The 42596-nt window shown below is 69.3% G+C and carries 35 protein-coding genes and 2 pseudogenes; 24 read left to right on the forward strand and 13 right to left on the reverse strand.

Annotated features, from left to right (window positions below; all coding sequences use genetic code 11):
• The 5 genes from TY25_RS15780 to TY25_RS15800 all read right to left on the reverse strand — a co-directional run.
• The coding region (locus TY25_RS15780) for an APC family permease (RefSeq protein WP_042256961.1) at positions 1-1375 on the reverse strand (1375 nt) is incomplete at its 3' end.
• 138 nt (positions 1376-1513) lie between these two features.
• Complete coding sequence (locus TY25_RS15785; protein WP_042256963.1) at positions 1514-2659, reverse strand: LLM class flavin-dependent oxidoreductase; 1146 nt, start codon at positions 2657-2659, stop codon at positions 1514-1516.
• Positions 2660-2672: 13 nt separating this feature from the next.
• Positions 2673-3677 carry an ABC transporter substrate-binding protein gene (locus tag TY25_RS15790; protein WP_042256964.1) on the reverse strand — a complete coding sequence of 335 codons (1005 nt, stop codon included), beginning with the start codon at positions 3675-3677 and terminating at the stop codon, positions 2673-2675.
• Entirely contained in the window at positions 3674-4471 is a 798-nt protein-coding gene (locus TY25_RS15795; RefSeq protein WP_226887295.1) for an ABC transporter ATP-binding protein, read from the reverse strand. The genes TY25_RS15790 and TY25_RS15795 overlap by 4 nt, the downstream gene beginning before the upstream one ends.
• Positions 4444-5181, reverse strand: coding sequence for an ABC transporter permease (locus TY25_RS15800; protein WP_036559676.1), 738 nt, complete (start codon positions 5179-5181; stop codon positions 4444-4446). The genes TY25_RS15795 and TY25_RS15800 overlap by 28 nt, the downstream gene beginning before the upstream one ends.
• A gap of 322 nt (positions 5182-5503) precedes the next feature.
• On the opposite strand from TY25_RS15800, the gene TY25_RS15805 reads away from it, so the two are divergent.
• From TY25_RS15805 to TY25_RS15820, 4 genes and pseudogenes are all read left to right on the forward strand, one after another.
• The gene (locus tag TY25_RS15805; RefSeq protein ID WP_042256966.1) at positions 5504-7009 is read left to right on the forward strand and encodes a flavin-containing monooxygenase; all 1506 of its coding nucleotides are present in this window, start codon (positions 5504-5506) and stop codon (positions 7007-7009) included.
• Positions 7010-7227: 218 nt separating this feature from the next.
• Entirely contained in the window at positions 7228-7731 is a 504-nt protein-coding gene (locus TY25_RS15810) for a hypothetical protein (protein ID WP_146153940.1), read from the forward strand.
• A gap of 128 nt (positions 7732-7859) precedes the next feature.
• Positions 7860-8834, forward strand: a pseudogene (locus tag TY25_RS15815) (ATP-binding protein); the annotation flags it as partial.
• A 317-nt stretch (positions 8835-9151) separates the two neighbouring features.
• Positions 9152-11434, forward strand: a pseudogene (locus tag TY25_RS15820) (carboxyl transferase domain-containing protein); the annotation flags it as partial.
• Positions 11435-12430: 996 nt separating this feature from the next.
• On the opposite strand, the gene TY25_RS15825 reads toward TY25_RS15820, so the two are convergent.
• Positions 12431-13597, reverse strand: coding sequence for a serine hydrolase domain-containing protein (locus TY25_RS15825; protein ID WP_042256969.1), 1167 nt, complete (start codon positions 13595-13597; stop codon positions 12431-12433).
• 540 nt (positions 13598-14137) lie between these two features.
• Between TY25_RS15825 and TY25_RS15830 the strand changes: the two genes are divergently transcribed.
• From TY25_RS15830 to TY25_RS15905, 14 genes are all read left to right on the forward strand, one after another.
• Complete coding sequence (locus tag TY25_RS15830) at positions 14138-14785, forward strand: pentapeptide repeat-containing protein (RefSeq protein WP_042256972.1); 648 nt, start codon at positions 14138-14140, stop codon at positions 14783-14785.
• Positions 14786-14868: 83 nt separating this feature from the next.
• Complete coding sequence (locus tag TY25_RS15835; RefSeq protein ID WP_052383001.1) at positions 14869-16428, forward strand: alpha/beta hydrolase; 1560 nt, start codon at positions 14869-14871, stop codon at positions 16426-16428.
• A gap of 145 nt (positions 16429-16573) precedes the next feature.
• Positions 16574-17617: an AraC family transcriptional regulator gene (locus TY25_RS15840; protein ID WP_042256973.1), complete on the forward strand. Its 1044-nt coding sequence runs from the start codon at positions 16574-16576 to the stop codon at positions 17615-17617.
• A gap of 90 nt (positions 17618-17707) precedes the next feature.
• The gene (locus TY25_RS15845) at positions 17708-19126 is read left to right on the forward strand and encodes an MFS transporter (RefSeq protein ID WP_042256975.1); all 1419 of its coding nucleotides are present in this window, start codon (positions 17708-17710) and stop codon (positions 19124-19126) included.
• Positions 19127-19297: 171 nt separating this feature from the next.
• Positions 19298-20557, forward strand: a complete 1260-nt coding sequence (locus tag TY25_RS15850) for a GlnX family signal transduction membrane protein (RefSeq protein ID WP_226887298.1) — start codon at positions 19298-19300, stop codon at positions 20555-20557.
• Positions 20554-21528 carry a glutamate ABC transporter substrate-binding protein gene (locus tag TY25_RS15855; protein WP_042256979.1) on the forward strand — a complete coding sequence of 325 codons (975 nt, stop codon included), beginning with the start codon at positions 20554-20556 and terminating at the stop codon, positions 21526-21528. The genes TY25_RS15850 and TY25_RS15855 overlap by 4 nt, the downstream gene beginning before the upstream one ends.
• On the forward strand, positions 21525-22706 hold the full coding sequence (locus tag TY25_RS15860) for a hypothetical protein (protein ID WP_042256981.1): 1182 nt from the start codon (positions 21525-21527) through the stop codon (positions 22704-22706). Before TY25_RS15855 ends, TY25_RS15860 begins: the two co-directional genes overlap by 4 nt.
• Positions 22703-25087: a serine/threonine-protein kinase gene (locus TY25_RS15870; protein WP_193125446.1), complete on the forward strand. Its 2385-nt coding sequence runs from the start codon at positions 22703-22705 to the stop codon at positions 25085-25087. Before TY25_RS15860 ends, TY25_RS15870 begins: the two co-directional genes overlap by 4 nt.
• Positions 25084-26175, forward strand: coding sequence for a protein phosphatase 2C domain-containing protein (locus TY25_RS15875; protein WP_042256988.1), 1092 nt, complete (start codon positions 25084-25086; stop codon positions 26173-26175). Before TY25_RS15870 ends, TY25_RS15875 begins: the two co-directional genes overlap by 4 nt.
• Complete coding sequence (locus TY25_RS15880) at positions 26172-27458, forward strand: vWA domain-containing protein (protein WP_042256990.1); 1287 nt, start codon at positions 26172-26174, stop codon at positions 27456-27458. Before TY25_RS15875 ends, TY25_RS15880 begins: the two co-directional genes overlap by 4 nt.
• The gene (locus TY25_RS15885; RefSeq protein WP_042256991.1) at positions 27459-28094 is read left to right on the forward strand and encodes a double zinc ribbon and FHA domain-containing protein; all 636 of its coding nucleotides are present in this window, start codon (positions 27459-27461) and stop codon (positions 28092-28094) included.
• Between the two features lie 82 nt (positions 28095-28176).
• Positions 28177-30075, forward strand: a complete 1899-nt coding sequence (locus tag TY25_RS15890; protein ID WP_052383002.1) for a CocE/NonD family hydrolase — start codon at positions 28177-28179, stop codon at positions 30073-30075.
• Between the two features lie 353 nt (positions 30076-30428).
• Positions 30429-31295 carry a GNAT family N-acetyltransferase gene (locus TY25_RS41690; RefSeq protein ID WP_218568576.1) on the forward strand — a complete coding sequence of 289 codons (867 nt, stop codon included), beginning with the start codon at positions 30429-30431 and terminating at the stop codon, positions 31293-31295.
• Between the two features lie 5 nt (positions 31296-31300).
• On the forward strand, positions 31301-31828 hold the full coding sequence (locus TY25_RS15905) for an AAA family ATPase (RefSeq protein WP_042257014.1): 528 nt from the start codon (positions 31301-31303) through the stop codon (positions 31826-31828).
• Between the two features lie 175 nt (positions 31829-32003).
• On the opposite strand, the gene TY25_RS15910 is transcribed toward TY25_RS15905, so the two are convergent.
• The gene (locus TY25_RS15910) at positions 32004-33488 is read right to left on the reverse strand and encodes an FAD-dependent oxidoreductase (protein WP_042256992.1); all 1485 of its coding nucleotides are present in this window, start codon (positions 33486-33488) and stop codon (positions 32004-32006) included.
• Between the two features lie 129 nt (positions 33489-33617).
• Here TY25_RS15910 and TY25_RS15915 point away from each other — a divergent pair, with 129 nt between their 5' ends.
• On the forward strand, positions 33618-34709 hold the full coding sequence (locus TY25_RS15915) for a DmpA family aminopeptidase (RefSeq protein ID WP_042256993.1): 1092 nt from the start codon (positions 33618-33620) through the stop codon (positions 34707-34709).
• Between the two features lie 273 nt (positions 34710-34982).
• Here TY25_RS15915 and TY25_RS15920 read toward each other — a convergent pair whose 3' ends face one another.
• The 4 genes from TY25_RS15920 to TY25_RS15935 form a co-directional block, all read right to left on the reverse strand.
• Positions 34983-35177 carry a hypothetical protein gene (locus TY25_RS15920; RefSeq protein ID WP_042256994.1) on the reverse strand — a complete coding sequence of 65 codons (195 nt, stop codon included), beginning with the start codon at positions 35175-35177 and terminating at the stop codon, positions 34983-34985.
• A gap of 19 nt (positions 35178-35196) precedes the next feature.
• On the reverse strand, positions 35197-35655 hold the full coding sequence (locus tag TY25_RS15925; protein ID WP_042256995.1) for a hypothetical protein: 459 nt from the start codon (positions 35653-35655) through the stop codon (positions 35197-35199).
• A gap of 71 nt (positions 35656-35726) precedes the next feature.
• Positions 35727-36068 (reverse strand): hypothetical protein, encoded by a 342-nt coding sequence (locus tag TY25_RS15930; protein ID WP_029896260.1) that lies wholly within the window; start codon positions 36066-36068, stop codon positions 35727-35729.
• 66 nt (positions 36069-36134) lie between these two features.
• Positions 36135-37109, reverse strand: a complete 975-nt coding sequence (locus tag TY25_RS15935; RefSeq protein ID WP_042256996.1) for a glycosyltransferase family 9 protein — start codon at positions 37107-37109, stop codon at positions 36135-36137.
• Positions 37110-37327: 218 nt separating this feature from the next.
• On the opposite strand from TY25_RS15935, the gene TY25_RS15940 reads away from it, so the two are divergent.
• The gene (locus TY25_RS15940) at positions 37328-37909 is read left to right on the forward strand and encodes a DUF6328 family protein (RefSeq protein WP_042256997.1); all 582 of its coding nucleotides are present in this window, start codon (positions 37328-37330) and stop codon (positions 37907-37909) included.
• A gap of 149 nt (positions 37910-38058) precedes the next feature.
• On the opposite strand, the gene TY25_RS15945 is transcribed toward TY25_RS15940, so the two are convergent.
• Together TY25_RS15945 and TY25_RS42690 are read right to left on the reverse strand one after the other, a co-directional pair.
• Positions 38059-39282 carry a glycosyltransferase gene (locus TY25_RS15945; RefSeq protein WP_042257016.1) on the reverse strand — a complete coding sequence of 408 codons (1224 nt, stop codon included), beginning with the start codon at positions 39280-39282 and terminating at the stop codon, positions 38059-38061.
• Between the two features lie 151 nt (positions 39283-39433).
• Entirely contained in the window at positions 39434-39586 is a 153-nt protein-coding gene (locus tag TY25_RS42690) for a hypothetical protein (RefSeq protein ID WP_156055102.1), read from the reverse strand.
• 277 nt (positions 39587-39863) lie between these two features.
• On the opposite strand from TY25_RS42690, the gene TY25_RS15950 reads away from it, so the two are divergent.
• The 4 genes from TY25_RS15950 to TY25_RS15965 all read left to right on the forward strand — a co-directional run bounded on the left by TY25_RS15950 (position 39864) and on the right by TY25_RS15965 (position 42467).
• Positions 39864-40277: an STAS domain-containing protein gene (locus TY25_RS15950; protein ID WP_042256998.1), complete on the forward strand. Its 414-nt coding sequence runs from the start codon at positions 39864-39866 to the stop codon at positions 40275-40277.
• 98 nt (positions 40278-40375) lie between these two features.
• Complete coding sequence (locus TY25_RS15955) at positions 40376-41050, forward strand: PAS and ANTAR domain-containing protein (protein ID WP_042257000.1); 675 nt, start codon at positions 40376-40378, stop codon at positions 41048-41050.
• 291 nt (positions 41051-41341) lie between these two features.
• Positions 41342-41692, forward strand: coding sequence for an anti-sigma factor (locus tag TY25_RS15960; protein ID WP_081868908.1), 351 nt, complete (start codon positions 41342-41344; stop codon positions 41690-41692).
• Positions 41682-42467 (forward strand): SigB/SigF/SigG family RNA polymerase sigma factor, encoded by a 786-nt coding sequence (locus TY25_RS15965; RefSeq protein ID WP_042257001.1) that lies wholly within the window; start codon positions 41682-41684, stop codon positions 42465-42467. The genes TY25_RS15960 and TY25_RS15965 overlap by 11 nt, the downstream gene beginning before the upstream one ends.
• The last annotated feature ends 129 nt before the right edge of the window (positions 42468-42596 follow it).

The following is a 42596-nucleotide window of genomic DNA, read 5'->3' on the forward strand; positions in this document are numbered from 1 at the left end:
TGGAGCGTTTGCGGCTGTAACCCAGGTAGACGGCGATGCCGATGAGCACCCACACCGCGAACCGCACCCAGGTCAACCCGTCCAGCGTGGTGGCCAGCAGCACGCAGCCGACGAGCGCGAGGATCGGCACGAACGGGACGAGCGGCGTGCGGAACGGCCGTTCCCGGTCGGGTTCGGCCCGCCGCAGCACCAGCACGCCGACGCACACCACGGCGAACGCCGACAGCGCGCCGATGTTCACCAGCTCGACCACGATATCGATGGGCAGCAGCCCGGCGATCGCGGCGCAGAACACGCCGAGGATCAGGGTGAGCCGGACGGGAGTCGAGCGCTTGCCGGTCTGGGCGAGTCCGAAGGGCAGCAACCGATCTCGGCACATCGCGAAGCTCAGCCGCACCTGTGCGTACACGATCAGCAGCAGACCCTTGGTGAGCGCGATGACCGACGCGATCACGATGACGTTGCCGATCCAGCCGATGTGCAAGCCGCTGAACGCGGTCGCGATCGGCGCGCCGTTGTTCAGCGTCGCGAACGGCGCGATACCGGTGAGCACGGCGCTCACCAGCGCGTACAGCAGTGTCGCGATGAGCACCGTGCCGATGATCGCGAACGGGACGTCGCGGCGCGGATTGCGCGCCTCCTCGGCCGAGGCGGCGACCACGTCGAAGCCGAGGAACGCGAAGAAGGCGATCGCCGCGCCGCCGATGATGCCGCTGAAACCGAAGGGCGCGAACGGAGTCCAGTTCTGCACGTCGATATGCGGCGCACCGACCGCGACCACCAGCACGAGCACCCCGATCGTCACGCCGACCAGCGCCTTGGTGATCTTCGCGGTCAGCGACACCTCGCCGACCAGCACCGCGACGATCACGCCGATGATCAGGACCGCGGGCAGGTTCACGATGCCGCCTTCGCCCGGGCCCGCCGCGATGGCGTGTGGCACGGTGATGCCGAACATCGAATCCAGCGCCGATACCGTCGTGCCCGACCAGCCGATCGCGACGGCCGCACCGGCGATGACGAATTCGAGCAGCAGATTCCAGCCGACCAGGAACGCCGGACCTTCGCCGAGCGTGGCGTAGGTATAGGTGTAGGCGCTGCCGGACACCGGCACCATCGCGGCGAGCTCGCTGTAGCACAGCGCGACGAGCACGCAGACCGTGCCGGCCAGCACGAACGACAGCACGATGGACGGCCCGGCCTTCTCCGCCGCGGCGACGCCGGTGATCACGAAGATGCCCGCACCCACGATGGTGCCGACGCCCATCGCCGTGAGGTCGATGCGCCCGAGCCTGCGCGCCAGTTTCGGCGCTCCGTCGGTGGTCGCGGTGTCGGGGACGCGGCGGCGCCAGCGCTGAGCGGGTGCGGTGGTCATGACTCCCTTATGAGCTCGTCCAGCGGTCCCGCTGGTGCGCCGGACCGAAGGCCATTCTCATCGAAGTCAGTCAGTGATCGTTAACTGGGGATCCCCAGCCGATCTCGTGCACCTCGTTTTGCCTGCGACTTTGTCAGGTCAGCTGCTCGACGACGCCGCGAACGGCGTGGCGGCACGCGGCGCGGCCGGACGCGACGGATGCCGCCACAGTCCCTTGCGCTCCAAGATGGGCAGCACCCCTTCGCCGAACCAGTACGCCTCTTCCAGGTGCGGGTAACCGGACAGGATGAAGTGGCTGATGCCCAGCTTCGAGTACTCGATCAGGCGCTCGGCCACCTCGGCGTGCGAGCCGACCAGCGCGGTGCCCGCGCCGCCGCGCACCAGCCCGACACCGGCCCACAGGTTGGGCGCGATCTCGAGCCGGTCGGTGCTGCCGCCGTGCAGTTCGGACATCCGCCGCTGGCCTTCGGACTCGCTGCGCGCCAGGCTGGCCTGCACGCGTTCGATATCGGCGGGATCGATGCCCTGCAGCAGCCGATCGGCTTCAGCCCAGGCCAATTCGGACGTGTCGCGGCTGATCACGTGGATGCGCAGGCCGTAGTCGAGCACCCGGCCCTCGTCGACGGCGAGGCGGCGGATCCATTCCAGCTTCCGGCTGACCGCGAGCAGCGGTTCGCCCCAGGTGAGGTAGGTGTCGGCGTAGCGGGCCGCGACCGGCCCGGCGGGCGCGGAGGAACCGCCGAAGAACACCGGCGGGATCGGATCGGGCCGGTTGCTCAGTAGCGCGTCCCGGACCTGCACGTGTGCACCGTCGAACGAGATCGGTTCCTGCGAGGTCCACAGCTCGCGGACGACGTGCAGGAATTCGCCGGTGCGCGCGTAACGCTGTTCCTTGTCCAGGAAGTCGCCGTAGGCCTGCTGCTCGTGCGGTTCGCCGCCGGTCACCACGTTCAGCAGCAGCCTGCCCTGCGAGTGCCGCTGGAAGGTGCCCGCCATCTGCGCGGCCAGCGTGGGGCTGACCAGGCCGGGCCGGAACGCGACCAGGAACTTCAGCGTCTCGGTGGTGTCGACCATCATCGCCGTGGTGAGCCAGGCGTCCTCGCACCAGGCGCCGGTCGGGGTGAGCACCGCCTCGAATCCGTTGTGCTCGGCGGCCGCGCCGATCTGATTCAGGTAGCGCAGCGTCGCCGGACGATCGCCGGACATGAAGGTGCCGTGCCCGCCCGCGACCAGGCCGCGGGAATCACCGTAGGTGGGCAGGAACCAGTGGAACGACAAAGTCATGGGAGCCAACTCCTCAGGCAGCGGGGAACAGGTCGTTGAAACGGGTGTCGATGTAGTCGGCCATGGTGACCTTGCGGGGGATGAGCCCCGCCTCGGCGAACGCGTCGGCCACGCTCTGCTCGGCCGCGATGGCGCGGGCGTCGAGCTGATGGTCGAGGTAGCGCCCGCGTCTGACCACGGTGAGGATCACGTCATAGGGCAGGCCGGTGAGTTCGGCGTAGGTTTTCGCCCACTGCTCGGGGTGCTCGTTCACCCACGTGTGCGCGCGGCCGATGCGGCCGAGCAGATCACGCAGCGCGGCGGCGGTTCCCTTGCGGTCCAGCGCCTCGGCCCCGGCCACGTAGAAGGCGTCGCCGGGGATGTATCCGTTGCCGTCCACCAGGATTCGCGCGTTCGACTGCTGTTCGGCCTGCGCCGTGTACGGGTCCCAGATCGCCCAGGCGTCGACCCGGCCGGTGGACAGCGCGGCCAGCGCGTCCGGTGGCTGCAGGTACTGCGGCTCGATCTGATCCCACTTGATCCCCGCTTTGTTCAGCACGGTGAGCAGATGATGGTGCGCCGAGCTGCCCTTGGTGACGGCGATCTTTTTGCCGCGCAGGTCTTCCGGCGTGCGCACCGGGGAATCCTTGGGCACGACGATGCCCTGACCGTCCTTACCGGACTGATAGGCGCTGACGATCTTGATCGCCGACTTGGCGGCCGCTGCGAACACCGGCGGCGAGTTGCCGACGCCGCCGAAATCGACTGCGCCGGAATTGATCGCCTCCAACATCGGCGGTCCGGCCTGGTACTGCGACCACTCGATCTGGTACGGCGTCTTGTCCAGCTCGCCCGCGGCGGTGAGCAGCGCCTGCAGGCCGGTGCCCTTCTGGTCGCCGAGGTGCAGCGTCACTTTGGCCAGGTCTACTGAACCGTCCGGGCGGACCGCCGCGTCGTCGGCCTTGTCGGACCCGCAGGCGGTGCCGACCGCCACGACCAGTGCGAGAGTCGTTGCGAGCAGCAGCCTTCTGGCTTTCATTCGGTTCCTTCCGGTGCCACGCCGAGTTCGGCGAGCAAGGTGTTGCGCAGGGCGAGCAGTTGGGGGTGTTCGCTGCGGCGCGGGCGCGGCAGCTCGATGCGGGACTCGTGGGCGATCCGGCCGTCGCCGAGCACCAGCACCCGGTCGGCCAGCCGCAACGCCTCCTCGACGTCGTGGGTGACCAGCAGGACGCCGGGTTTGCGGCGCTGCCACAAATCGATGACGAGCCGGTGGATGGTGATCCGGGTGAGGGCGTCCAGGGCGCTGAAGGGTTCGTCGAGCAGCAGCAGCTCCGGCTCGCGCACCAGGGCGCGCGCCAGGCTGACACGTTGCGCCTCGCCGCCGGAGAGGGTGAGCGGCCACGCCTGCGCCCGTTCGGCCAGGCCGACCTCGGCCAGGGCGGCCCGCGCCGCCTGTTTCGGATCCGCTCGGCGCAGACCGAGATACACGTTGGCCAGCACGCGCTTCCACGGGACCAGGCGCGGTTCCTGGAAGGCGACGGCGATCGTGCCCCGCGTGCGCAACTCACCCTGCACCTCCTGGTCGAGACCCGCGAGGGCGCGCAGCAGGGTGGACTTGCCCGAACCGCTGCGGCCGAGCAGTGCGACGAACTCACCAGGGGCGATATCGAGATCGAGGCCGTCGAGCACGCGCCGCCCGTCGAAATCCCGGACGAGGCCCCGAATCTGGGCGACGGGCGCCGTATCGGTGGCGGAAGTGGTTTCCAGCCTTGGTGTTTCGGGCGTGATGACCCGTTCGTCGGTGATCACTGCCCCAGGAACCCGCGCCGCCATGCCAACGCCTTCCGCTCGATCAATCGGACCAGCGCGTCGGTCAGCAGACCGAGCACGCAGTACACCAGCAGGCCGACGACGATCACGTCGGTCCGCAGGAATTCGCGGGCGTCGTTGATCAGAAAGCCGAGGCCCGCGTCGGCGTTCACCTGTTCGGCCACGATCAGCGCCAGCCACGCGACGCCGAGGGACTGCCGCAGGCCGACGAGCGTCTGCGGCAGTGCGCCCGGCGCGACGATGTGCCCGAGCAGTGCGAGGCGGCCGAGTTGCTGCACCCGGGCGAGCTCGGCGAGTTTGCCGTCCACGCCGCGGATACCGGCGAAGGTGTTGAGATACAACGGGATCGCCGCGCCGAACGCGACCAGCACCACCTTGGGCAGCTCGCCGATGCCGAACCACAGGATGAGCAGCGGGATCAATCCGTAGAACGGCACCGTGCGCAGCATCTGCATCAGCGGGTCGACCACGTACTCACCGATCGTGCTCAGCCCGGCCAGCACGGCGAGGCCGATGCCGAACACCGCGCCGATGGCGAACCCGGTCGCCGCGCGGCCGAGCGATACCGCGATCGCCTCCTGGAGGGTGCCTTGTCCGAGCAACTCGCCCGCGGTGTGCAGGATCGTTATCGGGGAGGCGAGCAGTCGTTCCGGCAGCACGCCGGTGGCGCTGGCGAGCTGCCAGGCGAGCACCAGGACGAGCGGGCTCACCACCCGTAGCCAGGACTTGCGCGGCCGCCACCGAGCGGCCGACCGAACCCGAATCGGTGTCGGCTCCAAGACAATTGATGACACGCGACACCTCGGGTAGGGGACAGGACCCGCGGTGCGCACCAGGGCGCGCCGCAGTCATCCATGCTGAGCGCCCGGCGCCGCGGCGTCATCGTTTGTAACCAGCCAGGTTTTAATTGCGGCGTCGTCCGGCAGCAGCGATTCGGCAACCCGACTAGACGTAACTGTCGATAACACGTAACCTGGCGTCAACTCTGGGCGAAGGTGACCAGAGCTCGACCGACCAGACGAAACGAGTTCCCCAATGACGCGGCATGTCGACGTACTGATCATCGGTGCCGGGCTTTCCGGAATCGGTATGGCCTGCCACCTGACGCGCGAGCAGACCGGACGCAGCTACGCGATCCTGGAGCGCCGCGCCGCCATCGGTGGCACCTGGGATCTGTTCAAGTACCCGGGCATCCGCTCCGATTCGGACATGTACACCTTCGGCTACGGCTTCCGCCCGTGGAACGGCACCAAGGTGCTGGCCGACGGTCCGCACATCCGGCAGTACGTCGAGGACACCGCGCGGGAATACGGCGTCACCGAGCACATCCACTTCGGTCGCAAGGTGACCACGGCCCGCTGGTCCAGCGAGACCGAGACCTGGACGGTCGAGGCGCTCGACGAGCAGACCGGCGCGGTCGAGACATTCACCAGCAACTTCCTCGCCGGGTGCACCGGGTACTACGACTACGACAACGGCTACCGCCCCGAGTTCCCCGGTGAGGCGGACTTCGGCGGGCAGATCGTGCACCCGCAGCACTGGCCCGAGGATCTGGACTATCGCGGCAAGCGGGTCGTGGTGATCGGCAGTGGCGCGACCGCGATCACCCTGATCCCCGCGATGAGCGGCGACGCCGCGCACGTCATCATGCTGCAGCGCTCGCCGACCTACATCACCACGCTGCCCGCCAACGATCCGGTCGCGGTCGGCATGAAGTTGGCGAAGGTGCCGGAGAAGGTGGCGTATCGGATCGGCCGGGCGCGCAATATCGCCTTGCAGCGCGCCAGTTTCCAGCTCTCGCGCACCAATCCCGCGGCCTCGCGCCGGGTGCTGCTCGCCGCGGTGCGTGCCCAGATCGGCAACAAGATCGACATGCGGCATTTCACGCCGTCCTACGATCCGTGGGATCAGCGGCTGTGCGTGGTGCCGAACGGCGACCTGTTCCGGGTGCTGCGCAGTGGGAAGGCGTCCATCGTCACCGACCGCATCGAGACCTTCACCGAGAACGGCATCCGGCTCGCGTCGGGCGAGGAACTGCCCGCCGATATCGTGATCAGCGCGACCGGCCTGCGGGTGCAGATGCTCGGCGGGGCGACCCTCGAGGTCGACGGCGAGCCCGTCGTCACCCGGGACCGCGTCGTCTACAAGGGCGCGATGCTCAGCGGCGTTCCCAACGCGATCATGGTGCTCGGCTACACCAACGCCTCGTGGACCCTGAAGGCCGATCTCACCGCCGAGTATTTCTGCCGGACGCTCAACCACATGCGTGACCACGGTTTCACCCGGGTGGAAGCGATCGCCGAGGAATCCGACCGTTCCTCCGATTCCGTCATGGGCGGCGCGCTCACCTCGGGTTACATCCAGCGCGGCGACGCCGTCATGCCCCGGCAGGGCACCCACGGCCCCTGGCAGGTCATCAACAACTACTTCCGGGACCGCAAAATGCTCCGCAAGTCCCCCTTGGACGACGGTGTCCTCACCTTCACCCGCTCCCCGCACACCGCCGAAGCGCGCCCCTTGGAAACCAGCCGGACCGCATAGGCTCACCACCCGTCCCCGGACCCGCCCTCGAGCCGAGTCCGGGGACGCGCTCGTTCTGCGCCGTCGATCCGCACGCAGCGGCGTACCGAGTAGCCGCCCTCGTCCTGTGGTCTTGGGGGCCGAGCACTGCGTGGGTGCGGGGCCGTAGCGTCAGGGCTGAGCGTTCTGTACCGGTTGTTCGTCCCTGGATAGCGCCGATACGGCGTATATTGCGGCCGGTGGATACGCCGGGCACGCCTGATCCCTTTCATCCGGCCGAATCGCACCCGGGATCTCGGGAGGACGACGCGGTTCGTCGCCTCGAACACGTCGGTCGTGCGGCATTGCGTCGCGCAGACGGCGGGGCCGGTGGCCGAGAGTTCTACGCCGACGTCGCACTGTGGACGACGGTCGGGGTGGGTCTATGCGTCGGGGAGATGGCAGACGTCCACCTGGTGCGTTGGCAGGCGTTCTTGATCTCCGCGCTGCTGATCACCGTGGCGGCCCTTGGGATGGTGCTGTTTCTCGACCGGTTACCCCGCCGATCGATGGGTTCGACGCGGAGAATGCTTGCGATCGGATCGGTGTTCGTCGGCTGGTTCTTCTTTCTCGGTGAACTGCTCGATGTCACGCTTCTTCGTTGGCAGGCGTTTCTCGCTGCCTTGGTGATAATCGCCGTGACCGGAGCCATCGTCGGTGAGTTCGTCGCGTATCGGCAACGTACACAACGCCCTCGGCAATAGTCGGCATCCGGGTGGGGCGGCGGGCTCGGCGTCCTCCGGGCGGCGACGGTCGAGGAGCTGGGAGAAGCTCGAGCGCCGCTGAGCGGGCGCGAACCTACCGGCCGGTGGGGATCGGGGAGACTGGCGGGATGCGCTTGGTGGTGGTCAACCGGGGTGAAGTGGCGGTTCGGGTACTGCGGACGGCCCGGGAGCGTGGGTGGGGGACTGTTGCGGTGTGCACCGCTGAGGAGTCCGGGGCGATGCATGCTCGGCTCGCGGACGAAGTGGTGCAGCTGCCCGGCACCGGTGCGGGCGCGTACCTGGACGTGGCTGCCGTGGTGGCGGCGGCACGGCAGGGCGGGCCCGGGGCGCTGGTGCATCCGGGGTACGGATTCCTCAGTGAGAGTGCGGAACTCGCGGACGCCTGTGCGGCGGCCGAGCTGATCTTCGTGGGTCCGTCACCGCAAGTGCTGCGGATCTTCGGGGACAAGGTGGCGGCACGGGCCGCGGCGGAGCGGGCCGGCGTGCCGGTGCCTGCCGCCACCTCGGCCGGGTCCGACGTCGCGGCAATCGCCGAACTGCTCGCGGCGCACCCGGACGGAGTGATGGTGAAGGCCGTTGCCGGTGGGGGTGGACGGGGAATGCGCGAGGTGCGCGACCCGGCGTTGCTGGACGAGACGTACGAGCGGTGCCGCGCAGAAGCGTCGGCCGGTTTCGGCGATGACACGGTGTATGCCGAAGCGCTGATATCCGCGGCCCGGCATATCGAGGTGCAGGTGGTCGCGGACGGCGTGCACGCGGTCGCGCTCGGCGACCGTGATTGCAGTGTGCAGCGGCGGCACCAGAAACTGATCGAGATCGCACCAGCACCGAATCTCGATGCGGCGCTGCGGGAACGGCTGCATCGCGACGCCGTCCGGTTGGCCGAGTCGGTGGGCTGCCGCGGCGTGCTCACCGTCGAATTCCTGGTGCGCGATACGGAAGCGTGGTTCCTCGAGGTCAACCCGCGCCTGCAGGTCGAGCACACGGTGACCGAGGAGGTCACGGGCCTCGACCTGGTCGCACTCCAACTCGACCTGGCGCTGGGGGCGACGCTGGCCGACCTCGATCCGGCGGCGACCCCGAGTATCGCGCCTGTTGGCAGTGGGCCGTCGAGCGCCGATATCCATGCGGCGAACGCGGGGCAGGGTGAAGCGGGGCCGGGTGATGCGGGGTGTGGCGGAGCGGGGCCGGATGATGCGGGGGGTGGTGATGCGGGGCCGGGCGGAGCGGGGCCGGGCGATGTGGGGCCGGGTGATGCGGGGCCGGGTGATGTGGGGCCGGGTGATGCGGGGCCGGGTGATGCGGGGCAGGGCGGAGCGGGGCAAGGCGATGCGGGGCCGGGTGATGCGGGGCAGGGCGGAGCGGGGCAAGGCGATGCGGGGCGGGCGATGCGGGGCCGGGTGGAGCGGGGCCGGGTGATGCGGGGCAGGGTGCGCCGGACACGTTGCCGGGCAAGGGCTTCGCTGATCGAGCGAGCACGGCCCGCGGTTACGCGGTGCAGGCCAGGGTGAATGCGGAGCTGGTCACGGCGGGTGGGGACGTGCTGCCGAGTACCGGGACGGTGGTCGAATTCGCTGCCCCGACCGGTTCGGGTGTGCGCGTCGACACCGCCGCCCACACCGGGATGCGGCAAGGGGCGCAGTTCGATTCGTTGGTCGCCAAGGTGATCGCGCGCGGCGCGTCGTATCCGGCTGCGCTGCGGCGGTGCTCGGACGCGCTGTCGGAAACCGTTGTGCGGGGTATCGATACGAATCTCGCATTGCTGCGCGCCGTGCTCGACTCGCTCGCCGACGGTGCGCCGGTGTCCACCTCGTGGTTCGAGGAGAACCTGGCCGAGCTGGCAGGTCGCGCGAGTAGCTATGCATCCGTGCCGCATTCGGAGCCGAGTCCCGTGACGACCGTCGCGTCCGTCGAACTGGGCGACGACGAGTCCGTGTTGCGTTCGCCGATGGGCGGCACCCTGGTCAGCTTGGTCGAACCGGGCACCGTTGTGGCGGCGGGCGCCGAGGTCGCGGTGCTGGAGGCGATGAAGATGCAGCATGTGCTGCGCGCCGACGAGGCGCTGCGGGTCCGGCGGCACCTGGTCGCGCCCGGCGCGACGGTGGATCCGCATGCGCCGCTGCTGATCTGGGCGCCCGCCGAGCACGACGGACCCGCCGCCGACAAGGTGATCGACCTCGACGCCCTCCGGCCCGACCTCGCCGAGGTCTACGACCGGCACCGCGTCGGCCGGGACGAGGCCCGGCCCGAGGCCGTCGCCAAACGCCACCGGCTCGGCAGGCGCACCGCCCGCGAGAACATCGCCGATCTCGTCGACGACGACAGCTTCGTCGAATACGGCGCTCTCGCCGTCGCCGCGCAACGCCTGCGCCGCACCGCCGAGGATCTGATCGCGAACACCCCGGCGGACGGGCTGATCGGGGGAATGGCCACCGTCAACGCCGACCGGTTCGGCGCGGACCGCGCCCGGGTGGTCGTCATGTCCTACGACTACACGGTGCTGGCGGGCACGCAGGGGATGCGCAACCACGCCAAAACTGATCGACTGCTCGAACTCGCTCGTGCCCAAGGACTTCCGGTCGTGTTCTACACCGAGGGCGGTGGCGGCCGACCCGGCGATACGGACCACGGCGGCATCTCCGGCCTCGACGTCACCACGTTCCGCGCCATGGGCGCGTTGTCGGGCCGGGTGCCATTGCTGGGCCTCGTCTCCGGTCGCTGCTTCGCCGGCAATGCCGCGCTGCTCGGCATGTGTGACGTCGTCATCGCCACCCCCGACGCCAATATCGGGATGGGTGGTCCCGCGATGATCGAGGGCGGCGGCCTGGGCGTCTACGCGCCGGAGGACATCGGCCCGATCGAGGTGCAGCGGCGCAACGGGGTCGTGCACATCGTCGCCGCCGACGAAGCCGAGGCTGCCCGGCTCGCACAACGCTACCTCGCCTATTTTCAAGGGCCGGTGGATGATTGGGCCGCGCCCGATCCGCGGCTGTCCCGGCACGTGGTGCCGGAGAACCGCCTGCACGCCTTCGATATCCGGGCCGCCATCGCGGCGGTCGCCGACGTGGGCTCCGTGCTCGAGCTGCGCGCCGAATGGGCCGTCGGTATCGTCACCGCGTTGATCCGCGTCGAAGGGCAACCCTACGGGCTGATCGCGAACAACTGCCATCATCTCGGCGGCGCCATCGACGCGCCCGCCGCCGACAAGCTCAGCGCCTTCCTCCGGTTGTGCGAATCGCACCGATTGCCAATTGTATCCCTCTGTGACACACCAGGTTTCATGGTCGGCCCGGACGCCGAGAAGGAAGCCACCGTCACCAAATTCAGCCGTCTGTTCATCGACGCGGCGGGCCTGTCGGTGCCGTGGGGCACGATCATCCTCCGCAAGGGGTACGGCCTGGGCGCACAAGCCATGGCGGCGGGCTCTTTCCGCGCGCCGCGTTTCGTCATCGCCTGGCCCACCGGCGAAATCGGCGGCATGGGCTTGGAAGGTGCCGTCCGCCTGGGGTTCGCGAAAGAACTGGCCGCGATCGAGGACCCGACAGCACGACAACAGGCCTTCGACAACCTCGTCTCGCTCGCCTACGCCAGCGGTCGCGCCCTCGCCGCCGCCACCGCCCTGGAACTGGACGACGTCATCGACCCCGCCGACACCCGCCGCTGGATCCGCACCCTGGGTTGACCACCCTTTTCGCGCACCCTGTGCACCTACCGGAAGCGGCCGATCCTGGGCAGGATTGCGCGCGTCAGCGGTCCGGGCCCCGTACCGTTGTTCGCCTGCTGGGTGCGGTCGCTTTTGGGCGGGGTGGCGCGCGTCAGCGGTCCGGGCCTCGGTATCGCTGTTCGCCTGCTGGGTGTGGTCGTTCTTGGGCGGGGGTTGCGTGTCAGTGGTCGAGGCCTTCGTGTCGTTGTTCGCCTGCTGGGAGCGGTCGCTCTTGGGAGGGGTTGCGTGTCAGCGGTCCGGGCCTTCGTGTCGTTGTTCGCCCGCTGGGAGTGGTCGCTCTTGGAACGCTGGGAACAAATCCTTTGTGCGCGAATAGGGTTACGGACGCCGAACCGAGCCTTACTCATCGGCGCGTCCATTGACCCCGTCGCCGGCGAATCCTTTGTGCGTGACCGGATTGCGCGGCGTCGGTGTCGGGCACTGCGCGCGTCTGTTCGCCCACTCGAGGCGGTGCGCCACCGGGCCGAATCCTTGTGCGCGTGCAGGATGGCGCGGGACCAGATCCGGCTCTCTGTGCACCTGTTCGCCCACCGGGAGCCGCTGATTCTGGGCTGGCTCTTATATGCCTGCAGGATGGCGAGGGAGCGATGTGCACGGCGCCGGTTGGGGGCGGGCGGACGCGAAGCCGTTCGGAGGACGACGCACCCTTTCTGCGGCTTCGCACCCGCTGCGGCGTGCCAGAGGGGGTGCGGCAAGGCAGAAGGGGTGCGTCTGCCGGGCAGAACACCGCTGCCGCGCGCCGGTTGCGACTCCGCGTGCGCTTGGTCGCGCACCGGGGAGCGGTTGCCCCCGCGCCGCGGGGGAATCCTTTGTGCGCGAACGGGTTTGCGACCGCCGGGTCGGTTCTTGCCCATCGGGGCGTCCGTTGCCCTTGTCTTCGGCGAATCCGCCTGTGGCGCACCGAAGCCGACGGCGTTCCCGGCCCGTTTCCTAGTCGCAGTCTCGGGCGGAGGCTCAGTTCAGCGTGGTTTCCAGCGCATCCACCAAATTGCGGGCGCGCAGGTCTATGGCCTGTTCGATGATGTAGTTCGGGGTGTAGGCGAAGGCGATGCTGCGGGCGGGGTCGGCGTAGGCGAGGGAGCCGCCGCGGCCGGGGTGGCCGAAGGATCCCGGTCCGCCGAGGGGGATTTCGTCGAGCGGCAGCATGTATCCGGTGGCGTAGCGGTTCGGCAGCATGATGACCGCGTCTGTGCCGCTTACTTGTTCACGAACGGCGGCGGCGAGGGTGTCCGCGCGCAGCAGGCGCCGGCCGTCCACCTCGCCGACGAGCGAGGCGTAGAGCCGGGCCAGCCCGCGGGCGGTGCCGATACCGTTGCTCGCGGGCAGCTCCGCGGCGTGCACAGCGGCCGAGTTGAAGTCGATCTCGCCCGGGTCGGTGACCTGAAAGGCGCGGTTGCTCAACGACTCCGGGTCACGCAACGCCGCGACCATCGCGCGCAGCGGCTCCGGGATCAGTTCATCGGGCACCGCGGCGAGGTCTGGTTTCGGCGCGAAGACCAACCGGCTCACCCGATGCTGTGCGGCGGGCGGCAGGCCGATGAAGAACTCGACGCCGAACGGTCCGGCGATCTCGTCGGCGAGGAACTGTCCGACGCTGCGTCCGGTGACCCGGCGGATGACCTCGCCGACCAACCAGCCGAACGTGCGCCCGTGATACCCGTGCGCGGTCCCCGGCGGCCAGTTCGGTGCCTGCGCCGCCAGCGCCTCGACCATCGGCGTCCATGCCAGTGCATCGGCGAGCGGGACCGGCTTGTCGAGCGCGGCCAGGCCGGCCTGGTGGGTCAGCAGCCAGCGCACCGGGATCTCGGCCTTGCCCGCCGCCGCGAACTCCGGCCAGTACCGCGCGACGGGCGCGTCGAGGTCGAGCAGGCCGCGCTCGACGAGCAGATGCGCGAGTGTCGTCGTCACACCTTTGGTCGCCGAATAGACCAACTGCAACGTGTCACGTTGCCACGGCCTGCCCGTATCGGGATCAGCGATGCCGCCCCACAGATCCACCACGGGTTCGCCGTCCCGGTACACGCACACCGCAGCACCGACCTCGCCCTGTTCGGCGAAGTTCGCCGCGAACGCGTCCCGCACCGCCTCGTACCCCGGTACCACCATGCCGTCGACAGTCATACCCCCAGCATGTCATCACGCTCGCGGGCAACGTATCCGCCGAGCACGAGGGCGCGCATGCCCCCGCGCTCCGAAACGCTCGCAGCACACGCATCCGCCGAGCACGACCGCGCGCAGCCCCGCGCTCCGAAACGCTCGCAGCACACGGTGCAGGTGCGGATGGCGTGGGTCGACGCCGCCGATACCGTGAAATCCGGTACGGCCGAGGTGGTCAGTACAGCTAGCGCAGCTGGTCGGTTGATCAGGAGGTAATGGTGGCGGTGGTCTCTCGGCCGATGCCGCCACCATTACCTCCTGATCAGTCGACCAGGATGCGACGCGGCGTGTCGGGCAGGACCCGACGTGGTGTGGTGGCCGAAATCCGGCGTCGCTGAAGAGGTATCCGGATTCGCCTGCACTGCCGAACACGCTGCTGTCGCCCTCGGCGCTGCTCGTACCTACGCTCATTTCGACAGTGCCGAGGAGAAGCCCGCGTCGCTCCGCTTGTCGGTACGGCAGGGAATACTCGTTTGCCGACCCACGAAGATCGGGAGGAAGTGCATGGCTCGGGAGCTCGAGGACCTGTCGTACGCGCGGTACCTGACGGCGCAGGCGGGAGCGCTCGAATCGGAGGGAGATTACGACTGCGTGCATGTCGACGCCCTCGACCTCGACGAGGCCGACGTGCAGAACGCGCGGTTCGGGGAGTCGGCGTTCACCTCGGTGGCGTGGCATCGGGGCAGCCTGCGCCACACCAGGTTCGCCGACGTGTGGATGCGGAACGTGCGCTGGGTGGGCACCGAACTGGCCGACACCAACTGGCTGGACGGCGAAGTCGTCGCGGGCGCGCTGTCGGGTGTCGATTTCGCGGGCGCGCGCCTGCGCCGGGTCCGGTTCGAGGGCTGCAAGTTCGACTCGGTCAACTTCCGCACCGCTCAGCTGCGTGACGTGTCGTTCGTCGAATGTGTATTGCGGGACTGTGATTTCGGCGACGCCACGCTGCACACTGTGACCTTCCCCGGCTCGACTCTGGAAAGCTTGGTCCTGCACCGGGCCACCTTGACCGAGGTCGACCTGCGCGGGGCTCGTTCGCTCGATATCACCGAGGGCCTCGACGCACTGCGCGGCGCGACCATCGACAACGGCCAGCTGATGGAGCTGGCCCCCGCGTTCGCCCGGCACCTGGGCGTCGTCGTCCGCGATTCCTGATCCGCGATATCGCAGGTTCGGTTTGCTAGCGTGTCGCCAGCGGATGTTCGATCTTGTAGCCACCAGTAGCTGGGAGACGATCCATGCGGGCACTGCGAATTCTCACCCTGGGCGTCGTGCCGGTCAGCGCGGCGGCGCTGCTGGCGGGCGGATGTTCGAAGGACGAACCGGAACAGCCTGCCGAGAGTTCGCGGGCGTCGTTCTACAGCCAGCAGGTGGCCTGGGCGCCGTGTGCGGAAGGGGAGACGAGCTCGTGGTTCCCCGAGGTGGCGGACAACCGCACCTGCGCTCGCGTCCTGGCCCCGCTCGATTACCGCGCCCCCGCCGCGCCGAGCCCGGATTCGGCGGGCACGGTGTCGCTGGCAGTAGCCCGCCTGCCCGCGACCGCGCAGAAGCGCGGCACGCTGGTGCTGATCAGCGGCGGGCCCGGCGATCCCGGGCTGGGGATGCTGGACATGCCGTTCCCCGAGCCGATCCGCGAGCAGTACGACATCGTCGCCTACGACCCGCGTGGCGTGGGCCGGTCGACGCCTGCCATCGTCTGTGATTCCGACGGCGAGGACTTGACCGAGGAGCAGGAATCGGTGGCCGCGACGGAGAACGCGCGGCGCCGGTTCGTGGCGTCGTGTGCCCGCGGCACCGGCCCGGATGTATTGCGGCACATCGGCTCCGACGAGGCCACCGACGATCTCGACATCCTGCGCGGGGTTTTCGGAGAGCAGCAGCTGAATCTGCTTGCGGCGTCCTACGGCACGCAGGTCGCCGCCATGTACGTCCACCGGTATCCGCACGGTTACCGCGCCGCCGCCCTGGACGGTGTCGTGGATGTCACGGAGGACTACACGCAGATGCGGGTCGGCCAGGGCAAGGGCTATCAGGACACGTTCAACCGGGTCGCCGCGTTCTGCGCCGAGCGATACCGGGCCGAGTGCCCGCTCGGTACGGATCCGGCTCAGGCGGAGAACGTCTTTCGCGATATCCTCCGGACCGTCAAGCTGCACCCGGCCCCGGCGGGGGAGGCCGCGCCGGTCGAACCGGGCGACATCCTGCAAGCGATCAGCACGAGCTATCTGTGGCCCACCGGGTGGGCGCCGTTCCTCGACGCGCTGACGGCGGTCCGGGGTGGTGACGGTACCGCGATGCGCAAACTCGCGAACGCGGCACCCGACGAGCCGCCACGACAGGCGCCATCGGCCAAGGACACCGAAGACAATGCGCTGACCGCGATCACCTGTGCCGATGTCGCCGAGCCGACAGCGGACCGCGCGACCCGGCAGGCCGACGAGGCGGCGCTGTACGACGCGGCCACCTATGACGACTACGAGCCGCGCCCGGCCGAATTCCCGCTCGATACCTGCGATTTCTGGCCGACCCCCGGTACCGCTAAGGCGTTTCGGCCGCACCGCGCCGAAGGTGCGGCTCCGGTGCTGTTCATCGGCACCAGGCACGATCCGACCACGCCGGTGGGCAACGCCGAGCGGATGGCGGGCTATCTCGACAGCCCGCTGCTGATCCGGGAGGGCGACGGGCACACGTTCGTGTTCGGCGACGTCAACAGGTGCATCGATGACCGCGTAGTGGCCTACTTCGAGGACCCGGCGTCGGCGCACAGCGCGGTATGCGCCGCCGAGCCCGAGCGCTGACACCAATTGTGTTCCTTCCCAACAGGGCTCGGCCGCGATACTGGACGAGCAGAGAACTTCGGCAATTCGCCCATCGCCGAGCGCGCGCATTGATACATTTCGCCAAGCCAGCTGGCATGGCGAATTCGATGAGGAATGCGAGCGAATGTTCGATCGGGATCTGCGCCGGACGACCACGGCCGGCCTGCGCGTATTGCTCGCGCTGGCCGAGGAACGGGGAATGGCCACGGCCGACGGCCTGGCAGGCACCACGCTCACGCGTGGCGATACCGAGTGCACGGTGCACCAGGAATTGGTGGTGATCCGTAACCTGCTGGCCCGCTTCGGTACCGAAGCCGCGCTCGGCGCGGAAGCGGGCAGCCGGACCGGCTTGCCGCTGACCGGGCCCTGGGGTCTGGCGCTGCTCAGCAGCCGTACGCTGCGTGACGGATTCGACGTGGCGACCCGCTATCTCGACCGCGTTTTCGTCTCGGGCCGGCTCACCGCCGAGCAGACCGGTGGCGAGATCCGGTTACGCTTCGACGATTCGGAGAATCCGGCGCATATCCGCGCTTTTCTCGCCGAGCGAATTCTCACGGGTGCGGCCACCGTGTGCACCCAGCTGTTCGACGGAGAAATTTCACCGATCCGGATCGAATTCCGGCACGCGGCACCGCCGGACACCCGTCGATACCGTGAGATCTGCGGCGTGCAACCGCTTTTCGGCGCCCGGTCCGACGTTGTGACTTTCCACAGCCGAGGCCTGGACGCACCGATGCCGCGTAACCACGAACGGGCCCGCGGCGACTGCGCCCAGCTCTGCCGGGACCTGCTGCACCGCAGGCAGCCCCGCTCGGGTGTCGCGGGCAGCGTCCGCGACCTGCTCGTCCGCAGTCCGGGTGAGTTGCCCGATCAAATCGCGGTCGCGAACGAATTGTTCATGAGCCCGCGCACGCTCTCGCGCCGCCTCAACGAGGAGGCGACCTCGTTTCGCGCGTTGCTCGACGAGGTGCGCCAGCTGATGTCCGAACAGCTGCTCACCTACACCGACATGAGTACCGAGCAGGTCGCGGCGCGCCTCGGCTATGCCGAAGCCGCGTCGTTCATCCGTGCGTTCCGGCGGTGGAAGGGTTGCCCGCCCCAGGAGTTCCGCCTGCACGAGGGGCGGTCGCTGCCGCGCGAGGTCCCGGTACCGGCGGGCGTTCACTGACCCGCGCTCGGGCGTCGAGCGCGCCCACCCTGCTCGGCGTTGATCGTGTCGGACGTCGGAGAACCGCCAGGATGCGGTAAGTATGCTGGCATGTCGATCAGCGCCGCTGTCGCGCCGAATACGCCGGGTACCCTGCAACGCTGCGTTGTGCTGGGGGTGTGCTGCACCGCCGTGGTGATGGCCAACGTCGACACCACCGCGGTCAACGTCGCGCTACCCGCGATCGGCCGCGACCTCGAAGGTTCGCTGGCCGGGGCGCAATGGGTGGTCGCCGCCTATACCTTGACCCTGGCCTGCCTGCTCACCTTCGCGGGTTCGCTGGCCGACCGGATCGGCCGCCGGACCGTCTTCCAGATCGGGCTCGCGGTGTTCGCCATCGGTTCGCTGGCGTGCAGCCTCGCGCCGTCGATCGGCTGGCTGATCGCTTTCCGCGTGCTGCAGGCGGTGGGCGGTTCGATGCTCAATCCGGTGGCGATGGCGATTCTCACCACCGTCTTCACCGATCCGGACCGGCGGGTGCGGGCCATCGGCGTCTGGAGCGGCTCGATCGGGATCGGCATGGCGGCCGGGCCGGTGATCGGCGGGTTCCTGGTCGATTCGATCGGCTGGGCAGCGGTGTTCTGGATCAACGTGCCGATCGCGGTGACCGCGCTGGCGCTGACCTTCCTGGTGGTACCGCAGTCGCGGTCGGACCGGCCGCGGTCGCTGGATCCGCGCGGGCAGCTGCTGATCGTGGGCCTGATCGGACTGTTGGTGTTCGCGATCATCGAAGGGCCGCATCGTGGTTGGGCCGCGCCGGTCACGCTCGGCTGTTTCGCCGGTGCGGCGGTGTGCCTGGCCGCGCTGGCGCGCTATGCCCCGCAGCACGAGGAGGCGCTGATCGATCTGCGGGTCTTCCGGTCGCCGCCGTTCACCGGTGCGGTGGTGATCGCGATCCTGGCGTTCGGCGCGATGGGCGGCTTCCTGTTCCTGAACACCTACTATCTCCAGGAGATTCGGCACGATTCACCGCTGGCGGCGGGTCTCGCGCTGGTGCCGATGGCCGCCGCGATGTTCGTGTTCGGGCCGATGTCGGGCCGGATCGTCGCGCATCGCGGCGCACGCAGCGCCTTGAGTGCGGGTGCCCTGACCGCGATTCTCGCGTCGGTGGTCTTGGCGCTGACCTTCGACGCGAGCGATAAACCGTTGCTGCTCATCGGCTATGCCCTGTTCGGCGCCGGGATCGGCCTGATCTACACGCCGATCACCGCCACGGCCGTGGCCGGGTTGCCCGCCGCGCAGGCCGGGGTCGCGGCCAGCGTGGCCACCACCTCGCGACAGATCGGTCAGTCACTCGGTGTCGCGGTGATCGGCTCACTCATCGCGAGCCACCCGGGCGCACTGACCTCGGCGACCGCGTTCCAGCCACCCGCCCGGCTGGGCTGGCTCACCATCACCGGGATGTGCGTCGCGGCACTGGTCGTAGCACGAATCAGCACCGCTCCCAAGGTGATTCGCCCACCCAGCTGAGCACGGCGGCCCGCGTCGTCGCGGCCGAGCAGTGCGATCGCCGCCGGACAAGCCCCGACTTGCCTGGTCAGCGGCGTTTGTCCAGGACCTGGGCAATCGGTCGGCGCACCGAATCCTCCTCCCGTACTATCGCGATCGAAGACACCGGCCGGGGAGATGAAGGAGGACGGTGTGGGACCTCGCATCCGCAACGGGACCCTGTGGTTGCGACGCTTCGCCGGCACGACGCCGGGGGTGATCGTGGGCGTCGTCGTCGTGTCCGTCGTGCTGTGCCTGCTCGCCGGGTTCACCGCGATGAACCAGATGAGCGGCAAGAACGCCCGCCAGCAGAGCGCGCTGGACCGTACCGAGCCGCTCGCCTTCGCCGCCCAGCGGCTGTATGTCGCGCTCTCGGCCGCCGACGCGACGGCGGCGACCGCGTTCCTGTCCGGCGGGATCGAGGCGCCCGCGGTGCGTCAGCAGTATCAGCAGTCACTCGCCGACGCCGCGGCCGCGCTGGCGGACGCGACCGTCGGGGCATCCGACGAGCAAACGCGGCAGATCGTGGCCAGGATCGTGGCCGACCTGCCCGCCTACACCGGTCTCGTCGAGGCCGCCCGGTCGAACAATCGGCAGGGCTTCCCGGTCGGCTCGTCCTACCTCAGCGAGGCCTCGGGCCTGATGCAGGATTCGCTGCTGCCCAACGCCGAACGGCTCACCACCGCGCGGTTCGCCGCGGTGCGCACGGACGAGCGAGCGATCGGTGCGCGGCCGGTGCTCAGCATCGTGCTGGTGCTGCTGGTGTTGCTCGCTTTCGCGGTGGCCTCCTGGATCCTGTTGCAGCGCACCAACCGCCGGGCCAACCTCGGCGTCGTGCTGGCGGCGGGCGCGACCGCGCTGGCACTGCTGTGGCTGATCGTCGCGCCCGGTGTGGCGTCGAAAGCCTTGGACACCAGTGCATCCGGTGCGAGCAGCCGGTTCGAAACGCTGGCCAAGGCGCGGATCGCGGCGCAGCAGGCACGCACCGAAGAGACGCTGCAACTGATCACGCGCGGCGATATCGCGGCCGGCGAGGATCGCTACACCCAGCATTCGATCGAGCTGCGCGAGCGCCTCGCGACCGTCGTCGCCCCCGATTCCGTTGCATCCCAAGAACTCGCGAACTGGCTGTCCGGACACCGCGCCCAGGTCGCCGCCTACCAGGCCGCCGATTATCGAACGGCGGTGAGCCAGGCGATCGGCACCGGGTCGCAGTCCTCCGCCACCCGGTTCGCCGCGCTGGATCGCGCGATGAACGACAACCTCGCCCAGGAGCGCCGCGCTTTGCGGGACGACTTGTCCACCGCGGGCGCGGCGTTGACGTTGAGCCCGTTCGGCACGCTGGCCCTGCTGGTGTTCGCGGCCGCCGCGGTGGTGGTCGGCCTGTGGCCGCGGCTGAAGGAGTTCCTGTGAAATCACGCTTGATCCTGGCCGCGTTACTGGTCGGCGCCACGGCCCTGGTGTCCGGCTGCGGCTCCGGCGATCTGCCCGCGCCGAGCACCTTGGACGCGGTGAATCCGCAGCCGGCGGGCGCAGGGGAGATCGCGGCGCCGCCACAGGCCGAAGGCGACAACAGTTGCGACTCGGAGGCGACGTTGCGACCGAACGCGGTGCCGCCGAGACCCGGTGCGATGCCGCCGGGTTCGCCGATGGCGGCGATCGTCGCGAACGGCAGGCTGCGGGTCGGCGTCGACCAGAACACCTACCTGTTCGGGTTCCGGGATCCGGGCACCGGGCAGCTGCAGGGTTTCGACATCGATATCGCGCGCGAGATCGCCAAGGACATACTGGGTGATCCCAACAAGATCGAGCTGCGCTCGGTGACCGCCGCCGAGCGTATTTCCGCGCTGCACGACAAGAAGGTCGACCTGATCGTGCGTACCTTCTCCGCAACGTGTGAGCGGCGCCGGGAAGTAGACTTCTCCGCCGTCTATTACCGCTCGGCCCAACGCATCCTGGCACCGCGCGAGTCCGGCATCAGCACGGGCGCCGACCTCGCGGGCAAACGCGTCTGTGTCGCGCGCGGTACCACCGCGGCGGCCCCGCTGTTCGCGATGGCCAAGCGCCCCACCGTCATCGGCGTCACCAATTGGACCGACTGCCTGGTCGCGCTGCAGCAGGGACATGTGGACGCGGTCAGCGGCGACGATCCGATCCTGTTCGGGCTGGTCGCGCAGGACCGTAATCTGCAGGTGGTCGGCGAGCCGATCGGCACGGGCGCGTATGCGGTCGGTGCGCCCAAGGGCAGCGATGAGCTGGTCCGGTTCGTCAACGGCGTGCTGGAGCGGATGCGCACCGACGGCACCTGGCAGCGGATCTACACCGACAAACTGTCCGTGCTCGGTCCCTCGCCGGGGCAGCCGGTCGCCCGGTACGTGGGATGAGCCGGACCATGCAGCTGCTCGGCCTGGTCGAGATCGACCTCGAATTGACCCGTCGGACAACCGAACTCGACGCGATCACGAACACGATGCTGGAACTCGACAAGCATCCCGGGCTGACCCTGGTGCGCCGGTATCCGCCGTCCGGGGTCACCGCGGCCCGCTGGCTGCCGGTGCGGGACGCGCTGGCGCTGATGTGGGAGGACCTCGGGCGGATGCGCGCGATCCTGGATTCCGCGCGCACCGTGCGCGGCACCCGCGCCAAACTGGACGACGGTCGGCGCGCCGAACTCACCGAGCTGCTGCGTGGGCGGCCGTATGAGGTGTCGCGGACCCCGATCCCGCTCGCCGAGCGTTCGCTGACCGGTCCGAGCGAACACGTGCTGTTCGTCGGCCTCGCGGATACGGTGGACCGGATGCGGGCGACCTTTCCGTCGATCGCCGAATTCCTCGACGCGGTCGACCAGGTGAACACCCGGGTGATGTCGGGTCTGGCCCCGCTGCAGGAGACCTTGGACAACGCCGGGCCGGCGGCGACACCCGAATTGCGCGCGATCGGCGACGGCATCGCCGAATTGCTGAGCCGTTCGGCCACCGATCCGCTCGCGCTGACCACCGCCGAGATCGATGCCCGCGTCGCCGAACTCGGCGGTGCGCTGCGGCGGCAGGCAGCAATCCTCGCCGAAATCGCGGCGCTGGCGGCGAATCGGCCCGCCGCTGTGGCCGCCCTGCGCACCAGGTTGGCCGAACTCGTGGCGACCGTGGCCCGCGCCGCGCAGGCCAAGGCGGAGGTCGAGCGCACCATACGATCGGGTCCGCTGCCGCGGCTCGCCGACGAATCCGCCCGGCTGCGTAGCGAACTCGACGCCGTCGCGGCCGAATCCGGTGCGGCGGCGCTGGCGGCGCTGCGCGATCGAATCGACAGTGCGCTCGCGGCGGCCGTCGCCGCGGAGAACCTGGCCCAGGGCCTGCTCGACCGCCGGGCCGAACTACGCGGCAGGTTGGCGGCCTATCACGCCAAAGCGGCGCGGCTGGGCGTCAGCGAAGGCCGGGATCTGCTCGCCGCGCACGAGACCGCGGCGGCGTTGCTGTCGGGCAAACCCTGCGATCTCGCGGCCGTCACCCGCGCGGTCGCCGACTACCAGCAACTCGTCGCGGCGAAATCGGGGAGGCGATCATGAGTACCCAGAGCTGTACCGAACCCGGTTGCACCGGCACGATCGAGGACGGCTACTGCACGGTCTGCGGCACCGCCCCGGCGGAGGCGACGACGATCCGCTCGACCGCCCAGCCGAACGAGGCCGCCACGGCCGAAGCTACCACGGCGGCCGCCACGCCCGAGCACTGCACCGAACCCGGTTGCGCCGGAACGGTTATCGACGGGTACTGCGAGGTGTGCGGCACCGCGCCGGCCCCGCCGACGGCCGCGCTCGCGTCCACCCCGAGCACCCGCGGCAGTTCGCGCTCGGTGCGCACCGGCCGGTCCTCGTCCCGCTCGAGCCGCCGCGGCAGGCTGGGCGCGGGCATGGTCGACGTGCCGCGGGTACCGCGCATCGATCCGGCGACCGCCATCCTGGCCGACCCGGAAGTGGCCGAGAACAAACGATTCTGCGGCAAATGCGAGAAGCCGGTGGGGCGCGGCCGCGACGGCAAACCCGGCCGGACCGAGGGGTTCTGCCCGAACTGCGGTACTCGATTCTCGTTCACCCCCAAGCTGTTCAAGGGCGATCTGGTCGCCGGCCAGTACGAGGTGGCCGGGTGCCTGGCGCACGGTGGGCTCGGCTGGATCTATCTCGCGACCGACCGCAACGTCAGCGACCGCTGGGTGGTGCTGAAGGGTCTGCTCAACTCGGGCGACAGCGATGCCATGCTGGCCGCGGTGGCCGAAAAGCGTTTCCTCGCCGAGGTCGAGCACCCGAGCATCGTCAAGATCCACAACTTCGTCGAGCACGCGGGCGCGGACGGGGTGCCGGTCGGCTACATCGTGATGGAGTACGTCGGCGGCACGTCGCTGAAACAGATCCTGCGCGCTCGCCGCGAGACCGACAGCGGTTATCTGCCGCCCGCGCAAGCGATCGCCTACATCCTGGAGATGCTGCCCGCTCTGGGATACCTGCATTCCCTGGGCCTGGCCTACTGTGATTTCAAGCCGGACAACGTGATGCAGACCGACGAGCAGCTCAAGCTCATCGATCTCGGCGCCGTGATCGCGATGGACGACGAGGACAGCCCGATCTACGGCACCACGGGCTACCGGGCGCCCGAGATCGCCGGCACCGGCCCGACAATCGCCACCGACGTGTACACCGTCGGCCGCACCCTCGCCGTGCTGCTGATGCACGTGCCCCAGCACAACGGTCATTTCGGTGCGCTGCCCGGCCCGGAGACCGAACCACTGCTCGCCACCTACGATTCGCTGCACCGGTTCCTGCTGCGGGCCACCGACGAGGCGCCGGACGCGCGGTTCGCCTCGATGGAGGAGATGGCCGACCAGTTGACCGGCGTGCTGCGCGAGGTCCTGTCGCTCGACGACGGGGTACCGCGGCCGGGCATGTCGACCTATTTCGGGCCCCCGCGCGGTGTGTTCGGCGTCGGCGCGGCGGTGGACGCGGCGAAAATCATTGCCGCCCTGCCCGTTCCGCTCGTCGATCCGACGGACAGCGCGGCCGCCCTGCTCGCGACGACCGGCGGCACCACGCCGGCCGAGCTGGAGCGCGCGTTCGAGGTGGGGCTGCGCTCGGTGGTCACCGGACGCGGTGAGTCGACCGAGATTCCGTTGCGGCTGATCCGGGCCGCGCTGGAGGTGGGCGACAGCGCCGAGGCCGACCGGCGGCTGACGGCGGCGGCCGCGACGCTGTGGGGCGACTGGCGGCTGGCCTGGTATCGCGGCCAATCCCGTTTACTCGCAGGCGATCTGGCGGAGGCGGCGATCGAGTTCGAGGCGGTCTACGCCGGGCTGCCGGGTGAGGCGGCGCCGAAACTCGCGCTGGCCGCCGTCGCGGAGCTGTCCGGTACCGCCGCCGCGACCACCGACTTCGCCGCCGCGCAGCACAAGCGCAGGGCCGCACAGCATTACGAGACGGTCTGGCGCACCGATCGCGGCTACCTCAGTGCGGTGTTCGGCTTGGCTCGGCTGCGCACCGCGGTCGGTGACCGCGACGGTGCGGTGGCGGCGCTGGATCAGGTCGACGCGGGCTCGGTGCTGTTCACCGAGGCCGGGATCGCCGCGGTGCGCACGGTGCTGCACGATCGAGCGCCGGCCGAACTCACCGAGCCGATCCTGCGCGATGCCGGGGAGCGGATCACCCGCCTGCGACTGGACTCCAGGCGCCGTTCGGCCGAGATCCGGCTGCAGGTGCTGGCCGCCGCACTCGACTGGCTCCAGGCCGGCGGCGTGCCGTCCGAGCACGGGCGGCTGCTCGGCGTGCCGCTCGATCAAGACGGTGTGCGGACCGGATTGGAGCGTTGCTATCGGGACCTTGCCCATGAAACCGACGACATGTGGGAGCGATTCGCATTGGTAGAGCAGGCGAACACCATCCGCCCGAGGACCACGCTATGACCGACCCGGATCCGGAGGCCACGCTGCCGACCCCGGTGGTGTCCGCCGTAGCGCCGGCCGCCCCCGAATCGCGTTGCCCGGGTTGCGCGTCCGCGGTGCACGCGGGGGATCGCTTCTGCGAGAACTGCGGTCACGAGCTGGGCGGCAAGCAGGTCGTGCTGCCGAACAACGAGCCGGGCCCGCCCGGGGACTGCGAGAACTGCGGCGGCACCCGCTACGATCCCGACGGATACTGCACCGGCTGCGGGCAATTGCGCGGGGCGCCGGATCGCTTCGCCGCCGATCTCGGCGCCGTCGCGGTGGTCACCGATCGCGGAATCGCGCACGCGCGCAACGAGGATGCGGTGGCCGCCGCGGTGCTCGACGACTCCGCCGCGGTGGTGATCGCGGTCGCGGACGGGGTATCGACTTCTGAGGATCCCCAGGTGGCGTCGGGCACCGCGGCCAGGACCGGTGTCGACGCCTGCCGGACGGCACTGCTGGCCGGACGATCCGCGCGCGAGGCGGTGATGGCCGGGCTCGAGGCCGCGGCCACCGCAGTGCGCGGTATCGCGATCACCGACGGGCACGCGCCGTCGTGCACCTACGTGTCGGCGGTGGTGCAGGCCGACGCCGACGGTGTGCTGCTCACGGTCGCCAATGTCGGTGACAGCCGGGCCTATTGGCTGCACGCGGACGCACCCGAGGACCCCGCGAACCCGGCCTCGCAGCGGCTGACTGTCGACGACTCGTGGGCGCAGGCCCTGGTCGACGCGGGCGCGATGGATGAGCAGGCCGCCATGAACGATCCGCGTGCGCACACCCTGATCCGCTGGCTCGGTGCGGACGGACCGGTGAAACCGTGGTCGGACAACTGCGTTCGCACGCTGCGCACCACCGGACCCGGTGTGCTGCTGCTGTGCAGCGACGGCCTGTGGAACTACCTGTCGGACGCGACCGCGCTGGCCGAGCTCGCCACCGCACACCCGCCGGCGGTCGCCGCCCGGGAGCTCGTCGAGTTCGCGCTGCGCTGCGGCGGCAGCGACAACATCACCGTCGCCCTCGTTCCCATTCCGTGGTCCGGTGAGTCAGGAGCAGAAGTACAGTGAGTTCTCTTGCCGGAAACGGTGTTTCGGTTGCCGTCGATCAGAACGAATATCTGGCCGACGGGGTCGGCACGGTCGATGCCGTGGTCACTGTGGAAACCGCGGCCGACCTGGTGGTCGCCGCGCCGCCGCAGGAGCGGCTCGAGGTGATCATCGTCGACTGCTCGGGGTCGATGGCCACCGGGCACAAATTCCCGGGCGCCCGCCAGGCCACCCTGGCCGCGCTGGACGCGATGGCCGACGGGACCAGGTTCGCCATCATCGAGGGCACACATATCGCCCGGTTGGCCTTTCCCACCGACGTGCCGTCGCTGGCGGCCAACCGCGAATCCCGGGCCGCCGCGCGCCGCAAACTCGACAAGCTGAAGGCGGGCGGCGGCACCGCGATGGGCACCTGGCTCGGCCTCACCAGGCAGCTGGCCAAGAAGCATCCGGGCGCGATGGTGCACGCGATCCTGCTCACCGACGGCAAGAACGAGCACGAGGAACCCGCCGCGCTCGCGGCGGAGATCGCCCAATCCGAAGGCGTGTTCACCTGTGACTGCCGTGGCGTCGGCACCGATTGGCGGGTGGACGAATTGCGCGCCATCGCTTCGGCGCTGCACGGCACCGTCGACATCGTCGCCGACCCGGCCGAGCTGGCCGCGGACTTCACCGCGATGATGCGGGGCTCGATGGCCAAGGCGATCCCGGAACTGACCCTGCGGGTGTGGACTCCGGCCGGGGCGAAGGTGCGGTTCGTCAAGCAGGTGGCGCCGGCCATCGAGGATCTCACCGCCTGCCGGGTCGACACCGCCGCGCAGGTGGGGGAGTACCCGCTCGGTGCGTGGGGTGCCGAGGATCGCGACTACCACGTGCAGGTGCAGGTGGAACCCGGTGCGCCGGGCCGGGAGAAGCTCGCCGCCCGGGTCAGCGTGGTCAGCGGCGGCGAGGTGCTCGGGCAGGGGCTGGTGAAAGCTGTCTGGACCACCGACACCGAACTGTCCGCCCGGATCAGCAGGCGCGTCGCGCATTACACCGGGCAGGCCGAACTGGCCCAGGCGGTGCAGGAAGGCCTGGCGGCGCGCAAGAGCGGTGACACCGAGACCGCGACGGCCAAATTGCGGCGGGCGGTCGAACTCGCCGCGGAATCGGGGAACGAGGGCACGGCGAAACTGCTGCGCGGCGTGGTCGAGGTCGACGAGCAGAACGGGACGGTCCGGTTGCGGGCCGGCGTCGCGGCCGCGGAAGAGATGGCGCTGGACGCACGATCGACCAAGACGGCCCGGGTGCGGAAGGAGGGGTAGATGACCGTCACCTGCCCGGACGGGCACGAATCGACCGCGACGGACTACTGCGACAGCTGTGGTGCGCCGATCGGATCGGTTGCGGCCGTGGTCGAACCGAGCGCGCTGTGCCCCGCGTGCGGCGCGCCCGCCGACGGCCGCTTCTGTGAGCAGTGCGGACACGATTCGGCCTTGCCCGCGCCGCCCGTCGCGGCGCAGGAGACCACGGAGACGGTGATCCCGCCCGCGGTTGTCTGGGTCGCCACCGTCACCGCCGATCGGGAGTTCTACGATCGGGTGATCGCTCGCAAGGGGCCCGACGCCGACCAGGTCGGGTTCCCGGCGTTCTATCCCGAACGTCGAATCGTGCTGCACGGCAACGACATTCTGATCGGCAAGCGAAGCGCCTCGCAGGGGCTCAGCCCGGACATCGACCTCGGCATCGCCCCCGCCGACGTCGGTGTCTCGCGCGCGCACGCCACCCTGCACCTCGATGCCGACGGGCTCACCGTCACCGATCTCGGTTCCACCAACGGCACCAGCGTCAACGGCAGTGACGACCGCATCCCCGCGCGGGTGCCGGTGCGTTTGCGCAGCGGGGATCGGATCCACCTCGGGGGTTGGACCACCATCGTGTTGAGCGCCGAACCCGCCTGAGCCCCTACTGAACCGTCGCGTCTGGGACAGTAGTGCCGATTTCGTGGACGGCGGTGTTCGTTTACGCCTATCGTCGTGCACTATGACGGCCCAGCCACTCAGCACCGCGGCGACGACGGTACCGCCGCACCACCGATTCGAGATCGGCCCGGTGCGCTACCCGAAACTGTTCGGCGCCAACACGGTTCCCATCCCGATGTCCGACGGCGCCGTCCTCACCGCCGATATCCTGCGACCCGGCGACGGCGCCGGGCCCGCCCGGGAGCCGTTGCCCGCGATCATCAACTTCACCGCGTACAACAAGATGCTCAACCGCCGAGGTATGCGCTGGCACAACACCTTACGGACGCTCAGCGCCCGGCTCGGCGGCTCGGACCGGCAGCGGTTCACGGCGCGCGACGTGCTGTACACGCCCGCGGGCGGCATTCTCGAACCGTTCGTGATCAACCGCACCGCGGTGTTGCGCGGCTATGTCGGGTTGATGATCGACGTGCGGGGGACCGGTACGTCGACCGGCAGTTGGGACTTCTTCCAGCCGCGGGAACAACAGGACTATCTGGAGGCCGTCGCGTGGGTCCGCGAACAGCCTTGGTGCAACGGTGAATTCGTGGTCACCGGCATCTCCTACGGGGCGATCTCGGCGCTGATCACCGCGGGGTTGCAGCCGGAGGGCTTGCGCGCGGTGTTCGCGATCGAAGCCGGCGAAGACCAGGTGCGTGAGCTGGGACTGACCGGCGGAGTGCCGACCCCGGGCATGCTGCTGTGGATCCTGGCCGTGAACGGCTTCAAATGGTTGCCGTCGGTGTCGGGGCTGCGGAAGGCGGGAATCACCAAGCAGTTCCTGCGCGACCGGTTCGCCGAGCCGGCCAGCTGGGTGCGCCACGCCGTCGAGATCGGACTCACCGAGAACCATCCCGACAGCTTCCTCAATCCGATGTGGGCGACCAAACTGGCGCGCTTCGAAGACATCACGGTGCCGACCTGGATCCACGGCGGCTGGCACGACGTCTACAACCGCTCCAACTTCCGGATGTTCGACCGAATGCCGTTGTCCGGCGGGGCGAAACAGGTGCTGGTCGATGATTCGTACCATCTGACCGCAGGATCTGGGTTCGGCGCTCCGGACAGCCCGCAGCCGATCGACGAGTTGCAGTGCGCGTGGTTCGACCGCTGGGTCAAGGACATCGACAACGGTATCGACCGGTACGGGCCGGTGACCGTGCGCCGGCAGGGCGACGGGAAATGGCTGCAGCACAAGCAATTCCCCGACCCAGCCGCGATCGTGCGCAAGCTCTACCTCGACCCCGCGGCCAGCGGCACCGCACCCCACGCGGGAGCCGACGCCGCGCTCACCGCCGAGCCGTCCGAGATCGAATCGCGGCTCCCGCTGCCCAGCGGCCCAACGCGCATGGCGTCCAACAACACCGGCGTGATGAGCATGGGCGTCACCCTGCTGTTCGGCCGGCGGTTCGGCACCGACGACCGGCACGCCGAGGCGGGTGCAGTCACCTTCACCAGCGCGCCGTTCCCTGCCGACACCGTGCTCTCCGGCACCATGAACCTGCACCTCAACGCGGAAGCCGAAGGCGCCGACGCTTTCTGGTCCGTCACCGTCTGCGACGTAGAACCCGACGGCGCCTCGGTGCCCCTCACCCGCGGCGCCCTGCTGTCCACCCACCGCGCGATCGACACCGCCGCAAGCGATTACGTCGACGGCGAACTCCTCTTCCCCCTGCACACCCTCACCGCTGACGCAGTCCTCCCCATCGAACCCGGCACCCCGTTCACCATCGACATCGAAATCAACCCCACCGAAGCCCTGATCCGCGCCGGCCACCGACTACGCGTAGCCGTGAGCCGCACCAGCTTCCCCCGCCACTTCCTCGCCCCCTGGCGCCGACGCCACATCACCGGCCAAACCATCGTCCTCGACCCCGAGAGCCCGAGCTACCTCACGTTTCTGGCCCGTGCCGCAGAGTAGGGGAGTGCGCGGGCGGTCGATTGCCGATGCTCGGGTTCCGGCGGCCCCGCACTGGCGGACCAGCTCCGGTGGGTCAGCTCTGGCGGCCCAGAGCAGATGCAGAGGCGAGTCAGACGATTTCGAGGTCGTAGGTGGCTTCAACCCAGAAGCCGCCACTGCGCAGGACAGAATGCCACAGTAGAGCCGTCCCGAGCACCCGGCCAGCCCCCGAATTCCGGTGGTGCGAGTCGTCCGCGGGGCGCTGTGATCGGGCGTGCGGGTGGTGGTTGGGCACGCTGCACTGCCGTCGGTGGGACTCGTCCTTCGGGCGAAATGGGTTGGACGGGCGGGCGGCGATCGGCACAGGATGGCCGGTGCGGATTTTTCTGGAAACGCCGCGGCTGGTGCTGCGCTGGTTCGACGCGAACGATGCCGACCACCTGGTGCGCTTGGACAGCGATCCGGCGGTGATGCGGTACCTGACCGGGGAGCCGACGCCGCGCGCCGAAATCGAGGACGAGGTGCTGCCCCGGATTCTGCGTGCCTACGCGAGGAGTCCGCTGGGTCGTTTCGCGGTGCTGGAGCGGTCGACGATATCGCCCTCCGCCATGGCCGACAGCGGTGCGATCGACGCCAGTGCGTGGTCGGCCCGCGAGTCACTGGATTCGGCCAGCCGAGTGGGGGCTGCCGCGTGTTCGTCGGGCACGGTATTGCCGAATCGGGCTGGCGGAGCAGGTTCGGAGGCAAGTTCGTCGGGGACCGTATCGCCGAATCCGGACGGCCGTGCTGGTGCGGTGGCGGGTTCGTCCCGCACCACTTCGCCGGACTCGGAGGGCGGAACGCGTGCGGTGGCGACTTCGGTCCACGCGGAACAAGTGGGTGCGTTTGTGGGCTGGGTGGCGTTGCAGCCGCCGGCTGACGGCGGGTGCCGGGAGGTCGAACTCGGCTATCGGTTCTTGGCGTCGGTGTGGGGGCGGGGGTATGCGACCGAAGTGGGGCGGGCACTGGTGCACAAGGGGTTCAGTGAGTTCGGGGTGCGGCGGGTGTGGGCGCAGACCATGGCTGTCAATCTCGGTTCGCGTCGGGTGCTGGAGAAGGTGGGGCTCCGCTATGTCCGGACGTTTCACCTCGACTTCGAGGATCCGCTGCCCGGCACCGAGCAGGGGGAGGTCGAGTACGAGGTGGGCCGGGACGAGTGGCTAGCGGGGGCGGAAAATCGATTGCCCGGACTGGAAGCATGATCGGTATGACAGCATCGGCCTATCTCATCACCGGTATCCAGGCGGCGGGCAAATCGACTGTGGCGCAGGCGCTTGCGGCGCGGCTGCCGCGCTCGGCGCACGTTCGCGGCGACACCTACCGGCGGTTCGTCGTCGGCGGGCGGGCCGAGATGAGCAGGGAGCCAACGGCTGAAGCGATGGACCAGTTGCGGTTGCGGCACCGCCTCGCCGTTCAGACGGCGGACACCTATGCCGCGGCGGGTTTCACCGCGATCGTGCAGGACACGGTGCTCGGGGAGTTGCTGCCCTACACGATCGAGCAGTTCCGGACCCGCCCGCTGTATGTGGTGGTGCTGGCTCCGCGACCGGCGGCGGTCGCTGCCCGGGAGGCCGGCCGCGGCAAGGTCGCGTACGGCTCGTTCACGGTCGAGGATCTGGACACCGTGCTGCGGGACGAGACGCCGCGCCTCGGATTGTGGCTGGACACTTCGGATCTCACCGTCGAGCAGACGGTCGAGGAGATCCTCGCCCGCGCGGAGCCACTGTGCCGATGACTCCGCGCGGACTCCCCGCCGCTCAATGGTGGTGCGCCGCCCGGTTGTTCGGTAACCGGCGCCGGTCGAGGACCACGACAACAACGCTAGCCAACGGACACTGAACAGATCCGGGCAGCGCGGCTTTCCAGCAGGATCTTGCTATGCGCCGCGGCTCGGCGACTGGCAAGCGCTGCTACAGCGGGCCGAGCGATTCGGTGGCGGGCCCCTCCAGCAGGGTGCCGTCGGCGGCGAAGCGAGAGCCGTGCAGCGGGCAATCCCAGGAGCGTTCGGCATCGTTCCAGCGGACGATGCCGTAGAGGTGCGGACACACCGCGGACACACTCGTCGTGACGCCGTCGACCGTGCTGGTCGCAGTCGGGCGCAGGCCGTGCCGCCGCACCACCCCACAGCCTTCGACAGGCACGGTATGTGCGCCGTGTGCGGCGGCCCGTAACCATCCGGCGGTGAGCCGTTGCGCCACAGCGCCGTTCGCGGAGGCCGCCGACGGCAGCGACTTCAGTTCGCCGGGTCGCCAGCTGCCCAGCGCGCCCGCCCAGCTCGGTGACTTTCCGATGATCCGACATGCCAGCGCCATGGCGGCGGCGACACCGTTGGTGAGCCCCCATTTCGCGTATCCGGTGCCGACCAAGATGCTGTCCTGCCCAGGCAGCAGCGGTCCGACATACGGAAGCTCGCCGACCGGCGCGTAGTCCTGGGCCGACCATTCCTGTACGAGTTCCGCGGTGGGGAACCATTGTCGCGTCCAGGTGGTCAAGTCGCCGAGGTGCCGCCGCTCCGAACGGGTGCGTCCGACGGGATGCCCGTTGCCGCCGACCAGCAGCAGTTCCCCGTCGGGTGTCGGGGCGTAGCGCAGCGAACGGGTGGGTTGTCCGGCACTGAGGTACATTTCGCGCGGCATCTCTTCGCCGATCCGATACGCGGCCAGGTACGAACGTTGCGCGGTGAGCCGCGCGAAGAAGCCGCCGCGATCGAGTATCGGTGTGCCCGTGGCCAAGACGACGGTGCCCGCGCCGAGATCACCGTGCTCGGTCTCGACCGTCAGATCCCCGTCCGGACCGCGCCGCACATCGTGCACCAGGGTCGACTCGTAGATCGGCGCCGCGTGCGCTTCGACGTCCACGGCGAGCGCGGCGAGCACCGCCATCGGATCCGCCTGCGCCTGATCGGCCAGGCGCACCGCGCCGAACGCGGGGAAGGGCAGGTCGAGCTGCGGGACCAGCTCGGTCGGTAGCCCGGCCTGCCGCGTCACCTCGTATTCCGCACGGACCAGGTCGATTTCGGACTCGCGCTGCGCATAGGTGAGCGCGTCGGCCTGCTGCACCGGCACGGCGTGTTCGGCGCAGAACCGCAACAACCATTGCTGGCCTTCGCGATTCGCCGCGACGTAGTCGCGCAAGGTGCCGGCGGTGTGTTGCCGCCGGATCCGCTGGGCTCGGATGCCTTGCAGCAGGCTGATCTTCCCGGTGGTGGCGCCGGTCGTCCCGCCGCCGATCCGTTCGGCTTCGACCACGGCCACCTGGACGCCGTTCTCGGCGAGCAGCAACGCGGTCGCCAAACCGGTGAGTCCCGCACCGATCACGACGGTGTCGAAGCGCGAGCCCGGCGTCAGCCGCAGCCGCGCCGGCACCTCGGCGTCGTTCAACCATAGTGACCTCATGCTTCCGGCATAGCCGGTCCGGAGCTGCGCAAACGCGGCCGATCGATGTCCGGGGTGCGGGTCCGCGAGCCGAAGGATGTTCGCCGAAATTGCCGCGCGGCAGTCGAGTTTGTTCCCTAGGCTCGTCCTATGACTCTGCGCGCGCGAGCACACGGCCTCGAATTCACCGGCGTCCCGGGGCAGTTCAACGCGATCACCGACGTGCCCGGTGTCGAGGTCGGCTACACCACACTGATCCGCGGCGACGATGTGCGTACCGGCGTCACCGCGATCCTGCCGCGCGGCCGCGACGGTGTGTTCCGGCCGTGCGCCGCGGGCTGGTATTCGTTGAACGGCAACGGCGAAATGACCGGCACCACCTTCCTCAGCGAGACCGGGGCACTGTCGCTGCCCGTGCTGGTCACCAACACCCATGCCGTCGGCACCTGCCACCGCGGCATCATCGACTGGCTGGTCGGCGCGTTCCCGGACTCGCCGGACGATTGGGCGCTGCCGGTGGTCGCCGAGACGTGGGACGGCTACCTGAACGACATCAACCGCGCGCACATCACCACGGCGGACGCCGTTTCCGCCATCGAAGCCGCGGCGGGCGGGCCGGTCGCCGAGGGCAGCGTCGGCGGCGGCACCGGCATGGTCTGCTACGGCTTCAAGGGCGGTAACGGAACCGCTTCGCGCCGTGTGGGTTACGGCGCGGACACGTACACGGTGGGCGCTTTCGTGCAGGCGAACTTCGGGGCGCGCCGGGAACTCGTGATCCGCGGCGTCCCGGTCGGCACGCAACTACTGGCCGACAACCCGCTCGGAACCTGGACCGCGCCTGCGGGTTCCGGCTCGGTCATCGTGGTGCTCGCGACCGACGCGCCCCTGCTGCCGGGCCAACTGACCGCGATGGCCCGCAGGGTGCCGATGGGGTTGGCGCGCACGGGCACCACGGGCTCACACTTCTCCGGCGATATCTTCCTGGCGTTCTCCACCGCCAACGAGGGCGCGCTGACCAGTAACTTCCCCGACGGCGAAACCCCTTACGAAAACCTGAGATTCATTCCATGGGGCCAGCTGAATCCGTTCTATGAAGCCGCAGTGGAAGTGGTCGAGGAGGCAGTGCTCAACACCCTCTTCGCGGGTCGAACCATGGTGGGCCGCAACGGGCATCGCGTACCCGCCATGCCGACGAATGCCGTGCTGCGACTGCTGGGCCGCGGTGGGGAACCGGAGGTATAGCGGTCGGTGCTGGGCCGCTTTGGGCCCAGCGCGGCGGTGTTGCCACGCGGCCAGGTCACTCCGGGCCGCACCAATATCGCGTACCCGAATGTCGCCGGACGAGCTGCTGGATCGCAGCGGCGTAGCGGAGGGTATAGCGAGCGACCGGCGCCCGGCCGCCTTGTCGCCGGTGGCCGAGTCAGGGCCGGCGCAGAGCTGCCGCGTCGCCCAGCGCTCGGCGGTGGTGCGGCCCGGTGCTCGGCGGCGTGTGGCTCAGCCGGACTGCTTCGTCGCCTAGCGTCCGGCCGCGGTGCCCTGCATCAGCTCCGCTTCGGTGGCCTCGTGGACGGCGAGCCAGCGCACGAACTCTTCGAATGATGCTCGCCGTTCCTGGCCTACCGCGGCGAGCATCTCCTCCAGTAGTTCGCGCATTCGGTTGTGTTGCAGGACAAGGAGTTCTACGACGTTGCGGTGATGGCGGTCGGTCATCGGTCCGGCCTGTTCACGCTCAACCGCCGAAACCGACCAGCGCGGAGGCGAGGTCGGCGGCGTCGAGCACTTCGAGGGCCTGTTTGCGGACGTCGGGGCATTGCTCCGAGGTGATCTTGTCGATGACACTGCGGTCCTTCAGCACGGTGTCGTTGAGGCCGCCGTTACGCGCCGCCCAGTTGTGCACGGTGCCGTTGAACGTCACCCGTGCGACGGCGGCGCCCTCGGCACGCCACTTGTCGATTTCGGGACTCATCATGTCGCACAACTGCTTTCCCGCCGCGGGGCCCACCTCGTCGGGGTCGGGCACCTGCGCGGTGGCGGAGGGCATGGACAGCGTGATCGAGGAGTCGGTGGGCGTCGCGGGGGTCGCCTCCTTGTTGTCGGTGTCCGAGCACGCGGCAGCCAGCGGGGTGGCCGCTAGCGCCGCGGCGATCAGCAGGACGCGCAACCCGGACCGACGGCGATGATGAGTCATGTCGTTCTCCTCAGTGCAGGAACCGCCCGTGGCGGTGTCCCTTGCGCAATACCCGGGTGCGCGACCGGCAATCAGTGCCCGGCGGGGTCGCTGAGCTGCTTGCCTTCCTTCGCCTTGAGTCTGCGGTGCTCGGCAACCACCAGGAGAACACCGATGGCGAAGCACAGCACCGTCGCGATGGCGCCGATGATCGCCCAGCCTTCGAAGCCGTAGCCCGCCGCGGTCAGGGTCAGCCCGAGGCCGACCAGTCCGAGCGCCACCAGCACGATGCCCGGCCAGTTGCGGGTGTCGGCGATGGATTCACCGACGTGGGTGCGTGAGGTCCGAGTGTAGTCCGGGAAGTTCTCTTCGGGACGTCCGTGGTGCTCGGCACCGCTGTGTCCCGTGGTCGATTCGTTCGGTCCGGGAAGCATGGGGGGTCCTTTCTAGTCCACATCACCCAAGGGGGATATTCGGGCGGGTACCCCGGCGTTCGACCCTCAACCGGCGCTACGGAGCAGCAACTCGGTCGCGGAGACGATCGCGGTGTCGGGGATCGCGTCCAGGCAGTGCGTGCCGCACGGTCGGCTGCGGTTGCCGAGCACGACGGTCGGCACACCGTAGGGCGCCCAGCGCCGATCCGGCACCACCGGCGCGAACAGGGAGACGACGGGGGTGTCCACGGCCGCGGCCAACGGCGCCGCACCGGTGTTCGGGGCCACCACGGCATCGGCGTCGCGGAGTACGGCGGCCAGACCGGCCAGGTCGGTGGCGCCGCCGAGATCGCGGGCCAAGCCGTGGGCGACCGTTCCGGTGAGCGTCTGCTCGGCCGGGCTGCCGGTCACCACCACCCGGTGCCCGGCGTCGACGAGCGCCGCGGCGACCTCCCGGCTGCGCGTGGCCGACATCCGGCGAGCCGGCTCAGGCGCACCCGGGTGCAGCACGATATAGCCTGGGCCACCGGTCAATTCGTCGACCTCGGGGAGATCCTGGCGCACCCGCAGCCGATGGTCGCCGGGCGGATAACCTGCCGCAGCCGCCAGCGAAAGGGCCCGGATCTGTTCCGGCAGTGCGTCATCCACACGATGGCGGACATCGAGCAGGGTACCCGCCTGGTCCGGGCTGATGGCGCTGATCCGCGGCACCCCGGCCATCCGCAGGATCAGGGCGAGCGGTAACGGTGATTGCCGCATCGAGGTCGCGATGATGGCTTCGTCGGGTGCCAGCAGCCGCACGCATTCGATGAGCGCGCGCACGCCGGCGTTGGTGAGCGGCGGTGGATCGGCCCCGACCCAGGCGGCTTCGAATTCGAGCACCCGATCCACGCCGGGAAGCAGGGCGGCGGCCGAACTGCCGCGCGGCCCGGCGAGGAAGGTCAAGGTGTCGGCTTTGCGTGCGACGGCTCGGACGGCGGGACCGGCGAGCAGAACATCACCCGCGCTGTCCAACCGGGCCACCAGCACATGGCCGGTCATCGGGTCGGCATCTTCCGGTGCGCGGTTTTCATACCGCCCGTGTGCCCGTGTCCGGTCATCCGAAACGCCCGATCTGCGGCGGTTCGACATTTGTGCTGGTCGAGTGTCCGACTCGGTGATTCGTTTCGTCAGGGCCGGGTAAGCGGTCAGGTGCCGGAGTTGCCGCGGCACCGCGCCGCGGCGGTGGAACAGCGTCGAGCCGGCGAGGGACGAGCGGCATGGTCGAGCGACAGAATGAACCAGCGGTCGAGCACAACCGTGAATTCGATCGGTGCCGAAACGATCGCGAGTGGAATCGGGACGCGCGCGGGGAGACCGAAGTCGAACGGCTCGACCGCAATTGGAGCACCCTCATCCAGGAACTGCGGGTGGTGCAGACCGGTGTGCAGTTCCTGATCTCGGCGCTGTTGATCGTGCCGTTCCAGGCTTCGTTCGCGACGTTGTCCCCACCGTTGCGAGTGCTGTACTTGATCACGCTGACCGCGGCGATCGGGGCCACCGTCTTTCTCGTCGCGCCCATCTCGTGGCATCGCATCCTGTTCCGGCGCCACCGGCTGGGCAACGTGGTCGCGGCGGCGCATCGCTGCGCGATGATCGGGATCGGCCTGCTCGGTGTCTCGCTGACCGGGGCGATGATCCTGGTCGTCGAATTGGTCACCGGGACCACGGGTGGCGTGGTGGCAGGGGTGGTGGTCGCGGTGTTGTTCTTGGGGGCGTGGTTGATCGTGCCGTGGTGGTGGCGCTCGCCGCGCGACAAGCACAACTCGACGGACCACGCGAGCGACGCGGCAGCGCGCTGAGTTCGCCGATCAGGGCCACGCCCGGCGATCGGACTCCGGCTCCGTGGTCGGACCCTCGCCCGGCGATCGGACCCTTGCACAGTCGTCGAGTCCGGCCCACCGATCGGACCCGGCGCCCCGATCGGATCCAGCCCACCGATCGGACCAGCTCAGCGCGCCGAGGAGACGACTTCCGCGGCGTGTGCGGGCGCGGCCCGGTGGTAGGCGGTCAGTGTCTCCAGCGCCACCTGATCCCACGCGTAGCGACCCGCGGCACGTTGATACCCTGCGGCGCCCCAGGTTTCGCGCAGGGTCTTGTCGTCGAGCAGCGGACGCACGGCGCGAGCCACCGCGAGCGGGTCCGGCGGCGCGATCAGCCGGCCGGTCACCCCGTCCACCACGGTGTCGAGCAGGCCGCCGACCGCGGTGGCCACCACCGGTTTCCGGCACGCCATGGCCTCCAGTGCGGTGCGGCCGAACGGCTCGTACGAGGGCGTGCACAGCACCACGTCGGCGGACCGATACCAGCGCGGCAGTTCCGTCCGTGACACCGGACCGATCATCCGAAGACGGTCCTGCACACCGTATTCCATCGCGAGTCGGCGTAGCCGCCTGCCTTCGCCGTCGTCCTCGACATCGTCACCGACCGGCCCGCCCGCGATCACCAGTTCGGTGTCCGGCAGCTCCTGAAGTGCCTTGATCGCCACCTCGAACCCCTTGCGCGGCACCAGTTTTCCGACCGAGAGCAGGCGATGCATCCGGTAGCGCTGCCCACGTTCGGCGCGCCCGCCCTCTGGTGTGAACGCGGCCAGATCCACCCCGCACGGAACGATCGAGATCCGGAACCGGGGCACGCCCATCCTGGTCAGCTCGACCACCTCGTCCGCGGATGTCGCGACGATGTGCGCGGCCCGCCCGGCGATCAGCCGCTCGAAACGGATGCGTGAACGCGGGCTGGTATCGGCCAAGCCCTGATTACGGCGGCGTACGGTGCCGAGGGCGTGGAAGGTCACCACGACGGGAATGCCGTGCGCCCGCGCCGCCAGCTCCGCGGCGAGCCCGGACATCCAGAAGTGCGCGTGCACGATGTCGGGCTTGTCCCGGCCCCAGTGCCGCTGCAGAAAACTGCCGAAATCGCCCAGATGCGGCAGACTTTCGTTCAATGGCAACGCCCGCGGCGGTCCGGCGGGCACGCGGACCAGCCGGTAACCGGCGGCCGTGACCACCTCGGTCGGACTGGTCGGGTCGGTCCGCCGGATATAGACCGAGACCTCGTGCCCGCGCTGGACGTAGGCCGCGGCCAACTCGCCGACATGGACGCTCTGACCGCTCGAATGGGCGCCGCCGGGCTCGCCGAGCGGGGAGGTGTGCTCGGAAACCATGGCAATCTTCACGATGTGCTCCGTTCTCTCCACTGCTGCGCGGCATGCGGCACCGTCGCGCGACCAGAGATCGCGTGACCCAATGCTTTTCGAATATGCGCCTGGAATGCCCGAGTGCGCGGGAACGAAACCACCGGGCCTGCTTGCTGTTACGGCTCGGGTCTCACATGGTTGAGACGACGATGCCGAGCGCGACCACGGATAGCACCGCCACCAGTACCGTCGTCGCGATGATCGCGATGGTTGCGGTTACCGGGGATTGGTGGCGAATCAACGGCGGGCGCGTGGCCGAGCCGGGCGTATTCGTGGCCTTCATGGTAAAAGGCGTACCCGCTGGCCGGTTCGGTAACCCTCGGCCTGATCAGCGGCGTCGGAGGAATTTGTGACAGTGGTAGCCGCGCATGCCACACTGTAGTGAGGTTGAGACGACAGCCGACCCCGGTTCGACGCAGGCGCCCACACCCGCCACACACCGGCCGATGGGATCGTGGCGACAACCGATCGCCCCATTGCGCGACACACGCTCGCCTGAGATTCTCATCGTTCCGGTCAGTGGCGTCGAACTGGAAACCCCCCGTATGGGAGGCTCTCTTATGTCCGCTAGTTCCGCTTTACACGAGTACGCCGAAGGTGTGCATCGAAACGGTTCCGGGCCCGCGCCACGTCACCGCCGGGCTTGGGCACAGCGCGTGGACCGCCGCCACGAATGCATGGTGGTCCGGGTGGAAGGCGAATTGGACGCCACTGTCTGTCCGCAATTCTTCGCCACCGTCGAGCGCGCGGTACGCGCGAATTGCCCGGCGGTGGTGATAGATCTACGCGCGGCGCGATTCCTCAGCATCCGGGCCGCCGCGACGCTCGGCACCACCCGGCAGCGGGCCGCGTGCGACGGCGTGGATCTGCGGCTCGTCGGTGGCAGTCCGGAGGTCGAGCGTTCGCTAGAGGTCTCCGGCGTCAGGCCGTTGTTCAGCCCTTATCCCTCGATGCGCGCCGCGCTGGACGGGTGAGGCGGAGTAGACCGACACGCCGGGTCGACATCGGCGTGGCGCAGCCGGATCTGTTCGCGTGGCGTGCCCATTCGACGGATACTTGCGCTGTGACTGAAATGGGGCCGGTCCAGCCCGAGAACGCTCTCGCGCTGGACCGGGTGATCGGATTAGGGACACCACAGAGTGTCGGTAGTTTTCGTTTCTGGTTCGCCGATCAGCGGTGGGAATGGTCGGGCGAGGTGGCCGCGATGCACGGCTACGCGCCGGGCACTGTCACGCCGACGACCGAACTGCTGCTGACGCACAAGCATCCCGACGATCGCGCCCAGGTGGCCAGCGCGCTGGCCAAGTCCATCGAGGAGGGCGAGCCGTTCTCCAGCCGCCATCGCATTCTCGACACGCTGGGGCGGGTGCACCACGTCATCGTCGTGGCCGATCACCTCTTCGATCACGCGGGCGAGGTCGTGGGCACCTCCGGGTACTACATCGACGTCACCGAGACCCTCGAGGAACATCGGCAGGAGGCGCTCGACGACGCCCTGCCGGAACTGTGGGCCTCGCGCGCGGTGATCGAGCAGGCCAAGGGTGCGGTGATGCTGGTCTACGGCGTCAACGCGGAGCAGGCGTTCCGGGTGCTCAGCTGGCGTTCGCAGGAGACGAACATCAAGCTGCGCACGCTCGCCTCGCGGCTGGTGGCGGATCTGGAGTCGCTCACCAACTCGACCGTGGGACTGCGGACCCAGTTCGACCATCTGCTGCTCACCGCCCACGAACGGATCGAAGCGGGCTGACCCGCCCGCCACGTTTCGGTCCAGCCGCGGAGGGTACGACGGTAGGGAAGAAAAGCGCCGCGGTTTCGGATCTTCAGCCTTCGCGGCGCTGGGTTCGGCCGTGGTGGGCGAGTAGCCGCGGCGGCGGTGGGCAGACGGGCGCCCCGCGAGAACCGGATCCCGACAACCTGGCGGCTCCGGGTCGGCTGCGAGAGCAAGGTGGTGATGGGCATGGGGGAGTGGACTTCCCGATCCTCTACGGAAACAACGACAATCGGCGTCCGAATCCCCGCTCGGCTGGAACAGTTGACGATGTTGCGAGGGCTCGCCGAAACCGTGGCCCTCATCGCCGATTTCGCGCTCGACGAAGTCACCGACATCCGTTTGGCCTTGGACGAGGTGGCCACCTCGCTGATCCTGGACGCGGTGCCGGGCTCGCAGCTCGACTGTGAATTCACCTATGACACCGACCAGATGATCGTGCACGTCGCGTCGGTGGCGACCTCGGAGCAGGTGGTCGGTCAGGCGGGTTTCGGCTGGCATATCGTGCGCACGCTGACTCACTCCATCGCCGCGTCGCAGGCACCGTTCGACGCGGATGTGGCCGGTCATCCCACCGTGGTCGACTTCAGTTGGGTGCGAAGGGCATCCGATGGCGGTTAGCTCAGGAACCCGCGGCGACAGCTACGAGAATATCGAGCCCCTGTTCGAGAAGATCGCCGCGCTGGCCGAGGACGATCCCCGGCGCGAGCCGCTGCGCGCCGAACTCATCGAACGCTGCCTGCCGCTGGCCGAGCACATCGCGCGCAGATTCGCCGGGCGTGGCGAGAATTTCGACGATCTGCTGCAGGTCGCCCGGCTCGGACTGGTGCAGGCGGCGGACCGCTTCGATGTCGAGCGGGGTTCCTCGTTCCTGTCCTTCGCCGTGCCGACCATCATGGGCGAAGTGCGCCGGCATTTCCGGGACAACACCTGGTCGGTGCGAGTTCCCCGGCGTACCAAGGAGATTCAGCTCACGATCGGGGTCACGGTGGAGGCGTTGTCGCAGCGGCTCGGCCGGATGCCGAGGGCCAGGGAGATCGCTGCGGAACTGGAGGTGGACGTGGTCGAGGTCACCCAGGCGCTGATCGCGGGCAACGCCTATCAGTCCGCCTCGATCGACGCGGTGGCCGGCGACGATATCGAGAACGCGCCGCTGCCCCTGCTGGAAAGCCTCGGCGCCGAGGAGCCCTCCTACCATCTGGTGGAGGACTACCTCGCCGTGCGCCCCCTGATCGAGCAGCTGCCCGAGCGTGAGCGTCGCGTACTGATCATGCGGTTCTTCGAATCGAAGACCCAGTCCCAGATCGCCGACGTGCTCGGCGTCTCGCAGATGCACGTCTCACGCATTCTGTCGAAAACTCTGCAGCAGCTCCGCGACGACGCGCTACGGGACTGACGACGCGAATCCCCTTGCCGTCAGAGCGGATTCGGCGGCGTCGGGTCGTGCGGCGGGGACAGCGGCCCACCCGGTTCGGGTACCGGCGGCAGCGGGCGGCCCGGATCGGGCGCCGGGCGGGGTTCGGGC

It is taken from the genome of Nocardia brasiliensis NBRC 14402 (assembly GCF_000308475.2).
Lineage (GTDB): Bacteria > Actinomycetota > Actinomycetes > Mycobacteriales > Mycobacteriaceae > Nocardia > Nocardia brasiliensis.

Bases quoted from the DNA above. Each gene is read 5' to 3' on its own strand.
- TY25_RS15960 (WP_081868908.1), top strand. From the start codon at position 41,342: ATGTTGCGAGGGCTCGCCGAAACCGTGGCCCTCATCGCCGATTTCGCG.
- TY25_RS15955 (WP_042257000.1), top strand. From the start codon at position 40,376: ATGGGGCCGGTCCAGCCCGAGAACGCTCTCGCGCTGGACCGGGTGATC.
- TY25_RS15835 (WP_052383001.1), top strand. From the start codon at position 14,869: ATGCGGGCACTGCGAATTCTCACCCTGGGCGTCGTGCCGGTCAGCGCG.
- TY25_RS15830 (WP_042256972.1), top strand. From the start codon at position 14,138: ATGGCTCGGGAGCTCGAGGACCTGTCGTACGCGCGGTACCTGACGGCG.
- TY25_RS15840 (WP_042256973.1), top strand. From the start codon at position 16,574: ATGTTCGATCGGGATCTGCGCCGGACGACCACGGCCGGCCTGCGCGTA.
- TY25_RS15950 (WP_042256998.1), top strand. From the start codon at position 39,864: ATGTCCGCTAGTTCCGCTTTACACGAGTACGCCGAAGGTGTGCATCGA.
- TY25_RS15910 (WP_042256992.1), bottom strand. From the start codon at position 33,488: ATGAGGTCACTATGGTTGAACGACGCCGAGGTGCCGGCGCGGCTGCGG.
- TY25_RS15860 (WP_042256981.1), top strand. From the start codon at position 21,525: ATGAGCCGGACCATGCAGCTGCTCGGCCTGGTCGAGATCGACCTCGAA.
- TY25_RS15785 (WP_042256963.1), bottom strand. From the start codon at position 2,659: ATGACTTTGTCGTTCCACTGGTTCCTGCCCACCTACGGTGATTCCCGC.
- TY25_RS15920 (WP_042256994.1), bottom strand. From the start codon at position 35,177: ATGACCGACCGCCATCACCGCAACGTCGTAGAACTCCTTGTCCTGCAA.
- TY25_RS15940 (WP_042256997.1), top strand. From the start codon at position 37,328: ATGGTCGAGCGACAGAATGAACCAGCGGTCGAGCACAACCGTGAATTC.
- TY25_RS15905 (WP_042257014.1), top strand. From the start codon at position 31,301: ATGACAGCATCGGCCTATCTCATCACCGGTATCCAGGCGGCGGGCAAA.
- TY25_RS15825 (WP_042256969.1), bottom strand. From the start codon at position 13,597: ATGACTGTCGACGGCATGGTGGTACCGGGGTACGAGGCGGTGCGGGAC.
- TY25_RS15965 (WP_042257001.1), top strand. From the start codon at position 41,682: ATGGCGGTTAGCTCAGGAACCCGCGGCGACAGCTACGAGAATATCGAG.
- TY25_RS15925 (WP_042256995.1), bottom strand. From the start codon at position 35,655: ATGACTCATCATCGCCGTCGGTCCGGGTTGCGCGTCCTGCTGATCGCC.
- TY25_RS15885 (WP_042256991.1), top strand. From the start codon at position 27,459: ATGACCGTCACCTGCCCGGACGGGCACGAATCGACCGCGACGGACTAC.
- TY25_RS15935 (WP_042256996.1), bottom strand. From the start codon at position 37,109: ATGACCGGCCATGTGCTGGTGGCCCGGTTGGACAGCGCGGGTGATGTT.
- TY25_RS15930 (WP_029896260.1), bottom strand. From the start codon at position 36,068: ATGCTTCCCGGACCGAACGAATCGACCACGGGACACAGCGGTGCCGAG.
- TY25_RS15915 (WP_042256993.1), top strand. From the start codon at position 33,618: ATGACTCTGCGCGCGCGAGCACACGGCCTCGAATTCACCGGCGTCCCG.
- TY25_RS15845 (WP_042256975.1), top strand. From the start codon at position 17,708: ATGTCGATCAGCGCCGCTGTCGCGCCGAATACGCCGGGTACCCTGCAA.
- TY25_RS15875 (WP_042256988.1), top strand. From the start codon at position 25,084: ATGACCGACCCGGATCCGGAGGCCACGCTGCCGACCCCGGTGGTGTCC.
- TY25_RS15795 (WP_226887295.1), bottom strand. From the start codon at position 4,471: ATGGCGGCGCGGGTTCCTGGGGCAGTGATCACCGACGAACGGGTCATC.
- TY25_RS15870 (WP_193125446.1), top strand. From the start codon at position 22,703: ATGAGTACCCAGAGCTGTACCGAACCCGGTTGCACCGGCACGATCGAG.
- TY25_RS42690 (WP_156055102.1), bottom strand. From the start codon at position 39,586: ATGAAGGCCACGAATACGCCCGGCTCGGCCACGCGCCCGCCGTTGATT.
- TY25_RS15890 (WP_052383002.1), top strand. From the start codon at position 28,177: ATGACGGCCCAGCCACTCAGCACCGCGGCGACGACGGTACCGCCGCAC.
- TY25_RS15790 (WP_042256964.1), bottom strand. From the start codon at position 3,677: ATGAAAGCCAGAAGGCTGCTGCTCGCAACGACTCTCGCACTGGTCGTG.
- TY25_RS15805 (WP_042256966.1), top strand. From the start codon at position 5,504: ATGACGCGGCATGTCGACGTACTGATCATCGGTGCCGGGCTTTCCGGA.